Source organism: Agrococcus citreus (assembly GCF_039527715.1).
GTDB lineage: Bacteria > Actinomycetota > Actinomycetes > Actinomycetales > Microbacteriaceae > Agrococcus > Agrococcus citreus.
In genome coordinates this window covers 52,898-101,238 of sequence record NZ_BAAAKK010000003.1, presented here as the reverse complement: position 1 = coordinate 101,238, position 48,341 = coordinate 52,898, and the positions used below count along the sequence as shown (strand labels likewise).

Below are 48,341 nucleotides of genomic sequence, written 5' to 3'. Positions count from 1 at the left end.
GGCCGCGCCGAGCCCGGCGGCCCACGCCGCTCGGCGCTCCGCAGCGGAGAGCCGGTCGCTCGCGGCGTCGAGCTGCGACAGCGCCGTCTCGGCGACGCCGTTGCCGCGCAGGTCGAGCGCAGCCGAGGCGAGCGCCGCCGTGCCGCGCACGATCTCGGAGCGCGCCCCGACCCGCGCTGCGGCCGCGCCGCGCTCCGACCAGATGGCGAGCCCCGCGGCGAGGGCGGTCGCGACGGCGAGCGTCAGCACCACGGTGAGCGTCAGCGCGGGTGCGACGAGCGCCGTCGTCACCCCGGTGCCGACGATCACGAGCACGCCGACCGCGATCGGCGGCAGCACGCGCGGCAGCAGGTCGCGCAGCTCGTCGGCGAGGGTGACGAGGTAGTCGAGCGGCGCCCCGCCCTCGAGCAGTCGCCGCGAGCCGGTGCCGCGCGCAGCGATCGCCCGCCACAGCCGCAGCCGCAGCGCGTCGACCACCTTGAACGCCGCATCGTGCGTCAGCAGTCGCTCGGCGTAGCGGCCCACCGAGCGGAAGATGCCGAACGCGCGCACGCCCACGATCGCGAGCAGCAGCACCATGATGTGCTCCTCGATGCTCGAGCGCACGATGAGCCAGCCCGAGACGGCGGTGAGGGCGAGCCCCATCCCCACCGCGATCACGGCCATCCCGATCGCACCCGCCCAGCTCAGCAGGTGGGGCCGGATGAGCGACCGCACGGTGAGCCGCGAACCGTGCGCGGCGACGCCCTCGTCCTCACCTCTGGTCGAGGAAGTCGCGGCCGCCCTCTTGCTGGTCGAGGAGGGCGCGCCCTCACTGCTGGTCGAGGAGGACGCGCCCGAAGGCCGCGCCCGTCTCGAGACCACCCGGGCCTCGTCGCTCGCCCAGGACGCAGCCCGCACCCGCCCCGAGCCCACCCCAACCGGCACCACCATCGTCGCGAGCGCCGTCGTCTCCGGCTCGTGGCTCGCGAGCACCACCACGGCGCGATCCGCCCGGCGCAGGATCGCGGCCCGCACGCGGTCGGCGGATGCGCGGTCGAGGTGCGCGGTCGGCTCGTCGAGCACGAGCAGCTGAGCCCCGGCGTCGACGCGAGCGAGCGCCCGCGCGACGGCGAGGCGGCGCAGCTCGCCGGGGCTCAGCTCCGGCACCGCCGCGTCCGCGACGTGCGCGAGCCCGAGCTCGCTGAGCGCGACCATCGGGTCGGCGCCGTAGAGTGCCAGCTCCTCGCGCGGTGAGGCGGCGAAGGCGCGGGGCGCTTGCGGGGCCCAGCCCACGGCATCCGCACCGACGCCCGTCACGCGTCCGGTGACTCGGGCGTCGGCGGGCAGCGCGCCCGCGAGTGCGGCGAGGAGCGTCGACTTGCCCGCGCCGGATGGGCCGGCGATCGAGACGATGCCGGTCAGCTCGGCGGTCACGCCCGCGAGCGTCGCGCTGTCGCGGCCGGCGTAGTGCACGGAGAGGTCGTCGAGGCGGACGGCGGTGGTCTCGAGACGCGGGCGGACTTCGTCCGCACGCTCCTCGACCAGCAGGGAGACTTCGTCCGCACGCTCCTCGACCAGCGACCGGGCGCGCACATCCCTGGCCGCCGGCCGCCGCAGGATCTCCTCCGAGCGGTCGAGCGCAGAGAGCCCGTCTTGCGAGGCGTGGAACGCGGTGCCGACCTGGCGGAGCGCCGCGTACGCCTCGGGCGCGAGGATGAGGGCGACGAGTGCCGGCTCGAGCTCCATCGTGCCGTTCAGCAGCCGCAGGCCCAGGAACACCGCGACGATCGCGACCGAGATGGTGGCGACGAGCTCGAGCGCGAGGGCCGAGAGGAACGCCCAGCGCAGCGTCTCCTGCGTGCGCTCGCGGTAGCCGCGCTGCAGCTGCTCGAGCGCAGTCGCCTGCTCATCGACGCGGCCGAGCCCGACGAGCACGGGCAGTCCGCGCGCGAGCTCGGCGAGGTGGTCGGCGAGCCGGGTGAGGGCGGTGAGCGCCTCGTCGGTGCGCTGCTGCGTGTGCTTGCCGATGAGCACCATGAAGAAGGGGATGAGCGGCACCGTGAGCACGATCACCGCGGCGCTCAGCCAGTCGGCGCCCAGCACCCGGATGCCGACGAGCAGCGGCACGACCGCGGCCGCGATCGTCGAGGGCAGCGACTGCACGTAGTAGTCGTCGAGGTCGTCGAGCCCGTCGGCGGCGGGGANNNCCCCCCCCCCGCGACGTCGCCGCCCGCGATCCGCCGCCACAGCCGACCGCGGATGCGCTGCTTCACCTCGGTCGCGATGCGGCGCGCGACGACCGACGTCGCCCACTCCGCGCCCGCGCGCAGCAGCGCGCCCGCGATGCCGAGCAGCACGATGAGCCGCGTCGTCTCAGCCGACAGGTCGCCGGCGGCGAGGGCGCCGATGCCGCGCGCGATCGCCTCGGCGACGAGCACGAGCCCGGCGGCGCGCAGGGCGGCGAGCAGCCCGAGCAGGTAGACCCGCGCCCTCGGCACGGGCCCGAGCGCGGGCGGGCGGAGGCCGGGGGCGGATGCGCTCCGCTTCGCCTCGAGCACCCACGGGTCGACGCTCGCGGCGCTCGCATCTCGCCCAGCGTCGTCGGCCGCATCCCGAGCGCTCACGAGCGTCTCGGCCTTGTTGGAGTCCCGGGGAGCCACCTCTCCATCGTGCCACTCGCGCCAATGGGTTGCCCCGGTGTGCGCGACCGTCGCTGCTGCCGCCGAGGATGGCATAGCGAGGCTTGGGATGTGATGACTTGATGCGTCGACCGTGATGCTATGGTGTCGTCATGCGTACGACGGTGAACATCGACGCCGAGCTGCTCGCGGCAGCCAAGCTTCGAGCGGCCCGCACCCACCAGACCGTCGGTTCGGTGCTCGAGGAGGCGCTCCGCCGGATGCTCCTCGAGCCTGACTCTGCGCCGGCCCCCGCCGTGCTGCCCGACTTCGGGTACGACGGCGGGCTCCGCGAGGGCGTCGATCTGCACGACAAGGCGGCCATGGCCGAACTCCTCGGCGAGGCCGGTCGCTGAGGTGCTGCTGCTCGACGTCAACGTGCTCGTCGGCGCGCAGCGCAACGACGATTCGCCGCACAGTCGCACCATGCGCTCCTGGCTCAACACCGCGCTCGCCGGCCACGAAGCCGTCGGTGTGAGCGAGCTCGCGCTGAGCGCGATGGTGCGCATCGTGACGCACCCACGCGTGTTCGAGCGCCCGTCGAAGCCAGCGGAGGCGCTGGCGTTCGCAGAGGCCCTGCTCGCGGCCCCGCAGTCCTCCGTCGTGCGCCCGGGCGCACGCAGCTGGCAGATCTTCGCCGATCTGGTGGCCCAGCATCGCTTGCGGGGCAACGATGTGCCTGACGCCTACTACGCCGCCCTCGCGCTCGAGCAAGGCGCCACCGTGGTCACGGCCGACCGCGGATTCGCTCGCTTCGACGTGCAGACCTTCGACCCCACGGCGTAGCCGCGTCGAGCGGCTTGCCGCGCCGCGGGCACGACCGCTTGATTCCGGTCGGTCCACCACGCAGCGACGGTGGAGTGTCGGGTTGTCGAAGCGTTCGGACGGCCGGAGCGGTCCTCCGGCCACTCCCCGAGCGGCCCGCTCAGCCCGCGGCGGTCGAGCCGTCGGCCTTCGGCAGCACCGTGAGCACACGGCGCACGAAGTCGTCGAACGACGCCATGTAGGTGGAGAGGAACTCCTTCGTGGACTCGACCGTCACGTTGTCGTCGTCGTCGACGAGCCCGTCCTTGTACTGCACGTAGGCCTCGATCTCGTTCATCATCGGTGCGTTGCAGAACGACATGATCGTCTTGAGGTGCTGCTGGCCGACCGCGGTGCCGATGGCGCCCGGCGAGGTGCCGATGATGCCGACGGGCTTGCGGTTGAGCGCGTTGTCGCCGTAGGGGCGGGAGGCCCAGTCGATCGCGTTCTTCAGCGCGCCGGGGATCGACCGGTTGTACTCGGGCGTGACGATGAGGATGCCATCGGCCTCGCCGATCGCGCGCTTCAGCTCGATCGCCTCGGGCGGGTACGCGTCGTCGCGGTCCCGGTCGTAGAGGGCGAGCTGGTCGATCTCGATGAACGAGCACTGCAGCGCATCCGGGGCGAGCTTGATGAGGGCACGCGCGAGGCGGCGGTTGATCGACGACGCTGCGATGCTGCCGCAGATCACGCCGATCGTGTACGGGGGTTCGTGGTGATAGGTCTCAGCCATGGCCCCAGCATGCACCCGTCCGTGCCGGGCGTCGAGGAAAGTCAGCGTTCCCGGAGGAAGCGCTGGGCGGTGCGACGCGGGTGGTGGGGAGCGCTGCGATGCGGCGGATGCGGTGGCAGCAGCAGCGAAGGACCGCTACGGCACCTCGGGGTCGACCGGGGCGTCGCCACCGTCGCCCACACCCGGGTCGCTGGGCGTCGGCTCGGTCGTCGGCGCGGGCTGCGCCGGGGGAGCTGGTGCTGGCCGCTGCGGCCGGGGCGCGGGCGCGCGCTGCTCCTGCTCCTCCTCCACCGGCGCCGGCGCCGGCGCTGCCTGCTCGGCCGCGATCGCGGCCTGCCGCTCGCTCGCGGCGGCCGCGTGCGCGGAGAGCGCGTCGAGCGCATCGAGGGTNNNGCGCGTCGAGCGCGTCGAGGGTCTGCAGCGGCGCGCTCTGCTCGCGCAGCGGCTCGGCGGCGGCGGCCAGCGCCTCCTGGGTCGCGGCCAGCCTGTTGACGTTGACGACCGCATCCGCTGCCTGCAGCACCGCGGGGCCGAAGCCCGCCACGGCGGCGTCGAGCTCGTCGAGGCGAGCGGTGTCGGGCCCGGTCGTGTCGAGCGCGGCCGCGCGCGCCTCGAGCTCTTCGACGTCGGCGAGCGTCACGACGGTCGCGAGCGGCGCGGTCGTCGGCGCCGGCTCGGCGAGGCACTCGGCGACGACGTCGTCGACGCCTTCGTACTCGGCGGCGACCGCGGCATCGTCGTCGGTGGTGAAGCCGGTGGCGAAGGTCTCGACGGCATCGAGCCGGCTCGCCTCGAACGCCGACCGGTCGCCCGGGTTGAGGATCAGGTATGCCCCCGAGACGACGGTGGCGCGGTCGAGCGACGACACCATCCGATCCTCGATGCGCACGCCCCAGACGATGCGCGCGTCGAGCTCGCAGCTCGACTGCCGCTGCGCCGCCTCCCACGCGTCGATCTCGCTCGCGGCGGCGGCGTAGCGCTGCTCGAGCTGCGCGGTCGAGCTCCCGGCGGTCTCCGCCTCGGCGCGACGCTGCTCGGTCGCGATGTTGAGGGCGACGACCGACCCGACGGCGAAGAGCGCGGCAGCACCCAGGCCGATGTAGGCCCAGGGCCGGCTGGTTTCAGACGGCATCGTGGGGGAGCATCCTTCCGCGTCTCAGCGCATGGTCGCCAGTCAGGCTACCTGTCGGGCGCAATCCGCGCCTGTTGGGGTTGGCGGATGCCGTCAGCGGCTGAGGGTTGCAGGCTCGGCCCCGTCGCAGCAGCCGCCGCAGCCTAGACAGTCGCCGACTTCACGAGCCGCGCACTGACGTACTGCATCTCCCCGCTCTCGAACGCGGCGAAAGTGCTCGAGCCGCGGAAGCCGGCGAAGGGCGCGAACGCTCGGTGGAACATCCGCGGGATCCACGCCTCCATCAGCGAGCGCCGCCGGTCGTCGTCGACGTCGAGCGCAGCGCGGACGCGCTCGGTGATGTCGCTGGTTTCGATCAGCTCGAGCGGTCCCTCGCCGAGCCGTCGCCGCAGCTCCGCCATCTCTGGCGCCGAGCGGAGGTCGGCGAAGCGGAAGCTGCCGCCCGGGCGCAGCACCCGGTGCACCTCGGCGAGGAAGTCGTCCATCGAGTCGTAGCAGTGGGACGACTCCACGTTGACGACCACGTCGAACGATCCGTCGGCGAAGGGCATGGCGAGCGCATCGCCCTGCACGAAGCTGAGGCCTGGCGCGCGCCGGTGCTTGCGGCACAGGGCGATCGACTTGCGCGAGAGGTCGAGGCCGGTGGTGGTGCGGGGGCGTCGGTCGCGGGCGATGAACGACGAGCCGCCGCCGCGTCCGCACCCGACCTCCAGAACGTCGGCCCCGCGCAGATCCGCGTCTCGCAGCACGTGGTCGTAGAGCTGGATGCAGAGCCGGTCGGGCTCATCGGCGGGCGAGAGCGCCGGGCCATCAGCGCCCGGCGGCACGGCGTAGCCGTAGTTCATGAAGGCCCACTCGGGCCTCTGCACCCGTGCCGCGAGCACTTCGTACAGTGCCCGCCACGCGAGCTGGCGCACGCTCATGCCTCAGGCTAACCCGGTCGCGCGTCGCGCAGTCGCTACGCCCGAAGGCGCGCCCGAGCTGCCGCGGCTCAGCCCCGGTACCCTCGCGGGTTCTGCTGCTGCCAGCGCCACGCGTCCCGCACCGCGTCGTCGAGCGTGCGCTTGGCCTGCCAGCCGAGCCGCTCGCGCGCGAGCGTCGGGTCGGCGGTCGAGACCGGCGCGTCCCCAGGGCGCCGCTCGACCACCTCGACGGGCAGCTCGCGTCCGACGACGCGCTCGAAGGCGCGCAGCACGTCGAGCACCGAACCGCCCACGCCGGTGCCGAGGTTCACGGTGAGCACGCCAGGCTCGAGCGCCTCGAGGGCGGCGACGTGGCCCTCGGCGAGATCCATCACGTGGATGTAGTCGCGCACGCCGGTGCCGTCGGCGGTGTCGTAGTCGTCGCCGAAAATCCGCAGCCGCTCGCGCTCGCCGGCGGCGACCTGCGCCATGAACGGCATGAGATTGTTGGGGATGCCCTTCGGGTCCTCGCCGATGTCGCCCGACTCGTGCGCGCCGACGGGATTGAAGTAGCGGAGCACCGCCGCCCGCAGGCGTGGGTCGGCGGCGGATGCGTCAGCCACGATCGCCTCGATCATCGCCTTCGTGCGCCCGTAGGGGTTCGCGAGCGCGATCCCGACCGGGGCGTCTTCGCGCAGCAGCTCGCCCGGCTGCTCGTAGACCGTCGCCGACGAGGAGAAGACGAAGCGATCGACGCCGTGCGCGGCCATCGCCTCGAGCGTCGCGATCGCGGAGAGCAAGTTGACCCGGTAGTAGGCGAGGGGAGTGGCGACCGATTCTCCGACGGCCTTCAGGCCAGCGAAGTGGATGACGGCGTCGATGCGGTGCTCGGCGAGCACCCGGCCGACGAGCTCGGCGTCGCTCGCGTCACCGGCGATGAGCGGCATCTCGACGCCAGCGATTCTGGAGGCGCGCGTGACGGCCTCTTCGCTCGCGTTCGAAAGGTCGTCGAGGATCACGACCTCGTGCCCGTGCGCGGCGAGCGCGATGGCGGTGTGCGAGCCGATGAAGCCGGCGCCGCCGGTGAGTAGTACGCCCATGAGGTCTCCAAATGAGGGAAGCAAAGTGTCGGCCAGCGTATTCGCAGAGGTTGGCGGGCGCGGCGCATCCAAGCACGTCAATCCCGCCGCCGGCGCCCACGCGTGGCCGTTCCAGTGATCGCAACCAGCGGTAGGTGGTCGCGGTTCTGGCATCCATTATTGCTGGAAGGGGTCAGTGACTTGGCTTGAAACCAAGTGGAGAAGTAATACGCGAGCGCACATCGCAGGAGCGCTCGCGACGGGTCCGACCAGGTTGGACTGCGAGCCGCCTCCGAGTCCCGGACGCCGATGTCCGTTGGGCGGTTCGAGGACATTCTGCCCAGCCTTCCCGCAATGAAACTCCGGGCGACTCTGCCTGCTCGTCGCTGACCCAAGTGGCGAGGCATGGTTAACGGAGGAAAACGCGACGACCCACCTCGCGCTGACACTCAACATGGCCAACGCGCGCAACGGTAGCCCTGCGCTCAACGGCCACGTGATTGACATCCAAGAGCGGAGTGATCTGCTCAACAGGCGCTCGGACGCGAGCGAGGCCTTGGGCGTGCCATGACGGAGTAGCAGCCTTGTGTTTCCGCCGGTTTCCCTACGCGGAGGGGAGTCGAGCGCTTTTCGGGGGCCTCGAAGCAGTGTATGAGCGGGAGCGCTCCACCGATCCGGCGAGCAGGCCCGACGCCGCCAAGGACTTGCCTGGCCACACTGATCCGCTTGCGAGCCTTCACAGCAGCTGTCAGGGGCCGCTGCCGCTGAGAGCGAGTAGCTGCCCGAGTAGCCGGCTCAACGAGCGGCGCGACGGCCCGGCCGCTCATGGGCAAATGTCCTGGGCGGTTGGCTTCTCGTCGGGAACGGCGTCAGCGCACACCAGCTGTTTCCGGCTGCAAGGCGCAAGTGTTGCGCAGCGAGCGCGATAGCGGTGTACGAGCCGATGGAGACGGCGTCACCCGCGGGCAGTAGACGCATCGGGCTCTGCGCTTCGGACGTGACGCTACCAAGCGATCGTTGACGCGAGCGCAAACTCTCAGGCCCTGGTCAGTCCGTATCTCAACGGCACCCTTCCGCGAGCATCCGCTCTATGACCTCAACAGTTTGCTCCCAGCCAGTGACGGCGAGCGTCGGCACGCCGGTCGCGACGACGGGATAGTCGTTGCCGTCGACGTCAAGCCTGTCTCCGATGAACAGCATCTCCGCAAGCGGGACGCCCGTCGCGGCCTCCAAGCGCCGCATCCCATACGCCTTGTCGATCCCGCGACGGGTGATGTCGACGGACGTCGATCCGCCCGAGCGGACTTCGAGGTCGGGCACGTCGAGCGCCACAGCGTCGCGCAGTGCGCTCTTCTTCTCGCCGGTAGGATCCCAGGCGGTCTTCGCTCCGATGGGCGCAGACTGGCCCAGTGCAGAGAAGGTCACCTGCGTCTCGCGATTCTCAATGCGAGGCCCCCAGGTCTCGGCCTCCCAGAGGTCCAACTCGCGGGCACGGCGCTCGACCGCCTCCGCTGCGCGGTCGATCTCGTCAGTGGTGAGCAGCTCGGCGTACACGCGCTGCCATTCACCGTCGACGTTCCGGTAGTACTGGGTGCCACAGGTCGGCATGAGGTGGAGTTTGGTGAGGTCCGCGTGCGTCGAAGCATTGAGTGGATCGATTACCTGCTTCTGGAACTGCGCGTGATTGCCACCGGAAATGATGCACACCGGCGCGGCCGCCACGAGGCGGCTGAGCGCGTCGACCATGGAGCGCTCGAGGGGAGACTTCGATGGTGCCAGAGTGTCGTCCAAGTCAAAGGCGATCAGTGCGGGCAGGGCCATAGAACTCTCCAAGTATCGACGCCGGATCGGCAGAACCGGGCGAAGCGTACGTCGCTCGGGGGACGCAACTTGTCTATGCGCCGCCGAAGCGACAAGCGTTGCACGAGCCGAACGGTACTGGGTAATCGTGCCTCATGGGTTTTGATCCCGGCCGAGCCGCACCGGTGGGCGAGGCCTGAGACGGCTCCGCACAGCGCAACGCGCAAGTAAGGCGTTCACCATCGCAAAGCAAGCTGACGTCTGGCGGCGGGACACTCGATGCAGCGCGCCCGTCGCTCCTGTGCTCGCGCTCAACGAGTTGGCCACGATTAGGAAGCCGAGGGAGATGGGCCGATAGCTCGACGCCGCCGTATCGGCGCGATTGCCATGTGGCGAGCTGCGTCCGACGTCTTGCGAGGCGTCGGCAGTCCCGCGACTTCGTCGAGCGAGTTGGAGTCTTGTGCAAGTGGCCCGCCGTGCTGGCCAGCGCCCAAATAGGCGTGCCGTATGCCGCTCGTACGAGTGGGCGACTCGCGGCGTCCCTCGCCCGACCGCGAGCGCTCTCCGCGACTCGAGTGCCTGGAAGTAGACACGAGCGCGCCCCGTCGGACGCGTCCAGCTCGCTCCGAAGGTCGAGTGGACTATGTGGTTGCGTCTTGGGTACTCGGGCGGCTTCCGTTGGACGTCGCAAGCAAGAACTGCCGTGGCATGCGGTGGTACCTATCGCTCCCCGCATGGCGAAGCGGAAGTCAGCGTCGACAACCTGTTCGTCGCAACCGCTGCACGTACCTTCGTCACCGTGCCAACGCGCGGTGCTCGTCGATAGCCTTGATGCATGCCCCTACCCAGCGATAGAACTGTGCCAGTGCGCGTCAACACCGGCACGTTCATGATCTTGGCAGTCTGCACCGGCAACGTGTGCCGATCGCCGCAAGCCGAACAGCTGCTGCGCTCCAGGATTCCGCTGGCGCTCCAACGAAACGACATTCCGGAGCTGCGAGTGACAAGCGCCGGATCGTTCGGCTTAGAGGGATTCTCGATGGATGGCCCGGCTCACGATGAAGCCGTGAGGATGGGCGTCACGGATGCCGGACTGCATGTCGCACGCCGGATGCATGTCTCGCACGTTCGAGCGGCCGACCTCGTTCTCGGGCTGAGTCGTGAGCACCGCGGTGCGGCGGTGAGCCTGGAACCGGCCGCCCACCGACGCGCATTCACGTTGGTGGAGTTCGCTCGGATTACGGAGGCGATGGCCGAGGGGCACGTCGAGCACAGCGTGGCCGGTCTCGGTGCCACCGATTTCGCATCGTTCATGCACGCGGTAGTGGCCGCGGCCGCACAGGGGCGCGGCAAGCTGGCCCCGCCCGCAGCCCAGGACGAGTTCGACATCATCGACCCATACCGACTCTCCGCGAACGTCTATCGTGAGTCTGCGGACGCGATCGAGGCGAACGTGGCCCGGATCGCCGGCGCACTCAGCCGCTTGGCGGGCCCGTGAGGTCACGCGTCGCCCGTGGCGCCCTTGCCTCGGCGTACCATGGCTTCAAGTGTGTCTCCATGACGGATGTGACATATGAGTGATGATGGCTGAGCTGCTCTTGGAGCTAGAAGTGGCGGATATTGGTGGCTGAGGTAAGTCGACGCAGAGAAACGCCGATGAGTCTGACTCGGGCGGGCCAGACGCACGCGTGGGTCGCGCGGTTCGCGGATCGCCTGCTTCTCACGGACGTAGCGGTCGTCGCTTGCGCCATCGCGTTCGCACAATTTGTGCGTTTCGTGGTCTTTGCGGAGAACGAGCCCGATCTACGCGCGTGGGGAGCAAGCTTTGATCCGACTTGGGTCAGCGCCGTCCTGGCCAGTCTGTGGGTCGGTGCGCTGTCCGCTTCTGGGTCCCGCGACGCGCGTGTGCTCGGGTCGGGTTCGGCCGAGTACAAGCGGGTGCTGCAGGCGTCGCTGAGCGTTTTTGGCGTGGTGGCCATCGTGGCGTACGTCACCCGCTTCGACCTGGCTAGGGGCTATGTCGCAATCGCGCTGCCCCTCGGTCTCGCAACACTTCTGATCGGGCGCTGGTTTTGGCGGGGTTGGCTCTCTCGGAAGCGCCGGCGAGGCTTCTTCCTGAACCAGGCGGTCGTTGTCGGCTCCCGCGCGACGGCGCTTCACGTAGCAGACGAGCTCAGCAGGTCGCCCGCCGCTGGATTCAGCGTGAGGGGCGTCTGTGTACCAGGCGGGAAGGTTGGAGAGATGCTCGGGCTCGGCGGGGTGCCGGTGCTGGGCGACATCGACGACGCGATCGCATCCCTTCGATCAGTCGGTGCTGAAACGCTTGTGCTGACCAGTTCGGACGAGCTTCCGCCGCGAAAGATCCGGGAGTTATCGTGGCAACTCGAGCCGACCCGGCAACATCTGATCGTGGCGCCTGCCTTGACCGATATCGGAGGACCTCGCCTTCACACGCGGCCTGTCGCAGGCCTGCCCCTAATTCACGTGGAAACTCCTCGCTTCGAGGGTTCCAAACGCTTCCTCAAGAGAGTCTTCGACATCGCTGTTACCCTCGGCATGCTTGCTGTACTCGCGGTTCCGATGTGCGGAGTCGCACTGGCAGTGAAAATTGATTCACGGGGCCCGACAATTTTCCGCCAACGTCGGGTCGGCTATCGCGGCAATGCTTTCGAGATGCTAAAGTTTCGTTCGATGCGGACCGACGCAGAACGGGTGCTGCAGACTCTGTTAGATGAGCGTGACGACGGTCAGGATATTGGCAACGCAGTCTTGTTTAAGATGAAGGATGACCCACGCATCACCAGAGTTGGTCGATTCATCCGCCGCTACTCGCTGGACGAGTTGCCTCAGCTGCTGAACGTGCTCCGAGGAGACATGTCACTTGTCGGGCCCCGTCCACCTTTGGAGCGGGAGGTGCTCCGGTACGACGAGCACGTACACCGGAAGTTCCTGGTCAAGCCCGGGATCACAGGACTGTGGCAGGTGAGCGGTCGTTCGAATTTGTCATGGGAGGAGTCGGTCCGGCTCGACCTCTACTATGTAGAGAACTGGTCGCTCGCCGCCGATCTGCAGATCCTCTGGCGCACAGTCCGAGCAGTGGTCGCGCGCGAGGGCGCCTACTGACCATAACGGCCACTTAGGCAATCCAACGAAAGGTCAGTTACGTGGAGCTCCGCGACTACGTTCGCATCTTAAGGAAAAACTGGCTGCTATTGGCAGCGCTCATGCTCGTCGGGATCGGTGGGGGGGCGACTTGGTCCCTCTTGCAGTCACCACTTTATCGCGCACAGACACAGGTCTTCGTCTCCACGCAAGGTAGCGAGACAAGCGCCGAACTTGTGCAGGGCAACTCTTTCACGCTCTCACGCGTAAACACGTACGCTCGGCTCGCGACAAGTCAGGTTGTTCTGGAGCGAGTGGCTGCGTCTGGCGAGTTTGACGTTTCAGTAGAGCAATTGGACCGGACTGTGTCGGCGACTCCCATCTTGGACACAACAATCATTTCCATCAGCGTCCAACATGGTTCGCCCGAACAAGCCGCGGGTATCGCGGACGCCGTCGCGTTCGGGTTGGCCGCGACGGTCGAATCAATCGAGTCATCGGAGGGCTCCCCGAGTCCGGTGAGACTCGAAGTTGTGGAGCGCGCCACTCCCGCGTCGTCACCCATCAGCCCGCAACCCCTCGTCGCGGTAGGGCTCAGCGTGCTGGCAGCGCTGGTTGCGGCAGTCTTGCTAAGTTTTGGACGGGAAGCTCTAGATACTCGGATCCGCACCGAGCGTGACCTGCGCAAGGTGACGGCTGTGCCGATCGTCGGATCTATCAGTTTTGATCCGAAGGCGAAGCAACGCCCGTTGCTGGTGCATGCTGAGCCTCTGAGTCCGAAGACGGAAAATTTCAGAACTCTTCGCACGAATTTGCAGTTCGTGGAGATCGATGACTCGAAGCGCGTCTTCGCCGTCACCTCGTCGATTCCAGGAGAAGGAAAGAGCACTACGGCCGTAAATTTGGCACTGGCGCTGGCGGACGCAGGGGAAACTGTCGTTCTGATTGATGCAGATCTTCGCAAGCCCAGGATTGCTGAGTACCTCGGGATCGATGGTGCTGTTGGCCTGACCGACGTGCTGATCGGCAGAGCTAACCTAGTCGATGCTGTGCAATTGTGGGGCGATTCGAGTCTCTATGCTCTGCCCTCGGGTAAGATCCCGCCCAACCCTAGTGAACTGCTTGGCTCGCAGGCAATGCGGAACTTGATCGATCAACTTGCTAAGGAGTTCGACTGGGTCCTGTTCGACTGTCCCCCGCTATTGCCCGTGACGGACGGGGCTTTGCTCGCGAAGCACACCGCTGGGGCAATCCTTGTAGTCGCGAGTGGACGGACGACGCAACATCAAGTTGAGGATGCGTTGCGCACATTGGAGACGGTCGATGCGCCGATCGCGGGCATCGCGATGACCATGATGCCCGTGTCGAGTAGCAGCTATGGCTATGGCTATGGCAGCGCCTACAGCATGGAGAGCGAGCGCAAGAGTCGTGGGTTTCGTCTTCGGCGCGGGTGACTAGGTGTGATGCCCAGGCAGGTTGTGCAACCTGCTGATGGGTATGCCGCAGATCGCGGAGTGTGCTCGGCGGTGATTGTAGAAGTGCGGCCAGCTGGGCTGCTGTGCTCGGCGTTCGCTCTCTGATGAGTCGAGCCGCGCGTAGGCCCAGCCATCGGCGAGGGTGCGGTGTAAGCGCTCGATCCTCCCGTTCGTCTGGGGCCGGTACGGACGAGTGCGCTTGTGGACGATGCCGAGGTCCGCGCGGGCGTCACGCCACGCGGGGGAGCGGTAGGCGGAACCGTCGTCCGAGAGGAATCGCTCGACGATGACGCCACGCTCCGCGAACCAGGCGACAGCGTGCTCGAGCACGCCGATTGCGGTCTCTGCACGCTCATCGGGGCAGATCTCCGCGTAGGCGACACGGGACTGATCATCGACGACCGCACGGACGAACGCGGCGCCCACCACCGGCTGGCGGTGCTTGTTCCGCGGCGCGCCGGAGCGCTCGATCGTCGCGGCACGGTTGCGGGTCACCGCGCTGCTCGCCGACGCACGGCCAGCCGCCGCCGTCGGGAATGTTGCCGAACTTCGTCACATCCACGCGCAGCGGCGACCCGGCGTGCGGTGCTCGAAGCGCCGGATCGGCTCGCCCGTGCCGCGTTCGATGGTGCTGAGCCGGTTCAGGCGGCAGCGCACGAGCACCGCGTGCACGGTCGACGCGGCCATGCCGAGCCAGCCGGCGAGCTGCACGGGACCGAGCGGGTGCCGCCATTGCAGCATCACGATCGACCGGACCAGTTCGTCCGGCGTGCGGTTCGGGCTGATCCGGGGTTGGCTGGAGCGGTCCTCCACGCCGTCCTCACCCTCCTCGCGATAGCGCTTGGCCCACTTGCACGCGGTCGGGGCCGAGGCCGGGTAGAGATTAGCCGCCGAGACGCCACTTCAGCCGTCATCGACAATCAACCGAGCCAAGGCGAGTCGGGCGTGCTTGGTCAGCGCAGCACTAGCGCGGGACACGAAGGCCTCCTGGTACGTGAAGCGGTGAACCAAACAGCGCGGCGGGCACGTCGCTGTCGGGGTAGGCGTGGAGGTCTTCCGATGATGGGAGTTCTCGCACTGTCCATGGGAAGACCTCTACAGGTGCCAGCGCTGCGGGTGCGGGGGATCGCCTCAGGACTCGGTGACCCACCGGCTGGCGCACGAGCCGTTCGGGTGGCGACCCACGACGCCGCTCCTCACCATTCGCCGCTACCGGTGCAGCGGTTGCAGGCCTGTCTGGCGGCAGCACACCAGCCAGGCGGCCGAGCCGCGTGCGAGGCTTTCCCGCAGCGGCATGCGATGGGCGCTGGAGGGCATCGTGCTCCAGCACCTGACCGTCGCCCGCATCGCCGAGGCCTCGTGGCGTCGTGAAACGCCGCGAACTCGGCGGTTTAGGCCGAGGGCCGACGTGCCCGGGTTGACGATCCTGGCCGCTTCGAGGGCATCACCGTGATCGGCGTTGATGAGCACGTCTGGCGCCACACCCGCCGCGGCCACCGGTACGTCACCGTCAGCGACCTCAGCCCGATCTGCGAGGACCCTCCCGAAACAGGCGTTCAAGCAATGGCTGAGTCAACGAGACGACCGATGACGCGACGGCGTCGAGGTCATGCAATGGACGGCTTCATAGGCTACGAGACCGCCGCGGCGGAGGGACCCGTTCCACGTCGTCCGCCTCGCCGGCGACGCGCTGGACCGCTGCCGGCGCCGTGTTCAACAAGCTATCCACGGCCATCGCGGCCGCAAGCGCGACCCGCTCTACCGAGCACGGCGCACCCTCTACACCGGCGTCGATCTGCCCACCGTCCGACAGCAGCGGCGACTCGACGCCGTGTTCGCGGCCGACGAGCACGTCGCCGTCGCGGTCACCTGGGGCAACTACCACCGCATGCCGCCTACCGCGCCCCGGACCGGACTCGCGGCGGAGCGGCCATGCTGCAGCTTATCGACACGGTCGGTCACGGCGTCCCTGGCGCACTCACCGAACTCCTCACGCTCGGCCGCACGCTCAAGCAGTGGGCCGCCGACGTGCTCGCCTACTTCGACCGAGCCGGCACCTCGAATGGCCCGACCGAAGTGATTAACGGCCGCCTCGGTCGCCTCCGCGCCGCCCGCCCTCTGCGTCCGCAACGTCACCGACTACATCGCCAAATCAATACTCGAGACCGGCGGATTTAGACCCCTGCTACACCCTGGATTGCGATGAGCCGCGTGTGTCGCAGAGCCCGAGCCAGAGTCGCGACCGGCCCGGCCGCGCGGAAGTACCGCTCACCGGGTCGTCGTGCCGGGCAGAGTCGGGCCTCGGGCCGCGCGGCTTCCGGGATGCGACACGCCGACGAGGTCCGCCTACCGCATCAGTTGGCTTCGCGGACTCTTGCCCAGGCGTCCTAGATTCCCAGCTGAGACGATCATCGCCCCAGCTGCCGAAAGAGGCGAAGGCTCCGTGGGAGGCCCAGCCTCGCGGCTTCATCGGTCTCGCCATGCCCTAACGCAACCCCGGCTGCGCAGGTAGCGAGGGAAGTGCCTCCAATGCGCCGGATCGTTCCCGGTCCCGTTCAGGGTGCAGCCGTCGGAGCACGAAGCGCAGCGCAAGAGCCACTATTAGCACATTAAACGCTATCCAGAGTTGACTGATAGTGTTCCCTCGAATCAGCGATGGCATAAAACTCGCAATCGTCAAGACAATGACGAGAGGCGCTCCTTGAGCGGTCTCTAAGCGTCTCTCGAGAGTCCGCAGATAGAGGCCGAGCAGTAGCATGCCGATCGCTACTCCAATGATGCCAAGGTCAAAATACAATACTCCCACTACAGAGGGAACCGGGCAAGCGACCGTCGCGCATCCGCCTCCAAATAGTTCCGTGAGAATGGTATTGCTCCAGGTCGGCCACGGCGACAATGCTGCTGGAATGGGTTGCAGGAGCAACTCTCCCAGCGTCCCTCTCCCACCGCCGAACTCCATAGAATCGCCGAGCCGTGGTGCGACGAGAGCAATGTAGTCGAACATCTCCGTGTCGTATGAGACGAAGAAGCCTCGGACGGTCTGCCCTAGGCCATTCTCCTGGAAGAACAAGACGAGCGATTCGACAAGGTTGCCGGACTCTACCCGGGAGCCAGCGCTACGGACGAAGGGAAGCGCAGCGATTATCATGCCGATCGCGAGTGCGGGCACCAGCAGTCGGAGCGGCACGATTCGATTCCATGTAGGTCTGCAAACGGCAATGACGGCGGCTAACGCCACAGGCAGCAGTAAGCGGCGATTGCCCAGCGCGAGCGGGGGAAGAGCAGCGAGCACCACGGCACCCAGGAATAGTATCTGCTCCAGTTTAGCAAGGGGGCGCTGCTGTTCAAGCGCCATTCGTGCCACGCAGAGAACGATCACTCCTGCTACTGGAATGGCGCTCAATAAGACAGGCACGCCTTCGAGCCGGGATGCAATCTCCGCCGACCTCCCAGAGGCCAGCTGACGAACGAAGCTGAAGCCCCCGCCGATGACGGCCATTGCGAGGAACCATAGGACTGAACTTGCTGCGCTTATGGCCACTGCCGGAAGCATGCCCAAGGGATACGGCGACGCCCCGGCTGCAACGCGGTGCACGGTTGTCCTGGCGTGAGTGGGCGGCCTAAGCCGATCGACGATGAGTCCCAGGGTCAACGCGACGGTCGCAACAAGGCCGATCCGCGCTGCCAGCTCAGTGCCGTATTCGACATTGGCGCCGTATAGCGACCATTCCTGTTCCGCGCCGAGCACGAGAGGGCGAACGCCAAATATCGACGCTAGTAGCAAATAGGTGACGGACACAGGCGAAACCAAGAGGCCCCTGCGAAATCTGACGTGAACTACCCACGCGCCTACTGAGATCGCGATGGTCAACGTACAGTAAATAGCGAGCAACTAGCTCTCCAAGACGTGCACGACTCGTCTCCTCGCCTCGAGCAAGCGCAGTCGTGCTTGCTCGAGGGCGCCCGTGCTGATTGCTTGCATCGGTTCGTAAGGGCCAGCGATCAAGGCGGGTAGCCGGTCGTCAGACCAGCCGCGCATAACCTGACCACCCAGCCCGAGAGGGTACAATTGACGTTCGAGCTTGCCGAAGTTCCCCGTCTCAATTCCGATCGGTATCGCGCCACAGAGGAGGCCGAACAGCAAAGAGTGAAGGCGGTCGCTCACCACGTATCGCGAGCGAGTGTAGGCGTCGGCTACAAGAGGGAGCTGCGTCACGAGCGATCCTGACCACGTGGTGCTCGAACCAAGGTCTAGCGAATCGGCAACGGCGTCGTCTCGTCGTACTTGCACGACAAAGCGCGGGTCAAGACCAGCTGCATCCACCGTGCGCTGTACCAACTCGCGAGGATGAGCGCGATCGACCCGCAAAGAGACCGACACTAGACCTCTCGGGTGATCCCCGTTGTCGCGGCCAAAGCGATCGGAAGCCAGCGCGACATCCGGGATCCATTGGGCCCTCGGAAACATGTGCGTGGCGGCCTGATCGCGGACCAGGGTCAAGTGTGAGGCTCTCACCAGGCCAGCTTCGAGTTGCTTCAGAACCGTCTGTTCACCTCTATAGCCTCGCCCGATCTTAAGCACACGACCGCCTCGCAACTTAATGGCGTGTGCCAATGCAAGATTCGCGGCGGCTCTTGGCCACTCACGAACGCCAAGATCAAGGTGCTGCTCCCCAGGAGAGAACACTAAGGAGGCACGCTCGCCGAGTTCGCGCGCGAGTCTGAGCGCGTCCCCAAGTGAACGCACGAAGGTGACGTTCGGCGGCGCCTGCAGGGCCTCAAGGTAATCGTCGGGAGCCTCGCCGACAATTGCCGCAACGTGCGCGATTGGGGCTAGCCACTGCAGCATCTCCGCCCTTATGATGACGTCGCCGAGATTGTCATACTGCGCTTGAACGCTGATTATGATCATGGGGAATTAGCACTCGTCTTTCGGGGTCGGGGTGAAAGCCATGCCAGCAGGCCAAATTGAATGAAGTATCCCAGCGTAAGGCCGCCGGCGGCGGCAACTGGTCCGTACAACTGAGCCAAGATCGCGAGCAGGATCAAGGAAACTGCGGCAGTCAACAAGGAAATCTTGGCCACTGACCATTCCCGACCTGACGCTTGCAGGTGACTTGTCAATACAGACGACATGCCTGCCGCTACAAGACCAAGCAGGAGCACTTGTAGAACCGGTGCGGCACCGATATAGGGTTCGCCGAAAAGTACTCTGATCAGCGGCTCGGCGAGAAGAGCGATCGCCGCATACACCCCTACTGACGCGAGGCCGACGCTGAATGTCAGCTGCCACGGGGACTTGCGTCCTCCCGCACGGGCGGCACGAGGCAGCGCAGCCTGACCAAGAGTCGCTGGGATTAGTCGTAGCGGGCTGATCAGCCGCGCTGCCGGGGCGAAGACGCCCGCGACAGCGAAGTTGGACACGATGCCAACTACGGTTACATCTAACTGCCTGGCCTGCGCGCCGACCGAATTCAGCCAGAATGGGAGCGCGTGCCTGAGCGTGGCTCCCAGTGACGAGCCCACTTCCTGCTCGCCGCTTGCTTCCGGTTCCAAGGTGTCCACCGGAAGGAGAAGAGAAAGCAGGCCACCCAGAGCGAACCCACAACTCATCAAGAAAATCGGGTCTATCGGTGTTAAGAGTGCGACGGAGGTCAATACGGTCGGGAAGACCTTTCGGACTGAAAGGTTCGCCGTAGCTCGCCGAACTCGTTCTGCACCAATCGCCAGAGCAAAGCGAAATTCTGCAACGCGTTCCGTGAAAATCCAAATAGCGAGTGGCAACAGCGACCAACTAAAGACTGAGGGAAGCGTCAGCGCAGCGACCGAAATAATCAAAGTCATCGTGAGACCAGATAGCCACGCGACTCTGAAGTTGAGTCGTTGAAGCGCGAACACGACAGGCCGGTCTGCTACGGCCGAAGAACGGGTCGTTGCTGGCGTGATGCCCAGGTCTGAGAGCGTCGAGGCGAGGATCATCGCACCAAGAATTGCTCCCACCACGCCGAACTCAACAGGGTCAAGCAGTCGGGCTAGCAAGAATAGAAGCGCGGCTTGAGCGACCGCGCCGAGAAGCCGCGCCGCGACCAGACCGCTAAAAAGCCTCAGCATTGCCTAGCTAGCGCTGTCGCGTCGGAAGCAGCCGGCGCAACGCTTTGGGATTGCGTGCGACCTGGCGGAGCAGGTTCATCGACGTCCATGCCTTGTCCGACAGCAAGCCCCACTGCGTCTCACTAGGCAAAACGAGGAAGGGGTACCGGCCCCTGTGCTGGTTTGCGGAGACCCGAATCCCTCGCTCTTGATTCTTGACGTTCCCGCCGTGGCAATTTTGGAGCCACATCTCGCGCTCTGACCATTGTCGGATAACTCCGTGACGAGCAAGTCTGTCGTGCCAGTCTACAAACACGGTTTGCATATGCGGTCCCCGTGCGTCCACGTGCGAGATAAATGCATTGGACGCATGACGGTAGGCGAGCAAGCGAGCACGAGAGTACTGCAATCCACGCGGGAAGTTCAGGAATACACGAGGCGTACGTCCGATTTCTCGCTGCACGATCGAAATGTAATCCGGGTCGATCGCGTCATCGTTATCCAGCCTGCTCGTCACGACGTAAGGCTTCGTCGCGCGCTTCAAGAGCGCATGCACAATCGTGCGTTCCTCGCAGACCGCGTCCACGATTACCACTTCTGCGTTTTTCGGCAATACTCTCTCGAGGCGTTCGCGAGTGGCAACAGGTACACTTGAGTCAACGAACAGAAGCCAAGAGAAGGACTGAGTGCTTTGCCGTAGAACGCTGGGGAGGCAAATCGCCTCAAAAATACTGATGCGCGATCGGAGCCACTCATCGGACGGCAACGGTGCGCCGGGCTTGATTCGCACAGCGAAGCGTGTAAGTAGGAAGTGTTCGAAATCACTCATAGCGAGCTCGCGCCGCCTCGATGAATCCCTCAGCCATATCTTCGATCGCATATCGCGCTTTGACTAGCTGGGCCCGCTCTGACATTCGACCGTCGACATCATGCCGGCGCTGCCACGCCGCATCCAAAGCTATCTGGGCAGACTCCGCACTGTTGCTCGCAAACGACCAGGAGTTCGACGCGTCGAGCAGTTCGGCCTCGGGGGCGTGAGGATCGGAATCTGGATACACGACAGGGACGCCGAAGCCCAATGACTGAGTGACGTTCAATCCGACGTAGCCAGGTGCGAACATCGCAACGGCAGAGGAGAACGCGTCACGTAGTCCAACAACGTCCGTAACATCACCGGCGAGACAGACCCGGCCGTCAGCCACCAAGTCGGCGGCCTCGAGGCCGACTACCCCCGCGAGCGGGCCTGAGCCTAGGAGAACCAGGCGAGCCGAAGGGTTCTGCTGCACGAAAAGTCGGAACGCTTGGATGGCAAGCAGAGGCTTCTTCGACTCAACAAGGCGGCCGATCACGATGAAGTCGGTGCGTGGGCCGGTACTGGTTGAGCCGTGTATCTCTTCGCGACGGTATAGAGCGTTGGCTGCGACGAAAACTTGCTGCGAAGGGTGCAGGCGTCGATAGTCAGCGGCTTCGCCGTGAGTGTAAACGATCATGCCGTCAAGCATTGAGCGCATGGCATGTCGTACCGAGGCGGTGCTCGCGAAGCGTCCGGCGCGGGGATGCACATGCCCCCAAGCCAGCGTTCTGCGCCTAGCGATTCTCCGGCCTGCAATCGTCAGCCATGTAGAGATGATGCGGGGGTTTAGCTCTACGACCACCGTCGACGATCCCAGGACGTGCCTCCAAGGGAGCGACTGCCAGATCAAGCGCTTGCTCAAGAAGAAGCGGTTGCGTGGCAGTCGCCAGACATTATCCCCACGGACCGCTGCCGTCACTCCGGCCTGCGCTTGGCTGTCGCCCGTGGCGAAGACGATCTCAGGCCGACCCGCCAGAACGTCTAGGAGCTCCTGGCGGTAGTGCGGGAGCGCGAGTTGGATGATCAATAGACGCGTGGCACGCGCTGGCTCCTCGCGCGTGAACGCTTGATTGCTGTCTGCCATTGCATCCTTTCCTCGAGGATCCTACTAGTCGTGGATGCCTCCGGCTGCGTCGCGACCAAGCCGCGCCAGGACCAACATCTACCGCGGCGTCGTCGCTCGTCCCCCAAGTGCGGGTAGGGTTCCTGGGTGCCACAGGATCTGCGCGTAGCGCTTCTCAGTCTGAACTTTGCGCCGGAGCCCACCGGCATCGCGCCGTACTCGACCGCCCTCGCGCGCCGGCTCAACCAGATCGGGCTCGCAACGCGAGTGATCACGGCGCACCCTCACTATCCTGGGTGGCGTGTTGCCGAGGGTTACGGAGAGTGGTCGCGCTTCGAACTGGTCGAAGGAGTACCAGTCCATCGCGTTCGGCACTACGTGCCCAGTCGGCCCAAGGGGTTGCTGCGCTTGCTTTCTGAGCTGACATTCGGAGCACGCGTCTTTCTTGCAAAGTGGGGCCGGGTCGATGCAGTGATCGCCGTTTCGCCTGCGCTGTTCTCGACTGCTCTGGCTTGGCTGCGATGGCGGCTGTCACATCGCAGGGTTCCGTTCATCGTCTGGGTGCAGGATCTCTACAGCCTCGGACTCGCTGAGACTGGCCAGGGACGAGGGCTGGCCGCGTCGGTCTCAAGTCGCGTCGAGGGGGCGCTGTTTCGGCGCGCGACGCGCGTGGTGGTGATCCATGAGCGCTTCGCGGCTCGGGTGGTCGAAGACCTCGGGGTGGATCCGGCGCGGATCGACGTTGTTCGAAACTGGACGCACCTGGCTCCCTTCCACGTGATCGATCGGGACGCAGCGCGAGCGCGCCTCGGCTGGGATCCCCTCGACACCGTTGTGCTGCATGCGGGCAACATCGGTGTGAAGCAGGGACTCGAGAATGTCGTCGCTGCCGCGCGCCTCTCGCAGCACGCAAGTGCGCGCGTCCGCTTCGTGCTGCTGGGAGGGGGGAGCGAACGATCGCGGCTCGTCAAGGAGGCGTCCGGCCTAGGCACGATCGAGTTTCGCGAGGCCCTCGACGACGAGGCTTTCCAGGAAGCGTTGCAGGCCGCTGACGTCCTGCTAGTCAATGAGCGGCCAGGTGTCGCCGAGATGGCAGTGCCGAGCAAATTGACTTCCTACTTCGCGGCGGGGCGACCGGTGATTGCCGCAACAGAAGGGCACGGGATCACGGCTCACGAGATAGGAGTCGCGCGAGCAGGTGTCGTCATCCCGCCAGGCGACCCGGCGCGTCTCCTGCAGTGTGTCCGAGAGCTCGTAAGCAACGCTGACAGATGTGCCGAGTTCGGGCGCAACGGCCGAGAGTACCAGGCTACAGTCCTTGCCGAGGGCAGCGCCATCTCGGCATTTGCCTCGCTGATCCGCTTGGCCGCTAGTCGCGCCGCGCGCTGAACCTTCGGTACCCTTGATGCGACGTGAGGCATCATCCGTTGTCGCTGGGTCAGGTTAGACCGCCGCAGCCAGATGCACTCGATGGAAAAAACGACGAGAAGGTACTTTCTTGACCAAGCGCGCTTTCATCACGGGCATCACCGGGCAGGACGGCTCCTACCTAGCAGAGTTCCTGCTCGCGAAGGGATACGAGGTGCACGGGCTCATCCGCCGTGCATCGACCTTCAACACTCACCGCATCGACCACCTCTACGTCGATCGACACGACCCCAGTGCTAAACTGTTCCTGCACTATGGCGACCTCAGCGACGGAGCGCGCCTGGTCACATTGATGGCTGAGATCAACCCAGATGAGGTTTACAATCTCGCAGCGCAGTCGCATGTGCGCGTGTCATTCGACGAGCCTGAGCATACGGCTGACACGACCGGCACTGGCACGATACGTTTACTAGAGGCGGTGCGAGTTTCGGGCGTCGACACGCGGTTCTACCAGGCGTCGTCCTCCGAGCTCTACGGCGCGACGCCGCCTCCGCAGAACGAGCACACGCCGTTCTATCCGCGCTCACCCTACGCGGCCGCGAAGCTCTACGCCTATTGGATTACCAAGAATTACCGCGAGGCGTACGGCTTGTTCGCGGTGAACGGTATCTTGTTCAACCATGAGTCGCCCAGGCGCGGTGAGACGTTCGTCACACGAAAGATTACTCGAGCTGCGGCTCGTATAAAGGCGGGCGTGCAGCAGGACCTTTATCTCGGGAATCTAGAGTCGGTGCGCGACTGGGGGTACGCTGCTGAGTACGTCGAGGGGATGTGGCGAATGTTGCAGGCTGACGCGCCGGAGGACTTCGTGCTGGCTACGGGCGTCGGCTACACGATCAAGGACTTCTTGGAAGCGTCGTTTGGTCACGTCGGACTGGACTGGGAAGAGTATGTGAAGTTCGACGAGCGCTACCTGCGGCCCACGGAAGTTGACGCGCTCATTGGCGATCCTTCGAAGGCGGCGGAGAAGCTCGGGTGGACTCCCACCGTCGACGGCAAGCAGCTTGCGACGCTCATGGTCGATGCCGATGTCGCGGCGCTCGAGCATGGTCATGAGTGGCGCGACACCGTTGAACTCGCGTCTTGGGGCACGGCGTGACAGCGTCGGACGGCGTAACCTACGTCCCCGGCGAGCTTGATCGTGACGCGACCTTCTACGTTGCTGGCCACCGCGGACTCGTGGGCTCCGCCATCGTGCGCCGGCTCGAGAGAGCTGGCTTCCGACGGATCGTTGGAAAGCGCTCCGCTGAGCTCGACCTTAAGAATCGTGATGCGGTGTTCGCGTACATGGCGGAAGTGAAGCCGAAATATATCGTGCTGGCGGCGGCCAAGGTGGGCGGCATTCTCGCCAACAGCACCTACCCAGTCGATTTCTTAAGCGACAACGTGCGCATCCAGACCAACGTGCTGGATGCTGCGCTCAACAATGATGTCGAGCGTGTCGCCTTCCTTGGGTCATCATGCATCTACCCGAAGTTCGCCGAGCAGCCCATCCGCGAAGAATCGCTCCTCACGGGATACCTTGAACCGACCAACGACGCGTACGCGATCGCGAAGATCGCCGGCATTATGCACACGCAGGCGGTGCGTCGTCAGTATGGCCTGCCTTGGATTTCTGCCATGCCGACAAACCTCTACGGGCCGAACGACAACTTCTCTCCTAAGGGGTCGCATGTTCTGCCGGCACTCGTTCGACGGTACGACGAGGCAGCGAGCATCGGCGCCGCTTCGGTAACGAACTGGGGTACGGGCACGCCGCGGCGCGAGTTCCTGCACGCTGACGACATGGCGGACGCCGTATTGCACCTGCTAGAACACTACGACGGTCCCGAGCAAGTCAACGTCGGTAGCGGCCACGACGTCACCATTAGGGAGGTCGCTGAGACTATCGCGGCCGTGGTGGGCTTCGAAGGCGAAACTTTGTGGGATACCACGAAGCCCGACGGTACGCCGCAGAAACTGCTTGACGTATCCAAACTAGCGGATGCGGGATGGACGTCGAGCATCTCTCTCGAGGAGGGCCTCGAGCGAACCGTCGCCTGGTACCGTAAGCACGCGGGCAGTTTGCGCGGCTAGCGCTTTCGAGCAGATTGCGCCGCCGTCTTGCTTCGGTGCGAAGCCGATGCTCCGGTTTGTGCTAGCGGTGCGGCTGCGACCGTGATATCGACGCGAATCTCCGTCTTACGGCGTCGAGGACCAACGTCAGCGTAACCGGTTGCCGTGTGAAACTTGGCTATCGTTGCACCATGGCGACTCATGTGACAAAAGCCGTGATCCCGGCAGCCGGGCTGGGTACGCGATTCCTTCCCGCTACCAAGGCGCTGCCGAAGGAGATGCTCCCGGTGGTGGACAAGCCGGTAATCCAGTACGTGGTCGAGGAGGCGGTTCGAGCCGGGCTCGACGACGTGCTCTTCGTCACTGGGCGGAACAAGAACGCGCTGGAGAACCACTTCGACCGCGCGACCGAGCTCGAGGCGACGCTCATCAAGAAGGGCGACGTCAACCGGCTCGCCAAGGTGAAGCGGTCGTCGGGCCTTGCAGACATCCACTACACGCGCCAGGGTGACCCGCTTGGTCTCGGTCACGCGGTGCTGCGTGCGCGTGCGCATGTCGGTGATGAGCCTTTTGCCGTACTGCTCGGCGACGACATCATCGATGAGCGCGACCACCTGCTCGAGCGGATGGTCGAGGTGCAGGCGGCGCTGCAGACGACCGTCGTGGCACTCATGGAGGTGCCGGAGTCGCAGGCGCATCTGTACGGCATCGCAACCGTCGAGGTGACCGACCAGGACGACATCGTGCGTGTGACTGGCCTGGTGGAGAAGCCGGAGCCGGGGACAGCACCGTCCAACCTCGCGATCGTGGGACGCTACGTGCTGCGCCCAGAGGTCTTCGACGTCCTGGAGCGAACGGAGCCGGGCAAGGGCGGGGAGATCCAGCTCACGGACGCGCTGCTCGCGCTCGCCAGTGACGACGCAGCAGGCGGCGTGCACGGTGTCGTGTTCCGCGGTCGTCGGTACGACACGGGCGACCGCCTCGACTACCTGAAGGCGAATGTGCTGCTCGCCACGGAGCGCGAAGACATCGGTCCGGAGCTGCGCGACTGGTTGAAGGAGTTCGTGGCAGGTCTCTGACGCCTCCGGGCGGCCCGAATCCAATATCCAGGTTTGACAAGGTGCCGCACGGTGCCTGTTCCAAGAAGCCGGCACCGCGTCGGCAGAGAGTGCGAGCACTTGTGAAGATCGTCGTCGTCGGCACCGGCTATGTAGGGCTTTCGAATGCCGTGGTGCTGGCTCAGCATCACGACGTCATTGCAGTAGACATCGACGAGCGCAAGGTCGAGCTGGTGAACAATCGGCTCTCGCCGATCATCGACACCGAGCTCGAGGATTACCTGGCCACGAAGCCGCTGAGCCTCACTGCAACGACGGATGGCCCCGCAGCCTTCCGCTGCGCCTCGCTCGTGGTGATCGCTACGCCCACCGACTACGACCCCGAAGAGAACTTCTTCAACACCTCGTCGGTCGAATCGGTCATCGACGGGGTGCTCGCCGTCGCGCCCGAAGCGACGATCGTCGTGAAGTCGACCGTGCCGGTCGGGTTCACGGAGCGGATGCGCACACTGAATCCAGGCGCTCACATCGTCTTCTCGCCGGAGTTCCTCCGAGAGGGGCGAGCGCTCCACGACAACCTGCATCCCTCGCGCATCGTCGTGGGTGACACCGGAGAACGGGGGCGCCGATTCGCAGACCTCATGGTGGAGGGTGCTGAGGCCGAGAATGTGCCGGTCCTGCTCACCGACCCGACCGAGGCCGAGGCGATCAAGCTCTTCGCCAACACGTACCTCGCGCTGCGCGTCGCATACTTCAACGAACTCGACACCTACGCCGCGACGCACGGCCTCGATGCCGCGCAGATCATCGGCGGCGTCGGCCTCGATCCCCGCATCGGCACGCACTACAACAACCCTTCATTCGGATACGGCGGTTACTGCCTCCCGAAGGACACGAAGCAGCTGCTCGCGAACTATGACGCCGTGCCGCAGAACCTGATCGCTGCTGTGGTCGCGGCCAACACCACGCGCAAGGACTTCGTCGCGGCCGACATCCTGCGCCGTGAGCCGAAGGTCGTGGGGATCCACCGACTCATCATGAAGTCGGGGTCGGACAACTTCCGGGCGTCGTCAATCCAGGGCGTGATGAAACGCGTGCGCGCCAAGGGCATCGAGATCGTCCTCTACGAGCCCGCTCTCGAGGAGGACACCTTCTTCGGATCGGAGATCATCCGCGATCTCGAGGAGTTCAAGCGCCGCTCGGACGTGATCGTCGCGAATCGCCGTGCCGAGGAGCTCGAGGACGTCGCCGAGAAGCTCTACACCCGCGACATCTACGGTCGCGACTGAGCATTAGCCATGAATGGCGGGCTTCGATTGGGGGACAATCGCTCGCCGTCAATTGCGTGATTGGAAACCGGCCACGGTTGGGTATATCGTCTCAATATGGCAAAGAAGACAATGGTCCAGCTGGTCGATGACCTTTCAGGTCAGTCGATCGAAGACGGTGAGGGTCGTACGATTCGGTTCGCCTTCGACGGCGCCGAGTACGAGATCGATCTCACCAACTCCAACATCGAAGAGTTCTCGAACTCGCTCGAGCGCTTCGTGCGCGCGTCGCGCCGGGTGTCCGGGCGTCGGAAGACCGGCGGATCGACCGGGCGCGGAAGCGGTGGTGGCGACAACGAGACGGCCGCTATTCGCGAGTGGGCGGAGTCGCAGGGGCTGAAGGTCGCGTCGCGCGGGCGCATCTCGGCGGACATCGTGGAGCGGTACAAGAACCGCTGATTCAGGAACTCTGCGAACGCCGTCCCCTTGGGGGCGGCGTTTGTGGTTTCGGCGGGTGGGTTCGACACGCTCGGCTCGCTGCGCTCGCGGAGCGGCTCAACCAGCGTCGGTGCGGTCAGGGCAGGAGCTCGTCGATTCGCTGGGCGATGAGCGCTAGGCCCTCCTCGTTCGGGTGGAGGTCGTCCGAGGCGATCAGGTCGGGGCGGTTCTCGAACATGTCGCCCAGGTCGAGGTACTCGGCGCCCACTCGGTTTGCCTCGCGCTCGACCTGCTCGCGCAAGGTGATGAGCGCATCCGGAGTGGGGAGTCGTCCCAAAGCGGGGACGTGACCACCAGCCGGGCTTCGGGCCGCTGGCGGCGGAGCTCGGTGTAGAAGACGGTCACCGGTCGCTCGAGGTGCAGGCGGTTGAGGTCGTTGCGGCCGCCGGAGACGACGACGATGTCGGGGTCGGCCGCGACCGCTGCGGGCAGGACGCCGACGTAGGAGTTGCAGCCGGACGCGGGGCAGAGGCCGTCGGGCTGGCCGGTGGAGTAGCCGGTGCCGGCGATGGCGAGGTTCTGCACGTTCCAGTCGCGGAGGTCGCCGAGGATGGCGGGGAAGTCGGTGCCCGCGAGGGAGGTGCCTGTGCCGACCGTGTAGGAGTCGCCGATGAAGACGGCGGTGGGGTGGGTCGGCGTGCTGGGGGTCGGTGTGGGCGCCTGGGCGCAGGCGGTGACGACGGCGAGGAGAGTTGCGACGATCGCGGTCGCTATCGGGGCTCTTCGTCTGGTCATGGTGGTCTCGACTCGCGGCCGGCTTCGCCGGCTGCGGCTCGACCGCCGGATCGAGTTAACTCCTCTCCGCAATTTTTCCGCAAGGGAGGGCTTGGGCGGGAGTTCAGGGCGCATACTTTCGGCAATGGCCCGATGGCGGGCGCCGGAGGGAGCAGCGTGGACGTTCTTGAGTACGCCCGACTGCTGCGCAAGCACTGGGTCATCGTGATCGTCGCCACAATCTTCGGTGCCGTGGCCGGACTGGGACTCTCGTTCGTGCAGACACCGTCGTACCGCGCATCCACGGAAGTGTTCATCTCGACGCAGGCAGCAGATACCAGCTCCGAGCTCGTACAGGGCAATGCGTTCACGCTCTCGCGCGTCAATACCTACGCGCGGCTCGCGAGCAGCGAAGAAGTGCTCGATCGCGTCGTCGAGCAGCTGAACCTCAACGTGCCGTCGCGGGACCTCATCGAGCAGATCCAGGCCGTGCCGGTGGCCGACACCGCCATCCTCGAGATCTCGGCCACGAGCGACCAGCCGCAGGTCGCGGCCGACCTCGCGAACGCCACCGCGGCGAACCTCGCCGACTCCGTCGCCGAGCTCGAGTCGGACGGCACGTCGAGCCCCATCCGCCTCGCGACGATCGTCAGCGCATCGGTGCCCGTCGAGCCCGAGAGCCCCCGGCCGATGCTGCAGGCGGTGCTCGGCGGGCTCCTCATGCTCGTCGCGGCACTCGCATTCGTCGTCGCGCGCGACCTGCTCGACACCCGCATCCGCACCGACCGCGACGTCAAGGCCGTGACCTCGGCGCCGCTGCTCGCCTCGGTGCACTTCGACCCGAAAGCGACCTCGCGGCCGCTCGTGGTGCACGCCGAGCCGCTCAGCCCGCAGTCGGAGATGTTCCGCACGCTCCGCACCAACCTGAACTTCGTCGAGGTCGACGGCACGAGCCGCATCTTCGTCATCACCTCGTCGATCCCCGGCGAGGGCAAGACGACCACCGCGGCGAACCTCGCGCTCGCCATCGCGGGCTCCGGGCAGTCGGTGCTGCTCGTCGACGCCGACCTGCGCAAGCCGAAGCTCGCCGAGTACATGGGGCTCGAGGGCGCGGTCGGCCTGACCGATGTGCTGATCGGCAAGGCGACGCTCAACGACGCCGTGCAGGACTGGGGCTCGTCGGGCCTGTTCGTGCTCCCGGCCGGCCCCGTGCCGCCCAATCCGAGCGAGCTGCTCGGCTCTCGCGCGATGCACTCGATGCTCGAGGAGCTGCGCAGCGAGTTCGACTGGGTGCTGCTCGACGCGCCGCCGCTGCTGCCCGTCACCGACGCCGTCGTGCTCGCGCAGCAGGGAGCGGATGTGCTCGTCGTCGCGGCGGCCGACCGCGTCAACGCCCCGCAGCTGAAGCGCTCGCTCGAGATGCTCGAGACCGCCGACGTCTCGCTCGGCGGGCTCATCATGACCATGGCGCGGCTTGACTCGTCGGAGGCCTACCGGTACGCCGAGTACGGCTACGGCGGCCCGCACACCTCGCCCGCGCACGCGGAGGAGAAGAAGAAGCAGCCGGCGGCGAAGGCTGCGAAGGCGGAGAAGGTGCCGCCGCGGCCGCCGGTGAAGAAGGTCGACGCGCGGCCTCGCAGCGCGAAGCGCGGGGCGGCTCGGCGCTGACCGACGGCCAGCGTCAGCGGCGTGCTCGGACAGGCGAGCGGATCGGCTGAACCGACGGCCCGCGTCAGCGAGCGTGCGCGGCTGGGCGAGCGGATCGGCTCGCTCGCGCGTGCGCGGCGAGCCGCAGGCAGATGCGCACCACCGCTCCCGACAGCACCGCGAGCGCCATCGTCGCCGCGTCGAGGGTGCCGGCCGCGGCGAAGGCGGCCGCCGCGACCCCGAACGACGCGAGGCCGAGCCACGACGGCAGAGTCAGGCCCGTGGACGTCTGCGCGGCCGCCTGCCGGTAGACCTGCAGCTGCCACTGGTCGTTGAGCGCCTGCGCGATGCACAGCAGGATGAGCGGCGCCAGCAGGCCGTCGAAGGTGGGCCCGAGCAGCGCCTCCTGCCAGATGGCGATTGCGACGATCATCGCCGTCGAGGCGAGCACGGATGAGCCGAGCGAGATGACCCGGTTGCGTCGCATCGCCGTCGGGCCGTCGTCCGCGGTCGCGGCGAACCGGCCGTAGAGCACGGCGTTGAGCGCTTGCGTGAGCCCGCCCGAGGCGGCCGCGATCGTGGAGGCGACGGCGTAGACGCCGAGCGTCGCCGAGGTCGCGAGCATGGCGAGCAGCACCTGATCCATGCGCCAGGCGACGCCGTCCACGACTGTCGACGACCACATCGAGGTGCTGAACCGCCACGGCGGCGGCTTGGCGCTGCTGCGCCGGATGAGGCCGAACGAGCTGACGACCCCGACGAGCGAGGCGAGCAGCTGCCCGGTGAGCGAGATCGCGAAGGCCAGCTCGAGCGTGAGCGCGCCGGCGAGGAACGCGACGATGTAGCCGAGGGAGGGCAGCACGACGTTGCAGATGCGGCTGAGGTTGTAGACCTTGAGCCGCGACGCGAGGAGCAGCCGCTCGACGCCGATCTGGTAGACGCCGGCCACCGCGAGCACGACGCTCGAGATGCGGATGGCGTGCGCCACCCACGGCTCACCGCCAGCGAGTTGCTCGGCGAGCACGAAGCACGCGGAGGCCGAGAGCAGCCCGATCGCGCCGACGAGCACGACGGCGCCACGGGATGCGGATGCCTCGCGGTGGTCCTGCACGGCCACGCCGCGGGGGAGGCCGATGAACGCGACGAATCCGAGCACCTGGATGACCGCGAACGCGGCGGCGAGCTGCCCGCGCCCGCTCGCGCCGAGCGCGCTCGCGAGCATCGGCGCGGAGATCACGCTGAGGGCGAGCCCGGCGTAGGTGACGCCCGCGAGCGCGAGCACCGGACGGCTCCGCTCGAGTGCCTTCCGAGCTCCGCTCAGCTTCGTCGTCCGCGGGGTCATCTCCGATTGCCTCGTGGGAGTCCGGTGTGCCCGCTGCACCCGTTCTGGCAGAGCCGGACCCGCGCCAGCGTGCGCCCAGCCGCCTCCGGGGCCTTCGGATCAAACACGTCGGCGCTGGAAGCCGGCTTCGCGTGCAAGGACGTCATCGAGTTTGCTGAAGAAGGTCTCCTCGGAAAATGACAGGGCATGAGCGCGGATTGCGTCGTTGTCCCAGGACCGCTGGTGAGCTTCCGCTACAGCGGTTGCGATCGCGACCGGCTCGGGCTGGTCGAAGTAGACACCCGTCACGCCCTCGACGATGGTGTCGAGGAACCCGCCCCACCGCAGCGCCACAGCGGGCTTGCCAAACGCGGCTGCCTCAATTGGGGTCAGACCGAAGTCCTCGTAACTGGCCGCGATGATCGCAGTGCAGTGCGAATAGAGCCAGCGCATCTCCGCATCTGACAGCTGCTGCAGAAACGTGACGTTGCTGGGTGCGGCCGCTCGGAGGTGGGCGGCTTCGGGTCCTGTCCCGACGACGACCAATCGATGGTTGAGACGGCTGAACGCGCCCGTGATTGCACCGACGTTCTTGTACGGAAGCAACCGCGACACGCAGAGATCGAAGCCGCTGTCTACCAGCGAGTCTGGCGCCTCAGATGGCTTGTGTTGCGTTCCCAAGGTGTTGAAGGAGTGTGGCGGGTGAATAACCTGCGACTCGATGCCGTATGCGTCCCGGATGTGCTGCTGGACGACCCTCGAGACTGCGATATAAGCGTCGGCGGTGAGCGCCTGGCGGCGGTCCCACCTGCGGAGCCATGGGCCGAGCAGGCCGAGCAGCGCGCGCGTTGTCCACGGGGCGTGCTGACCGAGATACACATCCTGCTGGTAGAGCCAGCGTGCTGGCGAGTGGCAGTACACGACCTTCCGGCCGGTGGTTCTGAAGCCATGGGCCCATGCGCTTGAGCTCACGAGCGTGACATCCGCGTCGATCGTGGTTCGTGAGACCGACGCAGCGAGAAACGGTAGGGCGTAGCGGTGATGACGACGGAGCCACTGACTTCCGTTGAGACCCGTGGACCGGACCTCTACTTCTCGGAAGTCCGAATAGGTATCGTCGGGTTCATACAATGTGGTTTGAATCGGCACTCCAGGGAAACCACGCGTGAGGGCCAACACCACCTTCTCCGCGCCGCCGCGTTGGGTTAGGTAGTCGTGCGCGATGACCAGCGGCCGGCGCGTCATCGGTGGAACCGTAGGCTATTGACGGTTTGGTGGGTGCCCGCGGCGAGTGGACGGAGAATGCGGTGCGAGTGACTTGGATCGCGCTCGAGTGGCCACGCGCAGGTCACCACGCTGGCGGGGTAGGGCGGTACCTGCAGCGGCTCGCTGAGCGGATGCGAGATGTGGTGGATCTCACCGTCGTCTGCTTCGAGGACGCGGTACCAATGGACGGCGTGTCCTTCGTGCGGTTGCCCGCGCCTAGGGGGCGCTTCGGTCGTTACTATGGCTCGGCTTGGCGGGCGTCTCGGGCCGCGCGGCGCCTCGCGCCCGATGTCATCCACGCGCACGGGGACGACGTGCTCCTGCCCAGAAGTGTGCCACTGGTACGGACTTTTCACGGTTCCTCCCTTAACGAAGCAAGAAGCTCGCGGGGGTTGCGAAGGCTGAACCACTACGTTCTCGCACTGCTTGAACGGATATCGGCGTCTCGCGCGATGGTGAAACTCGCGGTCGGGCCCGAATCCCTCGAGCTGCTGCGATGCGAAACGATCGTTCCCCCGTACCTCGGCGTCAGCTCCTTGCCCCGGCGAGCCGACGTCACCCCGTCCGTTGTATTCATCGGTAGTTTCGGTGGCCGCAAGCAGGGATACATCGCGCAGTCCGCAGTCAGCGAGATCCGCAAGACGCGGAGCGAAGTCGCGCTTGTCGTGGTCGGCCCATCGAGCGATTCCCACTGCTGGGAGGCCTGGGTGGACCATCGCTCCGGTCTCTCCGATGAGCAGGTCGCTGACGTCCTGTCTCGCGCCTGGGTGTTGGCGTCGCCCTCCGCCTACGAGGGCTTCGGCATACCGGTGCTGGAAGGGCTCGATCATGGTCTACCGGTCGTCGCATACCCGAATCCGGGATCCGAGTATGTCGCGTCGCTGGCTTCCCAGCGCGTTCCGCTTGAACTGGCGCATGGCGAGGCGTTCACGTCAGCCCTCCGCCGCCGTATCGAGGCTGGACCCGTGCTGGATGCGGCCGAGCAGCACGCGTCTCGGGACCTTGTTGACGAAGTCCTCCGCCTGGGGTCGCCGGTTCGTTTGGTGGCTTTCTATGAGCGGGCGCTCGAACGGGATCGTACGCGTCGAAGAGCCCCGCACCTCTGACTGGGCGATCTTGGCGAAGTAGTCCGCGTACTCACTCGCGAGTTCTGGGTCAGACCGCACGGGCCGTTGAACCAATAGGTTGCGGTGCAGACGCAAGCGCAGTCCAGTTTCGTCACTGAGTCGACGCATCGCTTGTGTCATAGCGCGTACGTCGCCCATCTCAACGAGCAGCCCTGTATCGCCATCGGCGACCCGATCGAGCGGCCCGCCTGCACGCGTCGCAATCGTGGGTCGGGCCGCCGCGAGGTATTGCAGCACGTTCTGTCCCAACGGCTCGGGACGGGTGGACGCATGCACGCAGACGTCCCAGTCATCGATGAGGGGCCAGATGTCGTGCACGTGCCCGAGGAAGTCGACACGGTCTGCTACACCCAGTTCTTCGACCAGCTCCATTAGGTGGCGGGCGTACGCCTCTTCGCCGAAGGCAGTTGAGCCGGCGACCTGCAGTCGCACGCCAGGCTCGGGGAACGCTGCGGCGAATGCGCGAATCACTTGCGCTTGGCCTTTCCAAGGCGCCATCCGTGCCAGAATGCCGACTTTTTGCACGCAGTCGCGTAGCGCCGCGGGCGCACGGCTCCTGTCGTGTCCGATTGATGACTCAATGATTGCGACTTGCGCGCCGACGCCAATCCATTGGTCAGCAGAGCTGAGCGTGTAGGCGGAATTGGCAATGACGCCGTCCGCGCGTCGCAGCGCGGTGCGCATGGCTCGGACGCCAACGGACCCGAGGGTCGCCTCGTCGACAGCATCACGCAGATGCACCACGAGCCGGCGGCGGGAGCCCAGGGTCGCCAGAAGCCCGATGATTGCTGCCCGACTCGAGTTGGTGTGGACGATGCGATTGCGGCGGAACTCTCGTGACGAGCGCAGTGCGCCGGCCTGGAGAACGACGTTGAGCGCCGTCGAGAGCAGTGCGGTCGGCGACGCTGTGCGTGCTCCCGGGCTTTGTGTGACGCCCACGACCCGGACGGTGCCGCCGGCGAGCATCGCGTACTCGCCGAGCCCGTGTCGGGAAGGTGGGACGAACAACGTCGCGTCCCAGGCGGACCCTGCCTGGAGCAGGCGTCGGAGCGCAATCTCGCCCCCTCCGGGTTCGACTGTGTGGTCGATGTGCGCAACGCGGTTCATGGGTGCGGCAAAGTCAGGCGCGCACCCCGACCGCGGCCGCGATCGAGGCTGCGAACTCAATCTGCGGAGCCCAGCCGAGCTCGTCTCGCAGACGGGTGGCGTCGCCGACCACTCTTGGCAGGTCCAGGGGACGACGGCTTCCTCGTGTGAGCGCGGGGACGCTTCGGTTCATAGCTCGACACAGCTCGGCGAGTACCTCGTGTCCGCTTCGCGCGTGCCCTGAGGCGACGTTGTACACGCCGTGCGCGAGCCGCGGCGCCTCGGCCAGGAGTACGTATGCCTTCGCCACGTCGCGGACGTCTGTGTAGTCCCGTTCCGCGTCCAAGTTGCCTGCGCTCAGCGGCTCGCCGGTGCCGAGAGCGTCGAGTTGATTTCTGAGGTCTGGCACGATGAAGCCTGGGCACTGCCCGGGTCCGATGTGGTTGAAGGGTCGGACTGCTACCGCGTCGAGCCCCCTGGCTCGGTAGTACGACAGCAGATTGTCGACGGTGCCTTTGCTGACGGCGTATGGCGACGCAAAGGACAGCGGTGCCGTCTCGGTGATGGGGCAATCTGAGCGAGCGTAGATCGCACCGGTGCTCGCGGCCACCACGCGGGTGACGGGGTTCGCGGAGCGCAGCAGCGCCTCCCCGAGGTTCAGCATCATCTCAGCGTTTTCGGCGAGGTACCGCCTGGGCTCGTCGAAGGAGGGCCCAACGGCGGCGAGACCCGCGAGATGCACGACGGCGTCCACGCTACGTATTTGCGGCCATCCCGCCGTGAGATCAGCGACGATCATCTCGTCGACGCCCGGCACGTCCGCGCCGGCGCAGTGTGCGATACCCACGACGTGATGGCCCCGCTCAGCCGCGATCGTTGCGACGTGTCGACCGACGAACCCGTCGACTCCGGTGATGGCCAAACGCATTGTCATCGCTCCACCTCTGTCCGGAGCGAGGCTGCGTGCGAGGTTCTTGCGAAACCGGTGATGCATGACACGAGAGCGCACATTTGCTTGCCAATCGATCTGGTCGCCATTGACCGCGAGAATCCGTTAGTGGATTGCCCGGAGCGTACCTCTGAGCCCCGCCGCGAAGCAGTTCCATAACAGTGTCCTGAGCGAACCGTGAGCCGGTTCCTCGGTCACACTCGACGGTTCAGTGCGTCGTCGCAGGCGGTCCGCAGGATCGCCTCGAGCTGCGCCGCGACCCGCGGCCACGTGAACGCCGCCTCGGCGCGGGCTCGCGCCTGTCTTCCCAGCTCGCGCGCGACGCCGGGCTTCGTGCCGAGCTCGATGATCGCGTCGACGACCTGCTCGACCGACTCCGGGTCGACGAGCAGCCCGGTGACGCCGTCGACCACCGCTTCCCGCGGGCCGCCGACGTTGCCGGCTATCGACGGCACGCCCCACGCCGCGGCCTCGAGGTAGACGATCGCGAATCCCTCGCCGGCCACCTCGCCGCGTGGGTACCGCGCGGGCATGACGAACGCATCCGCCTGCTGCAGCCACGCTTCCTTCTCGGCGTCGGTGACCGAGCCCAGGAAGCGCACGGCGTGCTGGATGCCGAGCTCGGCCGCGCGCGCCTCGAGCGCCTCGCGGCGGCGGCCCTCGCCCAGCACAACCCACCGGGTGTCGGGGATTCGCGCCAGCACGCCGGGGAGCGCCTCGAGCACGATGTCGTGGCCCTTGTACCAATCGCGCAGCCGACCGAGGGTGATGAGCGTGAAGGGGGCGCCGCTCGCGCGCTCGCCAGGGCTCGGGTCTGCGGGGATCGCGACGCCGGGGTGCACGACGTGCACGGGCGGATGCGCGCCGCCGCGCACGGTCGCGAGCAGTTGGTCGCGCGTGTACTCGCTGACCGCGACCGCGGCCGCGCTGCGCCGGAGTGCCCAGGCAGCCAGCCGCGGTCGCCCCTGCACCTCCTTGCCGTAGGCGTAGAGCACGAGCGGCACGCGGTAGGCACGGGCGGCCGCGACGGCGAGCGGGCTCGTCGAGACGTGGCCGCCGAGCACGACGTCGGGCGTCCAGCCGCGCAGGTGCAGCAGCCCGCGCAGGTTGAACGCGAGCACCCGGGTGAACGAGGCGCGGCCGGGCACGGGCACCCGCTCGACGTGCACGTGCTCGCCATGCACCCGGGCCGCGGCGTCGAACGCGGCGCCGCCGGGCGCATCCGGCGTCAGCACCCGCACGCTCGCGTGCGGCATGGCCGCCGCGATCTGGTGCAGCAGGCTCTGGATGCCGCCGTGTGCAGGCGGGTAGTCGGGCGTCACGAGCAGGACGCGCAGGGCGCGCGAGCGGAGGCCCACCGTCACGCTATCGATAGCTTTTCGGTGCCGGCGCGTGCGTGGCCGAGACCGATCAGCAGATACAGCAGAGCGTTCATGGAGAAGCTCGTCCAGCTCGTCTCGAAGGCCGAGTCGATCGCGAACGCGACGATCGCGGCGATGCCGCCGTAGGCCCACGGCAGGTTCTGGCCGGCCGCGATCATGCGGAGCGAGCCGCCGAAGGAGATCAGCAGGATCGCCACGAACAGCACGAGCCCGATCGTGCCGTAGAGGAAGAGGATTTGCAGGAAGTTGCTGTGCGCGTGGCCGAACTCGGCGTACTTGCCCGCGAGCATGCCCACGCGGCGCACGAACTCATCGGCGGGCAGGCCGATGATCGGTGACTGCGAGAGGGTGACGTCGAGCGCGCCCTCCCACAGGTGCACGCGAGCCAGGTTGGAGGAGAAGCCAGAGTCGGTGACCGTCGCGAGCCTCGCCACCATGGTGCCGACGGCCTGCGGCGCGAGCCACGCGATGAAGGCGATGCCCCAGACGGCCGCGGCGACGCCGAGGGTCAGGTAGGCGGGCCGGGCGCGGCTGCGCAGCAGCCAGCCGGCGAGCAGGGCCACCCCGAAGGCGATCCACGCCGCGCGCGTCTCGGTGAGGGCGAGCGGCACGATGGCGACGCCGAGCCAGATGAGGGCGCCGCGGATGGTGGGCGCCATGCAGACGAGCGCCGCCCCCACGACCGCGAGGAACGCGCCGAAGACGGTGGGGGAGAGGAAGGTGCCGAAGGCGCGGTAGTCGCCGTCGAAGGTGAAGTAGTAGAAGCCGTCGGTGTAGCCGCGGCTCTGCAGCCAGTCGAGGCCGACGACCGCCTGGTAGCCGGCGATGACGGCGAGCATGACGAGCATCCATCGAAGGGCGCGCAGGCACGCATCCTTCGTGTCGTCGCGGCGCGCGACGCGGTAGAGGATGACGCCGCCGATGGGCGCGAGCGTGGCGCTGAGGGCTTCACCGACGTCGATGGCGCCGGCGCCCGACTGCAGCGCGGCGAGCGCGGTGAGCCTGACGAAGATGTAGGCCGAGAAGAGGAGCGTGACCGCCTCGAGCGCACCGGGCCGCTGGCGCAGCACGCCGTAGCGGATGCCGGTGGCGACGACGAGCGCGAAGACCACGAGGGTGACGCTCACGCGCGTCGGCACGAGCTCGAGCGGGATGTACGAGAACGGCAGGGCGAGCACCGTGACGGTGAGCAGGCGGTGCTGGGCGCGGCGCTTGGTCGTGGGCTTCTCGGCAGGCGCTGCGGGCGCCCAGCGGCGCTCGCGAGGGAGGGTGGCCACGTCGCCGTGCCGCGTGCCCTGCATGGCGGCCCTCCTCTGCGACGTTGCTACGTGCACCGTAGCGCCCGCCCGCCCCGCCCGTCCCTAGCGTTCGTCAAGCACCACCACCCTCCGCCCCAACCCGCTGAGTGGCGCTTCCCGCATCTGAGTGGCGCGTCCCGCATCTGAGTGGCGCTCGCGGCATCTGAGTGGCGCTCGCGGTACCTGAGTGGCGCCTGCGGCATCTGAGTGGCGCCTGCGGCATCTGAGTGGCGCTTCCCGCATCTGAGTGGCGCTTCCCGCATCCGGGTGGTGTCCGCGTCGGTGTGGGACGCCCGGAGTCCACGGCCGCAGGCGTGGCGGCATACACGCGGGCGGTCCTCGTCACGGGAGGCGGGACTCACCTATGGATGCCGCCACTCACCCGCGGGAGGCGCCACTCACCCGCGGGAGGCGCCACTCACCCGCGGGGGGCGCCACTCAGCGGTGGCGCGCTGCGCGGTCACCGGGCGGGGACTACCCCGCCGCCAGCAGCGCCCGCACCGCCTCCAGCGGCACCGACACCCAGGTCGGCCGGTTGCGGAGCTCGTAGACCACCTCGTAGAGCGCCTTGTCGAGCAGCAGCGCGACGAAGACGGGGTCGGTCTCGTCGACCGGACCGGCCGCATCCGCGTAGCCCGCCAGGAACTCCGTGCGCCGCTGCACGACCCAGTCGCCCGCCGCAGCGCCGTCGACGCCCGGCATCTCCTGCAGCGCAGACCCTGCCGCGTAGTCGAACGAGCGCAGCATGCCGACGACGTCGCGCAGCCGCGGCTCGCGCACCATGCGCTCGTGCATCGGCCGCAGCGGCTCGCCCTCGAAGTCGAGCAGCAGCCAGCGCCCGTCCGCGCCGCGCAGCACCTGGCCGAGGTGCAGGTCGCCGTGGACCTGCTGCAGCTCGCCGAGCTGCCGCACGTCGCGCAGCCGGTCGGCCGCGGCCTGCAGCTCGTCCTGCAGGTCGCCGAGCACGCTCGCCGCCTCCTGCCGCGCCCACGCCATGCGCTGCTCGAGGCCCGTGATGAAGCGGAGCGTGTCGGCCTCGTCGGCCTGCACGGTGCCCATCGCCTCCGCGAGGTCGCGGTGCACGATCGCGACCGCCTCGCCGAGCGCGCGCGCGTCGGGCGCCTCGCCGACGGCCTCGCCGCGCAGCGTCGCGAGCGCGTGCTGGCGGAACAGCTCCCACGCATCCTCGCCGCCCGAGACGAACTCCGAGACCGCGAGCAGGTCGCCGGTGACGAATGCGTCGCCCGCGGGCCAGCCGGCGCGCACCGATGCGAGCAGGTGCGGGATGCGGTCGCACCCGGCGCGCGTCAGGGCGCCGGTGACGACGACGTCGGGGTTGTCGCCGGGCGCGACGACGCGGAAGACCTTGGCGATCCAGCTGCCGTCGCCGCCGATGATCGAGGTGTTCGACTGCTCGCCGGTGATCACCTTGATCGCTCCCGCCGGCCCCGGATCGGCGGTCGCGTCGCCGTCGAGCCCGTTGACCGCGTGCCTGCCGGTGGCGACGTCGATGAGCGACTGCACGGCATCCGCGTCGTTCGTCGCGTCGACGAGCCAGCGGCCGCCGAGCTGCGCGATGGGGGAGCCGCCCGGCTCATCGCGCCACGCGACGGGCACCTGGAGCAGCGTGTCGCCGGCGCGCAGCAGCAGGATGGCGGCGTCACCCAGGTCGTAGCTCGACTCGAGGCGCACGTCGACCTGCTGACCCTTCAGCGGGTACCAGCGGGTGGTGGGCATCCAGGCCGTGATGGCGTCGATGACGGATGCGTCGGCCAGGCCGGGAGCGTCGGTCGGTGCGGGAGCGTCGGTCGGGGTGGGGTCGCTCATGGTGGCCATCATGCCGGGTGGCTCTGGGTGCGGGCTACGAGCGGGGTGGTGAGGGGCGGGTGTGGTCTCGACACGGTCAGCGCGCTGCGCGCGCGGACCGGCTCGGCCGGCGGAGAGGCGCCGGACTACGGCAGCGTGTGGAGCTGCAGGCCGTAGACGACGGTGCCGAGCTGCGAGATGGGGGCCATGAGGCCCTCCTGCGCGCAGTTGCTGCCCGTGCCGCGGATGCCGGAGACCACGCCGACCGCGCGGGCGCCAGCCGCCGTGGGGCGGCTCACGATCGGGCCGCCCGAGTCGCCGAGGCAGAACGCGCTTGGGCCGCTCGCCATCACGCGCTGCACGTGCATGCACTCGGAGCCGCGGGGCGTGCCGTAGCAGGTGACGTAGGCGGTGCCGGCGGTGATGTCGCACTTCCAGCCGGTCACCTGGCCCGACGAGCAGAGCTGGTAGCCGGCGGGCGGCCAGGTGATCTGCGTGCTCGTGATGTTCACGGTGGAGGTGTCGCCCGTGTAGATGCGGGGGAGCGTGCGGGTGTCGTACGGGGCGGCGATCACGGCGAGGTCGAACGGCAGCGCGCCGTCGTTGAGCTCGGCGACGAGGTCGCTGCGGCCGATGCTCGCGCCCGCCTGGTTGCGCACGGCGCGGTCGTCGGCGTAGTCGCTGCAGTGGGCGGCGGTGACGATGACCGGCTGGTGGCCGTGGAAGCCCGTGAAGCCCGAGGTGCACGAGACGAACGCGCCGTTGCGGAACTGCGTCTGCACGCGCATCCCGCCGGAGAGCACGCTCACGTCGTTCGTGCGGGCGGTGCTGATCGGCGCGAGGGCCGCCGGGTCGATCGCGGCGCCGGCAATGAGGGGTGTCGCGGCTGCGTTGATGGGCGCGGTGTCGGTCTGCGCGACCGAGACGGTCGCGCCGAGCTGGGCCGCCGCATCCTCGGCGTCGCCGATGACGTCGAGCACGTCGCCCTCGAGCGGGATCGGCGCGGAGCCGGCGGCCTGCGCCGCGGCCTCGGTGGGCACCTCGATCGAGAGCTCGTCCTGGCCGATGCCGATCGCGAAGGCGCCGTCGACGGGCATGGCCGCGGCCATGTCGTAGGCGATCTCGAGCAGCTCGGCGCCGCTCGACTCCTGCTCGACGAACGAGACCGAGATGCCGCGGCTGTGCGCGTCGCGGGCCATCGCGCGAACCTCGCTCGGCACGTCGCCGGCCCAGCCGATCTCGATCGTGCCGGCGACCGGGTCGCCCTCGATCGTGCCGATGCGCGAGTGCGGGGTGCGCGCATCCCAGCTCGCGATCTGGTCGATCACGGCGTAGTGCGACTCCTGGATGGCCGGGATGTCGTCGGCAGAGACCGCCGGGGTCGCGGGCGGTGCGGCGATGAAGGCGGTGCCGAGAGCAAGGGTGATGACGGCAAGGATGAGCGGGCGGCGCAAGCGGGAACCTCGTGACTGGCTAGCTGGCTGGCTGGGGAGCAAGACCTTCGCCGATGCTATAGCAGGTTCAACCTCAACGTGAGGGTAATTTGCGGAGCGCGCAGTGATGCTCGGTCGGTCGCTTGCTCGTCGATAGCGGCGACGAGGGCGTCGCCCGCACGCTCGTCGAGGAGCAGCGCCGAAGGTGCCGCTCATCGAGACGACGCTCGCGCGCCCCGCGTTCGTCGAGTCGCCCCGCGCGCGCTCGTCGAGTCGCCCCGCGCGCGCTCGTCGAGTCGCCCCGCGCGCACGCGCTCGTCGCGTAGCACCGAAGGCGCGCACCGAGACGAGATGCCCCGCGCGTCCGCGGCCTCGAGCGCGTCGTCAGCAGTCACAGCGAAGGTCATCCGGTGCCTATCTGGTATAACCTGTTATACTGTTCGTCATGAAGACGGCCATCTCCATTCCGAACGGCGACTTCGAGCGCTTCGAACGGGTCGCAGCGCGACATGGGATGAATCGATCAGAGTTCTATCGGCTCGCTGGCACTCGCCTCGCCGAAGAGCTGGAAGGCGGATCCGAGCTGACGGCGCTGGCCAACGCGGTGATCGCGCGCGTCGGACAGCCGTCCGCGGACAGCCCATTCCTGCAGGAGTCGGAGCGCACCGTGCGCGACGGTACGGACTGGTGATCTCTCACGGCGACGTCGTCTGGGTCGATTTCGGGTCACCTCGCGGATCTGAGCCAGCGAAGCGCCGTCCCGCCGTCGTGCTCCAAGCGGATTGGCTGCTCGCCACAGACATCGCCACCGTGCTGGTGGTGCCGCTGACCTCGAACCCCGCGCTCGAGGCGTTCCCCGGCAACGTGCTCGTGCCGGTCGACGCGTCGGGACTCGACCGGGACTCTGTCGCAGTGGTGTCGCAGATCGGTCCGGTCAGCCGCGAGTTCGTCGAGCCCTATCCGGTCGGCAAGGCTCCGAGATACGTGGTCTCCAAGATCGCCGATGGCGTTCGGCTGGTCTTAGGGATCTGAGGGCGCGGCCGGGCTCCGTGGCCGCTTCAGTGCAGTCCGGCGATGCGGCCTCAGTCCGAGACCGTCGACGTGGTCGGGTTGACGATCGTCGCGCCAGCAACCGGAGGCGTGGTGCGCTGTGGCATTCGCTTCAGGATGCGTCGCACGATCACCCAAACGACCAGCGCCAGCAGCGCCAGCACGGCGAGCGTCGGCAGCGCCTGCCCCAGCGCGAACAGCGCGGCGGCGCCCCAGGCGAGGAACGCGCCCCAGCCCGCGACGAGCCCATCCCAGAAGCTCGGCGTGCCGGTCGGACCCTCGACGGTCGTCGAGCTGATCCGCACCTCGATCGTAGACATCGCCACCTGGTCGGTGAGCGTGCGCTGCTGCGAGAGCAGCTGCTCGAGCTCGGAGGTGCGCTGCGTCAGCTGCGCCTCCACCTCGAGCAGGGTGTCGGTGTCGGCGGCGGTCGAGAGCAGCTGGGTGAGCCGGTCGACGGATGCGCGGCTCGCGTTCACCCGCACCTCGAGATCGCGCACCTGGTTCGTCACGACCTCCTCGCCGAGGTCGACCTCAGTCACGTCGCCGAGCGCGCGCAGCGCGGTCAGGAGGTCCTGCACCTGCGCGGCCGGCACGCGCACGGTGAGCATCGCCCACGCCGGCTGGAAGTCGGTCGACGCGCCCTCGGCCCGACGGTCGATCGAACCGCCGCGCGACTGCGCGGCGTCGGTCACCGCATCCGCCATCTGGATCGGGTCGCCGACGCGCATGCTGAGGTTGCCCGAGATGATGACCGCGCGATCCTCGTCGGCGGCCTCGGCAGGCACGTCGTCGCCGCTCGCGCCCATGTCGCCGCCCGCCGACTCCTCGTTGCCGGGCTGCGGGGCCGACTCCGGCTCGCCGGCCCAGTCGGGGAGGCCGCCGCTCTCGTTCGCGGGTGCGGGCATGCCGATGCCGGGGCCGGGTGCCTGCGAGGCGCCCATCGCACCGCAACCGGTCAGGAGGACGGTGCCGGCGATGACGATGCCGGCCATCGAGAGGTGTCTGCGGGTCATGCTTCCAGGGTCGCCTCGAGGCCGCGAAAGCACAGCCCAACCTTTGCGGGGACTCGGGCGTCAGGCGGCCGACTGGCGCGCTGCGGGCAGGCAGCGGCTCGGTCGGCGAGCTCTACGATCGGAGGTTCCGAGCCACTCCACCCAGAGGATGCGTGACCATGCCGATTCCCGTGATCATCGACTGCGACCCCGGTCACGACGACGTCTTCGCCCTGTGGCTCGCGGCGGGACACCCGTCGCTCGAGCTGCTCGCGGTGACGACGGTCGGCGGCAACGTCGCACTCGAGCACACGAGCCGCAATGCGCGCGTCGCCCTCACCGTCGCGGGCGTGCGGGGCGTGCCGGTCGCGGCGGGTGCGAGCGGGCCCATGGAGCGCGAGCTCGAGACGGCCGAGTCGATCCACGGCGAGAACGGCCTCGGCGGGCCGGAGCTGCCGGAGCCGGCCGAGCCGCTCGATGCCCGCTCGGCGACCGAGCTCATCGCCGACACGGTGCTCGGCTCGCCCGAGCCCGTCGCGATCATCGCCACCGGCCCCATCACGAACGTCGCGATCGCGCTGCGCGACCGGCCCGAGCTCGTCGGCCGCATCCGCGAGATCGTGTGGATGGGCGGGTCGACCGAGCGCGGCAACTGGACCCCGTACGCGGAGTTCAACGCATGGGTCGATCCGGAGGCGCTCGCGCTCGTCGTGGGCAGCGGCATCCGCTTCACGATGGTCGGCCTCAACGTGACGCACCAGGCGCTCGTGACGCCCGCGGTGCGAGAGCGGCTGGCGGTCGCAGGGAACCGCACGGCCGCGTTCGGCGACGAGTTGCTCGAGTTCTTCTGCCGCACGAACGATGAGGTGTTCGGGCTCGCCGACGGGCCGCTGCACGACCCGGTCGCGGTCGCGGTGCTCGCCGACCCGGGCTGCTTCGAGCTGACGCACACGCGGCTCGACGTGGAGCTCGCGGGCGCTGAGACGGTCGGCGCGACGAGCGTCGACCTCGCCGGCGTGCTGGGGCGCGAGCCGAACGCGTGGGTCGCGACCGGTCTTGACGTGGAGCGGTTCTGGGATGGGGTGGCTGAGGCGGTCGGGCGGCTCGGGTGAGGGGCGGGGGTGGTGTGCTGAGTTCGAGCTGAGCCACGCGAGGGTGGTCTCGACTCGCTCAGCGCGCTGCGCGCGCGGAGCGGCTCGACCGGCGAGTGGGCGCGCGCGGAGCGGCTCGACCGGCGAGTGGGCGCGCGCGGAGCGGCTCGACCGGCGAGTGGGCGCGCGCGGAGCGGCTCGACCGGCGAGGGCGCGCCGAGCGGCTCGACCGGCGAGTGGGCGCGCGCGGAGCGGCTCGACCGGCGGGAGCGGTCAGTCGCCGCGCTTCGCTGCCTTCGCCTCGGCCTTCGCGGCCTTCAGCGCCGCCTTCGCGGCGTCGCGCTCGGCGACCGCCTCGGCCTTCGCCTCGACGGCGCGCAACCGGTCGACGGCCTGTGCCACCGCATCCGCCGCCTTCGCCTCGGCCGCGCGCAGCTTGCCGCGCGCTTCGTCGACGAGCTTCGCGGCGTCGCGCACCTGCTTGTCGTCGAGGATCGAGCTCGGCATGCGCTCGAGCGGCTCGTCGAGCTCGTTGCGCTCGAGCCAGCGCTCGATGCCGTCGAACAGCCGCGAGAGGCCGAAGCCGAAGCCGCGCTCGTCGTCGGCGTTGTCGGTGTCGAAGACGCCCGCGCGCACGGCCGGCGCGAGCAGCGGGAACCGCTCGTCGGTGACGAGCTCCGGCAGCGCCCGCCGCACCTCGTCGTCGACCTCCGCGTCGCTCGACGCCTTCGAGTAGAGCGCGATGTAGCCGAGCAGCAGCCGCAGCGTCGGCAGCTTCATCCGGTCGGGCGCCGGCACGCCCTCGAGCGCCGCGAGCCCCGCCTCGATCATCGCGAGCCGGTTCGGCGTCGTGGGCGTCGAGCTCGGCGGCAGGTCGGCGAGCCACGGGTGCTTGTCGTACGTCGCCCGCACGAACACGGCCCATTCGCGCAGTCGCTCCCGCCACGTGCTGCCGGCGCCGGGCACCGTCACCTCGCTTGCCGTGTCGTACATGAGCAGCAGCAGCCCGTCCTTGCCGGTGACGTAGCGGTAGAGCGACATCGGTGCGACGCCCACGGCCGACGCGACCTTGCCCATGCTGACGGCCTCGAGCCCCTCCGCGTCGGCGATCTCGATCGCCGCCTCGACGATCCGCTCGGTGGTGAGCTCGCGCTTGGGCCCGCGGTGCGGCAGCTCGGCGACGCCCCACGTCACCGCGTGCGCATGCGGCAGGTCGGGGACGTGCTCGGGATGGTCGGTCGGGTTCGTCACAAGTGCCTCGTCGCTCACTGGCGGTCGTCGGGGTGGGTGCCGGTGCGCTCGCCGGTCTCGAGCGCCGCGATCGCGGCCATGTCGTCGTCGCTCAGCCTGAAGCCCTCGACATCGAGGTTCTCGCGCAAACGGTGCGGATGCGTCGACTTCGGGATGCACGCACCACCGAGCTGCAGGTGCCAGCGGATGATCGCCTGCGCGGGGCTCACGCCGTGCGCGGCGGCGATCCGGCCGATCGTCGGGTCGTGCAGCACGCGCGAGCGGCCGAGCGGGCTCCACGCCTGCGTGACGATGCCGTGCTCGGCGTGGAACGCGCGCAGCTCGTGCTGCGGCAGCCACGGGTGCGACTCGACCTGGTTGACGACCGGCACCACCCCGGTCTCGTCGATGAGCCGGCGGATGTGCTGCTCGGTGAAGTTCGAGACGCCGATCGAGCGGATGCGTCCCTCGCCCTGGAGCGCGACGAGCTCGCGCCACACGTCGACGAACTGCCCGCGCGCCGGTCGCGGCCAGTGGATCATGTAGACGTCGATGGGGGAGCCGAGCGCGGCCTCGCTTGCCGCGAACGACGCGCGCACCGCATCCGCCGACTGACTCTCCTCGCCCCAGAACTTGCTCGTCACCGTGAGGCTCGAGCGGTCGAGGCCCGCGTCGACCGCGCGGCGGACCGCCTCGCCGACCTCGCGCTCGTTGCCGTAGAACTCGGCGCCGTCGACGAGCGTGTACCCGGCCTCGAGGGCGGCGGCGACGACGGCGGGCGTCTCGTCGGCCGGCACCTTGTAGAGGCCGAACCCGAGCGCGGGGAGCGTGCGTCCGTCGAGCAGGGGCAGGGTGGAGGGCACGCTCCAGTGTCGCAGGCCCACCTCGCCGGGCTCATCCCTCGCGCGGGGGAGAAAGCCGCTCGCTCGCTTCTCAACGTCGCCTGTGGTCGTTCAACGCGCATGCAGGGTCGAACGACCGCAGGCGACGTCGAGCATCGACGGCCGTCGATACGGTGGGCTGGCCACTCGACCACGTGACGATGGGAACCTCGATGACCGCCCCAGCCGCAGGCCGCTCTCTCACCACCGTCACGCCGCCGCTCGGCCGCATCGGCGTCTGGCGCGGCGGCGCGCTGCTCACCCCCGAGCTCGCAGCCGAGGTGGATCGCCTCGGCTACGGCGCCATCTGGATCGGCGGCTCCCCGCCGGCCGACCTGCGGATCGCGGAGGCGCTGCTCGAGGCGACCGAGCACGTCACGATCGCGACCGGCATCGTGAACATCTGGACGGCACCGGCCGGCGAGGTCGCGGCATCGTTCCACCGCCTCGAGCAGACGCACCCCGGCCGCTTCCTGCTCGGCGTCGGCATCGGGCACCGCGAGGCGCTCGGCGACCGGTACCAGAAGCCCTACTCGGCGCTCGTCGAGTACCTCGACGTGCTCGACGCGGAGTGCGTGCCGGCCGAGCGGCGCGTCATCTCGGCGCTCGGGCCGCGCACCCTCGCGCTCTCCGCCGCGCGGGCCGCCGGGACGCATCCGTACATGACGACGCCCCAGCACACCCGCTTCGCGCGCGAGACCGTCGGGCCGGATGCGCTCATCGCGCTCGAGCAGCGGCTCGTGCCCGAGACCGATCCGGCGGCGGCGCGGGCTGCGGCACGCGGCTTCCTCGACCGCTACCTCGCGCTGTCGAACTACCGCCGCACGCTCGAGGCGCACGGCTTCACCGCCGCCGAGCTCGACGACGGCGCGACCGATGCCGCGGTCGACGCCCTCGCGCCGCACGGCACGCCGGCGGAGCTGGCCGCGGCCGTGCAGGCGCAGCTCGACGCCGGCGCCGACCACGTGTGCGTGCAGATGTTGCCGCAGCGCGACGACCCGCTGCCCGCGCTCGAGGCGCTCGCCGTCGAGCTCGCGCTGTAGTCCCCAACGTCGTCTGTGGTCG

38 protein-coding genes and 3 pseudogenes are annotated in these 48,341 nt (G+C 67.9%); 18 read left to right on the top strand and 23 right to left on the bottom strand.

The genetic code is table 11. The annotated features are described in order from the left end of the window. Nucleotides 1-2,145, bottom strand: a 2,145-nt coding sequence (locus tag ABD106_RS05775; protein ID WP_343918297.1) for an ATP-binding cassette domain-containing protein, incomplete at its 3' end; no start/stop codon positions are given. A gap of 628 nt (nucleotides 2,146-2,773) precedes the next feature. Here ABD106_RS05775 and ABD106_RS05770 point away from each other — a divergent pair. Further along, nucleotides 2,774-3,016, top strand: coding sequence for a CopG family transcriptional regulator (locus ABD106_RS05770; protein ID WP_343918295.1), 243 nt, complete (start codon nucleotides 2,774-2,776; stop codon nucleotides 3,014-3,016). Between the two features lies 1 nt (nucleotide 3,017). Beyond that, nucleotides 3,018-3,446, top strand: a complete 429-nt coding sequence (locus ABD106_RS05765) for a TA system VapC family ribonuclease toxin (RefSeq protein ID WP_343918293.1) — start codon at nucleotides 3,018-3,020, stop codon at nucleotides 3,444-3,446. Between the two features lie 139 nt (nucleotides 3,447-3,585). Here ABD106_RS05765 and ABD106_RS05760 read toward each other — a convergent pair whose 3' ends face one another. The 4 genes from ABD106_RS05760 to ABD106_RS05745 all read right to left on the bottom strand — a co-directional run bounded on the left by ABD106_RS05760 (nucleotide 3,586) and on the right by ABD106_RS05745 (nucleotide 9,131). After that, a complete protein-coding gene (locus ABD106_RS05760; RefSeq protein ID WP_343918291.1) occupies nucleotides 3,586-4,197 on the bottom strand; it encodes an NADPH-dependent FMN reductase in 612 nt (203 codons plus the stop codon). A gap of 1,275 nt (nucleotides 4,198-5,472) precedes the next feature. Next, nucleotides 5,473-6,252, bottom strand: a complete 780-nt coding sequence (locus tag ABD106_RS05755; RefSeq protein ID WP_343918289.1) for a class I SAM-dependent methyltransferase — start codon at nucleotides 6,250-6,252, stop codon at nucleotides 5,473-5,475. Between the two features lie 68 nt (nucleotides 6,253-6,320). Then, on the bottom strand, nucleotides 6,321-7,331 hold the full coding sequence (gene galE / locus ABD106_RS05750; RefSeq protein WP_343918287.1) for a UDP-glucose 4-epimerase GalE: 1,011 nt from the start codon (nucleotides 7,329-7,331) through the stop codon (nucleotides 6,321-6,323). Nucleotides 7,332-8,369: 1,038 nt separating this feature from the next. Continuing rightward, nucleotides 8,370-9,131 (bottom strand): HAD-IIB family hydrolase, encoded by a 762-nt coding sequence (locus ABD106_RS05745; RefSeq protein ID WP_343918285.1) that lies wholly within the window; start codon nucleotides 9,129-9,131, stop codon nucleotides 8,370-8,372. An 844-nt stretch (nucleotides 9,132-9,975) separates the two neighbouring features. Here ABD106_RS05745 and ABD106_RS05740 point away from each other — a divergent pair. From ABD106_RS05740 to ABD106_RS05730, 3 genes are all read left to right on the top strand, one after another. After that, nucleotides 9,976-10,608: an arsenate reductase/protein-tyrosine-phosphatase family protein gene (locus tag ABD106_RS05740; protein ID WP_343918283.1), complete on the top strand. Its 633-nt coding sequence runs from the start codon at nucleotides 9,976-9,978 to the stop codon at nucleotides 10,606-10,608. 158 nt (nucleotides 10,609-10,766) lie between these two features. Then, entirely contained in the window at nucleotides 10,767-12,233 is a 1,467-nt protein-coding gene (locus ABD106_RS05735; protein WP_343918281.1) for a sugar transferase, read from the top strand. 41 nt (nucleotides 12,234-12,274) lie between these two features. Beyond that, a complete protein-coding gene (locus ABD106_RS05730; protein ID WP_343918279.1) occupies nucleotides 12,275-13,666 on the top strand; it encodes a tyrosine-protein kinase domain-containing protein in 1,392 nt (463 codons plus the stop codon). On the opposite strand, the pseudogene ABD106_RS05725 reads toward ABD106_RS05730, so the two are convergent. Further along, nucleotides 13,667-14,665, bottom strand: a pseudogene (locus ABD106_RS05725) (IS481 family transposase). It abuts the gene before it with no gap. A 124-nt stretch (nucleotides 14,666-14,789) separates the two neighbouring features. Here ABD106_RS05725 and ABD106_RS05720 point away from each other — a divergent pair. Then, a pseudogene (locus tag ABD106_RS05720) lies at nucleotides 14,790-15,893 on the top strand (ISL3 family transposase); the annotation flags it as partial. Between the two features lie 279 nt (nucleotides 15,894-16,172). Here ABD106_RS05720 and ABD106_RS05715 read toward each other — a convergent pair. From ABD106_RS05715 to ABD106_RS05700, 5 genes are all read right to left on the bottom strand, one after another. Then, nucleotides 16,173-17,486 (bottom strand): O-antigen polymerase, encoded by a 1,314-nt coding sequence (locus tag ABD106_RS05715; RefSeq protein ID WP_343918277.1) that lies wholly within the window; start codon nucleotides 17,484-17,486, stop codon nucleotides 16,173-16,175. 93 nt (nucleotides 17,487-17,579) lie between these two features. Next, complete coding sequence (locus ABD106_RS05710; protein WP_343918275.1) at nucleotides 17,580-18,599, bottom strand: polysaccharide pyruvyl transferase family protein; 1,020 nt, start codon at nucleotides 18,597-18,599, stop codon at nucleotides 17,580-17,582. Next, entirely contained in the window at nucleotides 18,596-19,798 is a 1,203-nt protein-coding gene (locus ABD106_RS05705) for a lipopolysaccharide biosynthesis protein (protein ID WP_343918273.1), read from the bottom strand. The genes ABD106_RS05710 and ABD106_RS05705 overlap by 4 nt, the downstream gene beginning before the upstream one ends. Before the next feature lie 7 nt (nucleotides 19,799-19,805). Then, a complete protein-coding gene (locus ABD106_RS14545) occupies nucleotides 19,806-20,606 on the bottom strand; it encodes a glycosyltransferase (protein WP_425545727.1) in 801 nt (266 codons plus the stop codon). After that, nucleotides 20,599-21,714, bottom strand: coding sequence for a glycosyltransferase (locus tag ABD106_RS05700; RefSeq protein ID WP_343918271.1), 1,116 nt, complete (start codon nucleotides 21,712-21,714; stop codon nucleotides 20,599-20,601). Before ABD106_RS05700 ends, ABD106_RS14545 begins: the two co-directional genes overlap by 8 nt. 126 nt (nucleotides 21,715-21,840) lie before the next feature. Between ABD106_RS05700 and ABD106_RS05695 the strand changes: the two genes are divergently transcribed. The 6 genes from ABD106_RS05695 to ABD106_RS05670 all read left to right on the top strand — a co-directional run bounded on the left by ABD106_RS05695 (nucleotide 21,841) and on the right by ABD106_RS05670 (nucleotide 27,961). Next, nucleotides 21,841-23,082 carry a glycosyltransferase family 4 protein gene (locus ABD106_RS05695; protein ID WP_343918269.1) on the top strand — a complete coding sequence of 414 codons (1,242 nt, stop codon included), beginning with the start codon at nucleotides 21,841-21,843 and terminating at the stop codon, nucleotides 23,080-23,082. Nucleotides 23,083-23,191: 109 nt separating this feature from the next. Next, nucleotides 23,192-24,220, top strand: coding sequence for a GDP-mannose 4,6-dehydratase (gene gmd, locus ABD106_RS05690; protein ID WP_343918267.1), 1,029 nt, complete (start codon nucleotides 23,192-23,194; stop codon nucleotides 24,218-24,220). Continuing rightward, complete coding sequence (locus ABD106_RS05685) at nucleotides 24,217-25,197, top strand: GDP-L-fucose synthase family protein (protein WP_343918265.1); 981 nt, start codon at nucleotides 24,217-24,219, stop codon at nucleotides 25,195-25,197. The genes gmd and ABD106_RS05685 overlap by 4 nt, the downstream gene beginning before the upstream one ends. Before the next feature lie 170 nt (nucleotides 25,198-25,367). Further along, entirely contained in the window at nucleotides 25,368-26,255 is an 888-nt protein-coding gene (galU, locus tag ABD106_RS05680; protein ID WP_343918263.1) for a UTP--glucose-1-phosphate uridylyltransferase GalU, read from the top strand. 101 nt (nucleotides 26,256-26,356) lie between these two features. Continuing rightward, nucleotides 26,357-27,523, top strand: coding sequence for a nucleotide sugar dehydrogenase (locus ABD106_RS05675; protein WP_343918261.1), 1,167 nt, complete (start codon nucleotides 26,357-26,359; stop codon nucleotides 27,521-27,523). A 96-nt stretch (nucleotides 27,524-27,619) separates the two neighbouring features. Further along, nucleotides 27,620-27,961, top strand: coding sequence for a histone-like nucleoid-structuring protein Lsr2 (locus ABD106_RS05670; RefSeq protein WP_343918259.1), 342 nt, complete (start codon nucleotides 27,620-27,622; stop codon nucleotides 27,959-27,961). A gap of 192 nt (nucleotides 27,962-28,153) precedes the next feature. Here the strand turns inward: ABD106_RS05670 and ABD106_RS05665 are convergent, their stop codons facing one another. Next, nucleotides 28,154-28,735, bottom strand: coding sequence for an SGNH/GDSL hydrolase family protein (locus ABD106_RS05665; RefSeq protein WP_343918257.1), 582 nt, complete (start codon nucleotides 28,733-28,735; stop codon nucleotides 28,154-28,156). Between the two features lie 156 nt (nucleotides 28,736-28,891). Between ABD106_RS05665 and ABD106_RS05660 the strand changes: the two genes are divergently transcribed. Then, complete coding sequence (locus ABD106_RS05660) at nucleotides 28,892-30,382, top strand: tyrosine-protein kinase domain-containing protein (protein ID WP_343918255.1); 1,491 nt, start codon at nucleotides 28,892-28,894, stop codon at nucleotides 30,380-30,382. Nucleotides 30,383-30,446: 64 nt separating this feature from the next. Here ABD106_RS05660 and ABD106_RS05655 read toward each other — a convergent pair whose 3' ends face one another. Both ABD106_RS05655 and ABD106_RS05650 read right to left on the bottom strand, forming a co-directional pair. Further along, entirely contained in the window at nucleotides 30,447-31,703 is a 1,257-nt protein-coding gene (locus ABD106_RS05655; RefSeq protein ID WP_343918253.1) for an MATE family efflux transporter, read from the bottom strand. A 99-nt stretch (nucleotides 31,704-31,802) separates the two neighbouring features. Then, nucleotides 31,803-32,927, bottom strand: a complete 1,125-nt coding sequence (locus ABD106_RS05650; RefSeq protein WP_343918251.1) for a glycosyltransferase — start codon at nucleotides 32,925-32,927, stop codon at nucleotides 31,803-31,805. Between the two features lie 29 nt (nucleotides 32,928-32,956). On the opposite strand from ABD106_RS05650, the pseudogene ABD106_RS14540 reads away from it, so the two are divergent. Further along, a pseudogene (locus ABD106_RS14540) lies at nucleotides 32,957-33,817 on the top strand (glycosyltransferase family 4 protein); the annotation flags it as partial. Nucleotides 33,818-33,880: 63 nt separating this feature from the next. Here the strand turns inward: ABD106_RS14540 and ABD106_RS05645 are convergent. The 6 genes from ABD106_RS05645 to ABD106_RS05620 all read right to left on the bottom strand — a co-directional run bounded on the left by ABD106_RS05645 (nucleotide 33,881) and on the right by ABD106_RS05620 (nucleotide 42,050). Beyond that, nucleotides 33,881-35,182: a glycosyltransferase gene (locus ABD106_RS05645; RefSeq protein WP_343918249.1), complete on the bottom strand. Its 1,302-nt coding sequence runs from the start codon at nucleotides 35,180-35,182 to the stop codon at nucleotides 33,881-33,883. A 13-nt stretch (nucleotides 35,183-35,195) separates the two neighbouring features. After that, nucleotides 35,196-36,095 (bottom strand): NAD-dependent epimerase/dehydratase family protein, encoded by a 900-nt coding sequence (locus ABD106_RS05640; protein ID WP_343918247.1) that lies wholly within the window; start codon nucleotides 36,093-36,095, stop codon nucleotides 35,196-35,198. A 209-nt stretch (nucleotides 36,096-36,304) separates the two neighbouring features. Beyond that, on the bottom strand, nucleotides 36,305-37,474 hold the full coding sequence (locus ABD106_RS05635) for a glycosyltransferase family 4 protein (RefSeq protein ID WP_343918245.1): 1,170 nt from the start codon (nucleotides 37,472-37,474) through the stop codon (nucleotides 36,305-36,307). Beyond that, on the bottom strand, nucleotides 37,471-38,793 hold the full coding sequence (locus tag ABD106_RS05630; RefSeq protein WP_343918243.1) for an O-antigen ligase family protein: 1,323 nt from the start codon (nucleotides 38,791-38,793) through the stop codon (nucleotides 37,471-37,473). Before ABD106_RS05630 ends, ABD106_RS05635 begins: the two co-directional genes overlap by 4 nt. Before the next feature lie 471 nt (nucleotides 38,794-39,264). Continuing rightward, nucleotides 39,265-40,617: a maltokinase N-terminal cap-like domain-containing protein gene (locus ABD106_RS05625; RefSeq protein ID WP_343918241.1), complete on the bottom strand. Its 1,353-nt coding sequence runs from the start codon at nucleotides 40,615-40,617 to the stop codon at nucleotides 39,265-39,267. A gap of 125 nt (nucleotides 40,618-40,742) precedes the next feature. Continuing rightward, entirely contained in the window at nucleotides 40,743-42,050 is a 1,308-nt protein-coding gene (locus tag ABD106_RS05620) for a trypsin-like serine protease (RefSeq protein ID WP_343918239.1), read from the bottom strand. 424 nt (nucleotides 42,051-42,474) lie between these two features. Here ABD106_RS05620 and ABD106_RS05615 point away from each other — a divergent pair, with 424 nt between their 5' ends. Together ABD106_RS05615 and ABD106_RS05610 are read left to right on the top strand one after the other, a co-directional pair. Continuing rightward, nucleotides 42,475-42,720, top strand: a complete 246-nt coding sequence (locus tag ABD106_RS05615) for a CopG family transcriptional regulator (RefSeq protein ID WP_343918237.1) — start codon at nucleotides 42,475-42,477, stop codon at nucleotides 42,718-42,720. Beyond that, nucleotides 42,717-43,061 carry a type II toxin-antitoxin system PemK/MazF family toxin gene (locus ABD106_RS05610; protein WP_343918235.1) on the top strand — a complete coding sequence of 115 codons (345 nt, stop codon included), beginning with the start codon at nucleotides 42,717-42,719 and terminating at the stop codon, nucleotides 43,059-43,061. The genes ABD106_RS05615 and ABD106_RS05610 overlap by 4 nt, the downstream gene beginning before the upstream one ends. 50 nt (nucleotides 43,062-43,111) lie before the next feature. On the opposite strand, the gene ABD106_RS05605 is transcribed toward ABD106_RS05610, so the two are convergent. After that, entirely contained in the window at nucleotides 43,112-44,095 is a 984-nt protein-coding gene (locus tag ABD106_RS05605; protein ID WP_343918233.1) for a DUF4349 domain-containing protein, read from the bottom strand. A gap of 158 nt (nucleotides 44,096-44,253) precedes the next feature. On the opposite strand from ABD106_RS05605, the gene ABD106_RS05600 reads away from it, so the two are divergent. After that, nucleotides 44,254-45,186: a nucleoside hydrolase gene (locus ABD106_RS05600; protein WP_343918231.1), complete on the top strand. Its 933-nt coding sequence runs from the start codon at nucleotides 44,254-44,256 to the stop codon at nucleotides 45,184-45,186. Nucleotides 45,187-45,438: 252 nt separating this feature from the next. Here the strand turns inward: ABD106_RS05600 and ABD106_RS05595 are convergent, their stop codons facing one another. Then, nucleotides 45,439-46,416, bottom strand: coding sequence for a TetR/AcrR family transcriptional regulator (locus ABD106_RS05595; RefSeq protein ID WP_343918229.1), 978 nt, complete (start codon nucleotides 46,414-46,416; stop codon nucleotides 45,439-45,441). A gap of 14 nt (nucleotides 46,417-46,430) precedes the next feature. Next, nucleotides 46,431-47,258 (bottom strand): aldo/keto reductase, encoded by an 828-nt coding sequence (locus ABD106_RS05590; protein WP_343918227.1) that lies wholly within the window; start codon nucleotides 47,256-47,258, stop codon nucleotides 46,431-46,433. Between the two features lie 191 nt (nucleotides 47,259-47,449). Between ABD106_RS05590 and ABD106_RS05585 the strand changes: the two genes are divergently transcribed. After that, complete coding sequence (locus ABD106_RS05585; RefSeq protein ID WP_343918225.1) at nucleotides 47,450-48,319, top strand: TIGR03620 family F420-dependent LLM class oxidoreductase; 870 nt, start codon at nucleotides 47,450-47,452, stop codon at nucleotides 48,317-48,319. Nucleotides 48,320-48,341 lie beyond the last annotated feature (22 nt).

Excerpts from the sequence above, each read along its gene's own strand:
- ABD106_RS05770 (WP_343918295.1), top strand. The coding sequence starts at position 2,774 with ATGCGTACGACGGTGAACATCGACGCCGAGCTGCTCGCGGCAGCCAAG.
- ABD106_RS05760 (WP_343918291.1), bottom strand. The coding sequence starts at position 4,197 with ATGGCTGAGACCTATCACCACGAACCCCCGTACACGATCGGCGTGATC.
- ABD106_RS05755 (WP_343918289.1), bottom strand. The coding sequence starts at position 6,252 with ATGAGCGTGCGCCAGCTCGCGTGGCGGGCACTGTACGAAGTGCTCGCG.
- galE (WP_343918287.1), bottom strand. The coding sequence starts at position 7,331 with ATGGGCGTACTACTCACCGGCGGCGCCGGCTTCATCGGCTCGCACACC.
- ABD106_RS05745 (WP_343918285.1), bottom strand. The coding sequence starts at position 9,131 with ATGGCCCTGCCCGCACTGATCGCCTTTGACTTGGACGACACTCTGGCA.
- ABD106_RS05735 (WP_343918281.1), top strand. The coding sequence starts at position 10,767 with ATGAGTCTGACTCGGGCGGGCCAGACGCACGCGTGGGTCGCGCGGTTC.
- ABD106_RS05710 (WP_343918275.1), bottom strand. The coding sequence starts at position 18,599 with ATGATCATAATCAGCGTTCAAGCGCAGTATGACAATCTCGGCGACGTC.
- ABD106_RS05705 (WP_343918273.1), bottom strand. The coding sequence starts at position 19,798 with ATGCTGAGGCTTTTTAGCGGTCTGGTCGCGGCGCGGCTTCTCGGCGCG.
- ABD106_RS14545 (WP_425545727.1), bottom strand. The coding sequence starts at position 20,606 with ATGAGTGATTTCGAACACTTCCTACTTACACGCTTCGCTGTGCGAATC.
- ABD106_RS05700 (WP_343918271.1), bottom strand. The coding sequence starts at position 21,714 with ATGGCAGACAGCAATCAAGCGTTCACGCGCGAGGAGCCAGCGCGTGCC.
- galU (WP_343918263.1), top strand. The coding sequence starts at position 25,368 with ATGGCGACTCATGTGACAAAAGCCGTGATCCCGGCAGCCGGGCTGGGT.
- ABD106_RS05670 (WP_343918259.1), top strand. The coding sequence starts at position 27,620 with ATGGCAAAGAAGACAATGGTCCAGCTGGTCGATGACCTTTCAGGTCAG.
- ABD106_RS05665 (WP_343918257.1), bottom strand. The coding sequence starts at position 28,735 with ATGACCAGACGAAGAGCCCCGATAGCGACCGCGATCGTCGCAACTCTC.
- ABD106_RS05655 (WP_343918253.1), bottom strand. The coding sequence starts at position 31,703 with ATGACCCCGCGGACGACGAAGCTGAGCGGAGCTCGGAAGGCACTCGAG.
- ABD106_RS05650 (WP_343918251.1), bottom strand. The coding sequence starts at position 32,927 with ATGACGCGCCGGCCGCTGGTCATCGCGCACGACTACCTAACCCAACGC.
- ABD106_RS05645 (WP_343918249.1), bottom strand. The coding sequence starts at position 35,182 with ATGAACCGCGTTGCGCACATCGACCACACAGTCGAACCCGGAGGGGGC.
- ABD106_RS05640 (WP_343918247.1), bottom strand. The coding sequence starts at position 36,095 with ATGACAATGCGTTTGGCCATCACCGGAGTCGACGGGTTCGTCGGTCGA.
- ABD106_RS05630 (WP_343918243.1), bottom strand. The coding sequence starts at position 38,793 with ATGCAGGGCACGCGGCACGGCGACGTGGCCACCCTCCCTCGCGAGCGC.
- ABD106_RS05625 (WP_343918241.1), bottom strand. The coding sequence starts at position 40,617 with ATGAGCGACCCCACCCCGACCGACGCTCCCGCACCGACCGACGCTCCC.
- ABD106_RS05615 (WP_343918237.1), top strand. The coding sequence starts at position 42,475 with ATGAAGACGGCCATCTCCATTCCGAACGGCGACTTCGAGCGCTTCGAA.
- ABD106_RS05605 (WP_343918233.1), bottom strand. The coding sequence starts at position 44,095 with ATGACCCGCAGACACCTCTCGATGGCCGGCATCGTCATCGCCGGCACC.
- ABD106_RS05600 (WP_343918231.1), top strand. The coding sequence starts at position 44,254 with ATGCCGATTCCCGTGATCATCGACTGCGACCCCGGTCACGACGACGTC.
- ABD106_RS05585 (WP_343918225.1), top strand. The coding sequence starts at position 47,450 with ATGACCGCCCCAGCCGCAGGCCGCTCTCTCACCACCGTCACGCCGCCG.